Source organism: Saccharothrix sp. ALI-22-I (assembly GCF_001984175.1).
Taxonomy (GTDB): domain Bacteria; phylum Actinomycetota; class Actinomycetes; order Mycobacteriales; family Pseudonocardiaceae; genus Actinosynnema.
Genome location: NZ_MTQP01000066.1, coordinates 743,878 through 801,548 on the forward strand (window position 1 = coordinate 743,878; position 57,671 = coordinate 801,548).

Sequence of the window (57,671 nt, forward strand, 5' to 3'; positions counted from 1 at the left end):
GCGAACAGCGCCAGCCGGACCGCGTTCGGATCGACCTTCTCCGCCCGCAGCTTGGACACGAACACCAGGTTGCCGCGGGACTTGGACATCTTCTCGCCGTCCAGCCCGATCATGCCCGCGTGCACGTAGTGCCGCGCGAACGGGTGCTCGCCGGTCACCGCCTCGGCGTGCGCGGCGGAGAACTCGTGGTGCGGGAAGATCAGGTCCGACCCGCCGCCCTGGACGTCGAACGACGTGCCGAGGCGGTTCAACGCGATCGCGCTGCACTCGATGTGCCAGCCGGGCCGGCCCGCGCCCAGCTCTGAGGGCCACGACGGTTCGCCCGGTCGGGCGGCACGCCACAGCAGGGCGTCCAACGGGTCGCGCTTGCCGGGCCGGTCCGGGTCGCCGCCGCGCTCGGCGAAGAACCGGTTCATCGTCTCCAGGTCGTAGTTCGACTCGTAGCCGAACCGACCCGTCGCCGACCGGTCGAAGTACACGTCCGGGTACTCCGGGTCGTCCACCTTGTACGCGACGCCACCGGTCATGAGCTTCGCGATGGCCTCGACCACCTCGGGGATCGCCTCGACGGCCCCGATGTACTCGCGCGGCGGCAGCACCCGCAGCGCCACCATGTCCTCGCGGAACAGCGCGGTCTCGCGCATGCCCAGCACGACCCAGTCGTCCTGGTCCCGCTCCGCCCGTTCCAGCAGCGGGTCGTCGATGTCGGTGACGTTCTGCACGTAGTGCACGTCGTGGCCGTTGTCCAGCCACACCCGGTGGACCAGGTCGAACGCCAGGTAGGTGGCCGCGTGCCCCAGGTGCGTGGCGTCGTACGGGGTGATGCCGCAGACGTACAGCCTGGCGGTGTCACCGGGGGCGGTCGGGCGCACCTCGCCGGCGGCGGTGTCGAACAGCCGCAGCGGACGCGGCTCTCCCGCTACCCGCGGGACTGGAGTAGATGACCAGGTCTGCATGTGAACGACCCTAACTCGCCCGTGGACCGACGGGAGAACGTCCACCTGCCGGGACGTCGGCGTACCCTCTGACCAGGAGACCTGGGAGATGGTCGCGATGATCCTGGACATCGTCATCGGCGTGCTGAGCGTGCTCGGGCTCGGGCTGGCCAGTAGCGCCCGCGTGGTGAAGCAGTACGAACAGGGTTTGATCTTCCGCTTCGGCAGGGTGCGGCCGGCGCTGCGCGGGCCGGGGTTGACCATGGTGGTGCCGGGCATCGACCGGCTCCGGAAGGTCAACCTGCAGATCGTCACCCAGCCGATCCCGGCGCAGGACGGCATCACCCGCGACAACGTCACCGTGCGCGTGGACGCGGTCGTCTACTTCAAGGTGGTCGACCCGGTGCGGGCCGTGGTCAACGTCGAGGACTACCGGTTCGCCATGCTCCAGGTCGCGCAGACGTCGTTGCGCTCGATCATCGGCAAGAGCGAGTTGGACGATCTGCTGTCCAACCGGGAACGCCTCAACCAGGGCCTGGAGCTGATGATCGACAACCCCGCGGTGGCCTGGGGCATCGAGATCGACCGGGTCGAGATCAAGGACGTGGCGCTGCCGGAGAGCATGAAGCGGTCCATGTCGCGGCAGGCCGAGGCGGAGCGGGAACGGCGGGCGCGGGTCATCACCGCGGACGGCGAGTTGCAGGCGTCGAAGAAGCTGTCCGAGGCCGCCGCGGCGATGGCCGCGACACCTGCCGCGCTGCAACTCCGGCTGCTCCAGACGATCGTGGAGGTGGCGGCGGAGAAGAACTCGACGCTGGTGCTGCCCTTCCCGGTCGAGTTGCTGCGCTTCCTCGAACGGTCGTCCAACGCGATAGAACAGCAGGTCAAGGCAGCCGCGCCGGAACAGGTCACGGCGACCGCGCCGGAGCAGGGCACGGCACCGGAACGGGAGCGGATCACGGCGCCCGAGCGCCGCTGAGCGTTTGCCCCGTGCCCCCGACCGGAGGAGCATGTGGGCTGGCTCACGTCGTTGGGACGAGGGAGGCGGCATGACCGCTCTCAAGCCGGAACCGGTGATCACCCACCCGGGCGCGGCCCGACGACGGCCGAAGGGCGCCGTGCTGCTGGGTCTGTTCCGGACGACGGACCCGAAGCAGATCGGCCTGCTCTACCTGACCACGTCGTTCATGTTCTTCATGGCCGGCGGCGCGATGGCGCTGCTGATCCGCGGCGAGCTGGCCCGGCCGGGCCTGCAGTTCCTGTCGACCGAGCAGTACAACCAGCTGTTCACCATGCACGGCACGATCATGCTGCTGCTGTACGCGACGCCGATCCTGTTCGGTTTCGCCAACTACATCCTGCCGTTGCAGATCGGCGCGCCGGACGTGGCGTTCCCCCGGCTCAACGCGTTCTCGTACTGGCTGTTCCTGTTCGGCGGGCTGACCGTGATGGCCGGGTTCCTCACGCCGGGCGGCGCGGCGGACTTCGGCTGGACCGGCTACACGCCGTTGAGCAGCGCGGTGCACGCGCCGGGCATCGGGCCGGACCTGTGGATCATGGGCCTGGCGGTGTCCGGTCTCGGCACGATCCTGGGCGGCGTCAACATGGTGACCACGGTGTGCTGCCTGCGCGCGCCGGGCATGACGATGTTCCGGATGCCGATCTTCACCTGGAACATCTTCGTCACCAGCATCCTGATCCTGCTGGCGTTCCCGATCCTCACCGCGGCCCTGATGGGACTGGCGGCCGACCGGCACCTGGGCGCGCACGTGTTCGACCCCTCCAACGGCGGGGTGATCCTGTGGCAGCACCTGTTCTGGTTCTTCGGCCACCCCGAGGTCTACATCGTGGCGCTGCCGTTCTTCGGGATCGTCAGCGAGATCTTCCCGGTGTTCAGCCGGAAACCCCTGTTCGGCTACAAGGGACTGGTGTTCGCCACGTTCGCGATCGCCGCGCTGTCGGTGGCGGTGTGGGCGCACCACATGTTCGCCACCGGCGCGGTGCTGCTGCCGTTCTTCTCGCTGATGACGTTCCTGATCGCGGTGCCGACCGGCATCAAGTTCTTCAACTGGATCGGCACCATGTGGAAGGGGCAGATCACCCTGGAGACACCGATGCTGTTCAGCGTCGGGTTCCTCATCACGTTCCTGCTCGGCGGGCTGACCGGCATCATCCTGGCCTCGCCGCCGCTGGACTTCCACGTCACCGACACGTACTTCGTGGTGGCGCACTTCCACTACGTGCTGTTCGGCACGATCGTGTTCGCCACCTACGCGGGGCTGTACTTCTGGTTCCCGAAGATGACCGGGCGGATGCTCAACGAAGCGCTGGGCAAGCTGCACTTCTGGACCACGTTCCTCGGCTTCCACCTGACGTTCCTGATCCAGCACTGGCTGGGCAACATCGGCATGCCGCGCCGGTACGCCGACTACCTGCCCAGCGACGGTTTCACCCTGCTGAACACCATCTCCACCATCGGGGCATTCCTGCTGGGCGCGTCCGTGCTGCCGTTCGTGTGGAACGTGCTGCGCAGCTACCGGTTCGGCGACCCGGCCGAAGGCGACGACCCGTGGGGCTTCGGCAACTCGCTCGAATGGGCGACGACGTGCCCGCCGCCGCGGCACAACTTCACCGAACTGCCCCGCATCCGGTCCGAGCGGCCCGCGTTCGAGCTGCACTACCCGCACATGGTGGAGCGGATGCGCGACGAGTCGCACTTCTCGCTCACCGCCAGGGGAATGCGCCGGGCACACCCGGACGAGACGACCGAGAAGGCCCTCGCCTCGACCGAACGTGAACGCGAGACGAAGGACGAGGTCAAGGACGACCGGCGCGACTGAGCCTGCGTGGTGTAGGGCGTTCGCCGGACAGTCGAGCGGTCGTCGCCTTCCTACTGTGGTGTGGCCTGCCGGGACGAACCGGCTTGCCACGTATCACAGGACCATGGGGAGGACCTCGAATGTCACAGGGGAGAACGGCACGATTCCGAGCCGCCACCAGTGCTTGTCTGATCGCCGCGACCGGACTGGCGTCGGTCGTCTTCGCGTCACCGGCGCACGCGGCGCCGTCGTTCCAGCTGCCGTTCGAGTGCGGGCAGGAGTGGCGGCTGGACACCTGGGCGCACAGCCCCGCGCTGGACATGGTGCGCGAGCCGGACCAGGTCGGCACGCTGGGCGCGGCGCTGCTGGCGCCGGCGGCCGGCACGGTGAACAAGTCCACCTACCACGACAACGCCGGCCACATGATCCAGATCAACCACGGCGGCGGCCACTTCACCACCTACCTGCACCTGGACTCGCGTGCGGTCGGGGTCGGCGCGCGGGTCGCGCAGGGCCAGCTGATCGGACGGGTCGGCAAGAGCGGGCCCACCTCGAACGGCCACCCGCACCTGCACTACGAGCAGGGTTTCGACGCCAACGGCGACGGCAGCGCCACCTGGGGGTACGCCGGCGCGGAACGCGTCGCCGCGGTGTTCGACGGTGTCACCTACACCGGGTCGTCGCGAACCTGGCGCAACGTCACCAGCCGCAACTGCGGCGAAGAGGCCGACCTCGAACGGGTGTCGGACTTCAGCGGTGACGGCCACTCCGACGTGCTCGGCGTCAACGCCGCCGGTGACCTGCTCTACTACCCGAACAACGGCCTGGCCCTCTCAGCGCCCAAGGAGATCGGGCACGGCTGGGCCGCCTTCAAGCACGTCATGGCCGCCGACTTCAGCGGCGACGGGCACGCGGACGTGCTCGGCGTCGACGCCGCGGGTGACCTGCTCTACTACCCGAACAACGGCTTGGCGCTCTCCACGCCCAAGGAGATCGGACATGGCTGGGGCGGGTTCAAGCACGTCATGGCCGCCGACTTCAGCGGCGACGGACACGCCGACGTGCTCGGCGTCGACGCCGCGGGTGACCTCTGGTACTACCCCAACAACGGCCTGGCGCTCTCCACGCCCAAGCAGCTCGGACACGGCTGGGGCGGGTTCAAGCACGTCATGGCCGCCGACTTCAGCGGCGACGGACACGCCGACGTGCTCGGCGTCGACGCCGCGGGTGACCTCTGGTACTACCCCAACAACGGCCTGGCGCTCTCCACGCCCAAGCAGCTCGGACACGGCTGGGGCGCGTTCAGCCAGGTCTTCGCCTCCGACTTCAGCGGCGACGGGCACGCCGACGTCCTCGGCGTCAACGCCGAAGGCGACCTCTCGTACTACCCCAACAACAAACTGGCGCTCTCCACGCCCAAGCAGCTCGGACACGGCTGGGGCGCGTTCCCGCACGTGATGTGAACTCGGGGTGGCGCGGACCCGGCCGGGAACGCGCCACGTCCCCCGTCAACGACGCTTTCGCGACCTCAGGTAGTCGCTGACGACCGCCGCGCCCAGACCGTCCTCCCCCGGCGCGACGACCCGACCACCGGACCGCCGGGCCACCGTGTCCACGAACCTGGTCAGCCTCGGGTCGTCGCCCAGCCGGAACACCGTGATCGACGCGCCCAGCCGGGCCAGCGCGTCCACCTCGACCAGGGTCTTGCCGATGGTCCGCTCCAGCGGCGGGTAGTGGAACTCCGCGTCGCCGGTCGCCTCCAGGTGCGCGGTCGGCTCGCCGTCGGTCACCACCAGCACCACCGGCTGCGCGTCGGGGTGCCGGCGCACGTGCCGACCGGCCAGCAGCAGCGCGTGGTGCAGGTTCGTGCCCTGCTCCCACACCCCTTCCAACGCGGTCAGCCGGCCGATGTCGACGGTCTCGGCGTGCCGGCCGAACGTGATCAGCTCCAGCGCGTCGGTGCGGAACCTGGTGCGCACCAGGTGGTGCAGCGCCAGCGCGGTGCGCTTCATCGGCACCCACCGACCGTCCTGCACCATCGACCAGGACGTGTCCACGCACAACGCGACCGCCGCGCGCGACCGCTGTTCGGTCTCGCTGACCTCGACGTCCACCACGTCCAACTTCACCGGGCGGCCGGCCGACCGCAGCACCGCGTTGGTGACGGTGCGCGGCACGTTCCACGGCTCGGTGTCGCCGAACTGCCACGGCCGCGTGGACCCGATCAGCTCACCGGCGGCGCCGGCCGACGAGTTGTCCCGCTGCCCCTGCTCCCGCGCGCTGTCGATCACGCCGCGCAACGCCGTCTCGCCCAACCGCCGCAACGCCTTCGGCGTCAACCGCAGCGAACCGTCCGGCGCGCGTTCCAGCAGGTTCTGCTGTCGCAGCTCGCGTTCCAGCTCGGCCAACCGCCGCGCGTCCACCCCGGCCTCGTCACCGAGCTGCCGGACCAGCGCCTCCAGGTCGATGTCCTCCAGCCGCGCGCCCGGGTAGGACTGCGCCAACTGCTCGGCCAACGCGTCCAGCTCGGCCAGGTCCGCCATCGCCTGCGCGCCTTCGCCCAACCCCATCGGGTTGTTGCCGCGGAACCGCGCCGACCCGTCCCAGTCCTCCCCCGGCCGCAGCCCCTGCAACAACGAGTCCAATTGGGACAGCTGCGAGCCGACGCCGGTGTTCCCGAATGCCTGCTGCGACAACGCCGACAGCTCCTCGCGCTGCTGGTCGGTCATCGAGTTCATCATCCGCTGGGCGGCGGCGGACCGGGCGGCCAGCGCGTCGATCAGCTCGTCCACCGAGCGCGGGTTCTCCGGGAAGAACTCGCCGTGCTCGCGCATGAACTGCTCGAACCGCTCGGCTGTGTCCTCACCGGCGGCGTGCGCGGCGAGCAGCGCGTTCAGGTCGTTCAGCATCGACTGGATGCGCTGCACGTCCTCGGGCCGGACGTTCTCCATGGCCTGTTTCATGCCCTGGAACCGCTGGTCCATCAGCTCGCGGCCGAGCATGTTCTGGATCTTCTCGTAGGACTCGCGGGCCTGCGGCGACCGCCAGTCGTACTCGCCCAGCTCGCGCACCGCCGCCGCGGTCGACTGCGGCAACGCGTCCAGCTGGGCCTCGCGGAACCGCGCGTCGTCGTCCGGGTCCGGGAACAGCGCCGCCCGTTCGGCCTCCAACGCCTGCTCCAGCAGCCGCTGGATCTCCTGCAGCGTGCCGTCCAGCCGGTTGCGCCTGGTCAGCGCGGCGCGTTTCTGCCACAGCCGCGCGGTCAGGTCGTCCAGACCGCGCGTGCCGGTCACGCCCCGGCGCAGCAGCTCGCGCAGCGCCGAATCGGGTGAGGCGCCCTCCATGACCTCGCGGCCCAGCTCGTCCATGGCCGCCCGCAGGTCCGTCGGCGGGGCCAGCGGGTCCGGCCCGTCTACGTAGCGGCCGTACCGGTAACTGCTCATCCGTACACCGTCCGGTCGTCGTCGCTGTCCTTGGACAGCTGACGGGTGAGGTAGAGCGATTCCAACGCCAGCTCGACGGCCGACGCGATGCGTCCCGCCGGGTCCTTGGGTCCCGCGCCGACCCGCTGCGCCACCTCGTGCAGCACGGGCAGCTCCGGCAGGGCGGCCAGCAGGTCGAGGGCGGGCACGCGTTCACCGGTGGCCACCGGGTGGCCGTCGGACACCAGCTCGGCCAACGGGCGCAGGTTGATCCCCGCGAACGTCGAGCGCGCCGTGTCCGCGATCGCCCGGCGCAGCAGGTGGGTCAGCACCTCCTGCTCGCGGCCCTCCTCACCGGCCTCGAACTCCAGCTTGCCGCGCAGCACCTCGGGCACCGACTCCAGGTCGATCGGGCGGGCGATGGGCGGGTTCTCGCCGATCAGCGCGCTGCGCCGGAGGGCACTCGCGGCCACCGTCTCGGCCGCCGCGACCGCGAACCGGGCCGACACGCCGGAGCGCTGGTCGATCGCGGACGACTCGCGCAGGTGCCGCACGAACCGGGCGATGACCTCCAGCAGGTGGTCGCCCACCTCGGCGACGAGGCCGGCCTCCTGGCGGACCAGGTCGATCTCGGCGCCGATCTCCAGTGGGTAGTGGGTGCGGATCTCGGCGCCGAACCGGTCCTTGAGCGGGGTGATGATCCGGCCGCGGTTGGTGTAGTCCTCGGGGTTGGCGGTGGCGACGAGCAGCACGTCCAGCGGGAGCCGCAGCGTGTAGCCGCGGATCTGGATGTCGCGCTCCTCCATCACGTTCAGCAACGCCACCTGGATGCGTTCGGCCAGGTCGGGGAGCTCGTTGACGGCGATGACGCCGCGGTGCGAGCGCGGCAGCAGGCCGTAGTGGATGGTCTCCGGGTCGCCGAGGCTGCGGCCCTGCGCGACCTTGACCGGGTCGACGTCGCCAACCAGGTCGCCGACGCTGGTGTCCGGCGTGGCCAGCTTCTCGGCGAACCGCTCGTCGCGGTGCTTCCAGGTCACGGGCAGCTCGTCACCCAGCTCCTGGGCCCGGCGTTTGGACTCGGGCGTGATCGGGTCGAGCGGGTGCTCGTTCAACTCGGCGCCCGCGATCACCGGCGTCCACTCGTCCAGCAGCCCGACGAGCGTGCGCAGCAGACGGGTCTTGCCCTGCCCGCGTTCACCGAGGAGCACCACGTCGTGGCCCGCGAGCAACGCGCGCTCCAACTGCGGGAGCACGGTGCGGTCGAAGCCCACGATGCCGGGCCACGGGTCACGGCCCTCACGAAGGGCGGCCAGCAGGTTTTCCCGGATCTCGGCCTTCACCCCGCGCGGCAGGTAGCCTGCCGCCCGGAGCGCGCCTGCGGTGGTGGGGAGCTCAGAGGTCACTCCAACGAAGTTACGCACCGATCGCCCGTCGGTCGATGTGGAGCAGCTCCACCCGGGCGGAACGCAACGGGGGCGTAACGAAACCCCAGGTGAAGACGTTTCGGCTACCGACGCTTGACTTAACGAAGACCTCGCCGCCCGGACGCTCCGCCGCGATCACCTGGAAGTGATGCTCGGGGAAGCGACGCCCTGAAAGCGCTGCCTGGACATGACTCGCCAAAGCGACGGCCCGGAATTGTCGGACCTCGCCGGTGAATCACGAATAGCGATCTCCCTGGCGGGGACTCCTGCGCAGCATTCGCCGGGTTGGCCGTCGCCGAGTGCGCCGGGGCGAGCGTCAGCGGGCCAGGGTGAGTAGTTCGGTCAGCGCGGGTTTGTTGTCCAGGTAGGCGATGGCGTTCATCGGGGCCAGCACCCGGCACCACTCGTGCAGGCGGTCGGGGTCGAGGCCTGCGGCTTTGGCGACGCGTGTGCCGCGTGCCTCCACGCCCTCGCGGCCGGCGGCGTCCAGGACGTAGTCCACTACGTCGAAGCACGGGTCGCCTACGCACGCCCGCGGATCGATCGCCACCAGGCCGCGGGATGGGCCGCCGTCCAGGACGTTGCCCAGGTGCAGGTCGCCGTGCAGCAGCACGCGTGGCTGGGTGTCGAGTAGGGCGCGGCAGCGGGTGAGGGCTCGGTCCCAGGTGGGCTGGGTGATGTGTGCGGCGACGGCGGGGTCGGACAGGCGGCGGCCGATCCGGGTGAAGGCCTCCTCGCAGCGGTCGCGCAGGTCCAGCCGGTCGCCGTCGGGATCGGGCACTGTGTGCAATGCCGCCGCCAGCTCGGCCCACTCCTCCGGTGACGGTGGGGTCGGCAGTTCGTCGGCCATCGTGCCCGGTCGGATCGCCTCCATCAGCAGAACGCCGGGGGCCTCGGCCAGGACGGCGGGTACGCGTCCGGACGGGGCGAACAAGCGCAGCACGGCGGCTTGTTCGGCGAGGAAAGTGACGTCCGGGCTGAGTTTGAGCGCTGCGGGCAGGCCGTCCGACGAGCAGGCCACGACGACCGACGACGCTCCCTGCGGCATCATCCCGCCCAGCGTGAGGCCCCAGCGGTCGGCGACACGGGAGGCCAACGCGGGTGCATCCGCGCACCACTCGGCGACGGACGGGCCGAACCGGAGCGCCAGTCGGGCGGTGATCTCGTCGATGTCCACTCAGGCCACGCTATGACCGGGCACAAGCGAATTAACGCCCGTAGGCGGCGTCCGGAGTGGACGCCGCCTACGGGGAGTGCGGTTGTTCGGTTGTGGTGCCAGTCAGCCGATGGTCACAGCGCCGGGTAGGCGTTGCGCATGAGCTCCTGGAACTGGGCCGAGAACCAGTGGCCCGACAGCGGGGCGTTGGCCAGCGCACCGGAGAGGTTGTTGCCGTTGCGCGGGTTGCCGGTGTACGTCGGGTCGCACATCCGGTCGAAGCCCTTGCCCTCGTCGTTCGGGATCTGGGTGCTCGAACCGTCGGACTCACCCGGCGGCTTGATCCAGACGTAGGCGTCGATGTTCGGGCGCGGCGCCGCCTTCGGGCGCTCGCCGAGACCGGCACCGGACTGGTTGCACCAGTTGCCCTTCTGGATGCGGCGGTCGATGCGCGACTCGTTGACGTAGGTCGTCGGGTCGGTCGAGGTCGACTTGGCCGTCGGCCGGGCGGAACCGCCCCAGCCGTTGCGCGAGGTGTCGATCAGCATGCCGATGTTGGAGTTGAAGCCGTTCTTGATCAACTCGTCGCGGAACGCGGTGGCGAAGCTGAGCTCACCGTTGTGGTCGTTCCAGTCGACCCACTTCGACACTTCCTTGACCGGACGGCCGCCGACGACGTCGTCGACCTTCCAGAACGGCTCCTCCAACACGGAGTAGTTCGCGGTGTTCGTGATGAACCCGTGGACGTCGTCCTTGGTGGCGCCTTCACGACCGATGACCGAAGCCATCATCCTGGCCGAGGCCTGGAAGTTGTCGTACTCCGGAACCGGGTCGCTCCAGCCGATCCAGCCGTGGTGGCCGGAGTCCAGGTAGTTGTAGACGTTCGGGATGTCGCCGAGCTTGGACACCGCGTACGCCACACCGTTCTGGTAGTTCTGGTTCGCCTTCATCGTGTCGCAGTTGGCCGTGGCCGTTGCGCGCGGCGAGACGTTGGTGACGAGGTTCGGCAGCGAGTCGATCTCGATCACCGCGACGATCCGCAGCCGGGCGTAAGCCGGCCGGGCCAGGATGCCCGCGATCTTGTCGATGTACTCGGTGCGGTAGCGGCCGATGTCGTTCGGGCCGAGCTCGCCGTTGGACGCCAGCGCCGCGCAGTCACGACCGGGCAGGTTGTAGATCACAACCTGGAAGACCAGCTGACCGTTGGGGTTCGCGGACAGCTGGGTGACGGCCTCGTCGAGGTGGTTCGCCAGCCCCATGGTGCCGGTGGTCGGCGAGCCGTTGCCGTCGATCGCGCTGATCCGGTCCATCCACACACCCGTGGGCTGGTTCGCGATCCGCGAGCCACCGGACTCCGCACGGGCACGAGCCGCCCACTGCGGGTTGACGTACACGCCCGCACCGACGTACGGGTTGTCCACGCGGGTGCCCGGGTTCGGGTTACCGGTGGTCGTCGTCGTGGTGGACGTGCTGGTCGACGTGGTGGTGCTGGTGGGGACGACGTCCCCCGTGCAGACCGTCCCGTTGAGGCGGAACTGCGCGGGCACCGGGTTGGACCCGGTCCACGAGCCGTTGAAGCCGGGCGTCACCGACGTGCCGGTGCCCAGGTTCGGGCTCCACGAGGGGTTGCGGACCGTCACGCGGCTCCCGGACTGGGAGAACACGCCGTTCCAACCGCTCTGGACCGTCTGGCCGGCGGCGAAGTCCCACTCCAACGTCCAACCGCCGGAGATGGCGTCACCCAGGTTGGTGACCGTGACGCTGGCGCCGAATCCGCCTTGCCACTGATTCGTGATCGAATACGCCACCCGGCAACCGGGAGCAGCATTGGCAGTGGCTCCTGAAGCCACCACCCCGGCAACGGACAGGGCCGCCACCGAGGTAACCGCCAACGCCCCGGTGAGTTTCCGGGAACGTACAAACGTGCGCAGACTCATGCATCGCCTCCTTGCGAGCAACCCGCCATCTGGGAGCGCTCCCAGCACATCCCGCCGAATCGGGATTCGACGCAAGACCGAAACAGCCGCCTGGGAGCGCTCCCAGACGTACGGTAACGCACGACATGTCCTGTTGACGAGGGGTTGACCTGGACATAATCCGCGTCTATACCCGTGCGCGTACCCTGCCCCAGGCCGCTGACCTGCAGGTTTCAGCACTTCGTTTACCGATGGGATTATCGGTTCGAGGTCAGCCGGAATCGATTCGGAGGGCAAACGGCGGCGACTCGGATCACCTGTTCAGCCGATTACGCGCAATGTTCCGGGAGCAGTTCGCCGTCGAATATTCGACACGGCGCCACGCGATCAAAGAACCAGGCAATCAGAAGATCATCGAATGGTTGTCGAACATTCGACGACCAATTCCGCCTAATGGCGGCCGGCCGCCTGATCCGAAAGGACCCGGACGGCTTCGTCCACCGCCGCCAGCCGTGCCCGCCGCACGGCCTCGGACAACGGCCGCAGCGCTTCGTCCCGAGCCCGCGTCGCGGTCGCCGAGACCGCCCCGCCGGGCGCGTCGGAGGCCGCCACGGTGAGGATCGCGGCGACTTCGGAGGCCCGCTGCAGAACGCGCAGCGCCCGCGGCGGCATCCCGGCCGGCCACTCCACCTTCGAGTGCTCCGCGGACAGCCCGGCGATCTCGGCCCGCACGTTGGGCCGGTGCCGCGCCACGTCCAACGTCACCAGCGCGGTGGCGGCCTCGCGCATCGCCGACGCCAAGCCGTGCTCGGCCTCGCCGATGGGCACGTACTCGGCGGTGGGCGCGCCCGGCAGGTCGAACACCGTCCACCGCATCACCCCGTCGGCCACCAGGTTGGGCACCAGGCCCACGCCGACGTCGGGCAGCACGGCGGCCTGGCCCGCGCGCAGCGCACACTTGTTGAGCGGACCGTTCCCGCCCAGCCCGCGCACGTCACCGGGCACGGGGATCACCAACCGGGCGGTGGTGGCCGAGGCGCGGCGCAGCGACGCCAGCAGCAGGGCGGGGCCTACCGGGACCTCGTCGGGGCCGGGCAGGTCGAGCGCGGTCGCGGTGCCGTCGTCATCGGCGACCACTTCGTGCATCTCGGCCCAGAACCCCAAGGCGTCGAGGACGTCGTCGGCCGCGGCCGCACCATGCAGCCAGGCTGACGTCCAGACGACCAGCGTCGCACTCGCACAGGACACGCCTACCGAGGGTACGCGGGCACCCGAACGGGTCAGGCCGCCGGGCCGACGTGTTCGACCAGCAGGGAGCGGAACTCCGCCACCGCGTCGGCGTCGGGGAACGCGCGGTGCGGCACGGCGTACACCGCGGTCGTGCCGGTCCTGAGCACGAAACCGCGCGCCGTCTCCACCCAACCGGGCAGTTCGGCCCAGCTCAGTTCGCTGCGCGCCGCCTCGCCGACGGACATCCGCAGCGAGTGCTCGTCCGCCGTGCCGGTCACGGTCTTGGCCGCCAGCGGGTGGTTGTGGAAGTTCACCGCGGTGCCCACCGGGACGAGTGCGATGATGATCACAGCGAGGACGAGCCCGAACACGCCCGCCAACGTCATGCCCATCACCAGCACGACGACGCCCAGCGCGGCGAGCGCCGCGGCGAACCACGGCGCCCACCGGTACAGCGGCACCGCGATGCGCAGCGCGTCACGCCAGTCCCCCGGTCGGGGCGACCAGCTGAAATCCACGCTCACCGGCGAGCCCCCGGCGTCGGCCGCTTCGCGGGCTCGCAGCACAGCGTGGCGCAGAACGCCCCGTTGGTGGTGCACCCGAGGGCCGGGAAGTCCGACAGCTTGCGCACGGGTGCGTCCGCCAGGTGCTCGGCGACGAGTTCGGCCACGAGTTGGGCGAACCGCGGGTCGTCGTTGGGCGTGGCCGCGCGGGCGAAGCCCATACCCAGCTCCTGGGCACGCTCACGGGCCTCGGTGTCGAGGTCCCACACCACTTCCAGGTGATCGCTGACGAACCCGATCGGGCACACCACCACGTTCCGCACACCCTTGTCGTACAGGGTCTCGATGTGGTCCACGACGTCCGGCTCCAGCCACGGGATCTGCGGCGGCCCGGACCGCGACTGCCACACCACGTCGTAATCGGACAGCCCGACAGCCTCCGCGACCAGCCGGGACGCCTCGGCGACCTGCCGCGAGTAGAGGTGCCCGCCGCCCTCGGGCGGTCCGGCGGCCTTGTCCGCCGACACCGGCACCGAGTGCGCGGTGAACACCAGGCGGTACTCGTCACCCGGCCCGACGGGCAGGCGGGACGCGGCGGCGCGCACGGAGTCCGCGAACGACTCGACGAACAGCGGGTGGTCGAAGAACTGGCGCAGCTTCACCAGCTCGGGGGCGTCCTCGACGGCCGCCCGCGCCCGCAGGATGTCCTCGTCGTACTGCCGGCACGCCGAGTAGCCGCCGTAGGCGCTGGTCGGGAAGACGAGGGCCCGCTTGACACCGGCGGCCTTCATCTCGGCCAGCGTGTCCTCGACCATCGGGTGCCAGTTGCGGTTGCCGAAGTAGATCGGCAGGTCCACCAGACCGCGCACCGCCTCGATCGCGGCGAGGTTGAGCGCGTTGATCGGGGACACGCCGCCGAAGTGCTGGTAGTGCTGCTCCACCTCGTCCAGCCGCTCGGGCGGGACACCCCGGCCGCGGGTCACGTTCTCCAGGAAGGGGCGGACGTCCTCGGGGCCTTCCGGTCCGCCGAAGGACAGCCAGAGCAGCGCGTCGTAACTCACCCGGACATCCTCGCGCCGGCACCCCGGGGCCGCACAACCGGGTCGGCGTGATCGTCCGCACGCCGACCCGGACTCCGTGCGTTACCGGGCTTGGAGAACCGGGCTTCAGAGCCCGAGGAAGTGCACGCCGCCGTCGACGAACACCATCGAACCGGTGGTGGCCGGGAACCAGTCGGACAACATCCCGCACACCGACTGGGCGACCGGCGTCGGGTCGTCCACGTTCCAGCCCAGCGGCGCCTTCTCGGCCCACATGGACTCCAGCTCCGCGAAGCCGGGGATCGACTTGGCGGCCATCGTGCGCACCGGGCCCGCCGAGACGAGGTTCACCCGGATGCCCTGCGGGCCCAGGTCACGGGCCAGGTAGCGGTTGATCGACTCGAACGCCGCCTTGGCCGCGCCCATCCAGTTGTAGGCGGGCCACGCCTGGCGGGCGTCGAAGTCCAGGCCGACCACCGACGCGCCGCGGCCCATCAGCGGCAGCGTGGCCTGCACCAGCGCCTTGTAGGAGTACGCGGAGACGTGCATGGCCGTGGCCACGTCCTCCCACGGCGCGTCCATGAACGGCGCGCCCAGGCACGACGGCGGGGCGTAGCCGATCGCGTGCACGACGCCGTCCAGACCGTCCACGTGCTCGCGCACCCGGTCGGCCAGCGAGTCCAGGTGCTCCTGGTTCTGCACGTCGAGCTCGACCACCGGCGCGACCTGCGGCAGGCGCTTGGCGATGCGCTCCACCAGGCTCATCCGGCCGAAGCCGGTGAGCACGACCTGGGCGCCCTGCTCCTGCGCGACCCTGGCCACGTGGAAGGCGATCGACGCGTCCGTGATCACCCCGGTGATCAGCAGCCGCTTGCCTTCGAGCAGTCCCGTCACTGAAACGTCCTCCGAGAATGTTGTGCTTGGTACTTCGAAGTACTTCGAGCCCGGTGGCTCTCAGTGGCCCATGCCGAGGCCGCCGTCCACCGGCAGCACCGCGCCGGTGATGTAGGCGGCGGCGTCGGAGGCCAGGAACGTGACGGCGGCGGCGATCTCGTCGGTCGTGCCGTACCGGCCCGACGGCACCTGGGCCAGGATCTGCTTCTTGCGGTCCTCGGGCAGCGCGTCGGTCATGTCCGTGGTGATGAACCCGGGCGCGACGACGTTCGCGGTGATGTTGCGGGTGCCCAGCTCGCGGGCGATCGACCGGGCCACGCCCACCAGGCCCGCCTTGCTGGCCGCGTAGTTGACCTGGCCCGCGCCGCCGGTGAGGCCGACCACGGAGGAGATGAACACGATCCGGCCGTAGCGCTTGCGCAGCATGCCCCTGGACGCGCGCTGGGCGACCCGGAACGCGCCGGTCAGGTTGGCGTCGAGGACGCGGGTGAACTGCTCGTCGGTCATCCGCAGCAGCAGGGTGTCGTCGGTGATGCCCGCGTTGGCCACGACCACCTCGACCGGCCCGTGCGCGGCCTCGACCTCGGCGAACGCCGCGTCCACCTCGGCGGAACTGGTCACGTCGCACTTGACGCCGAGCAGCCCCTCGGGCGCGCCGGAGCCGCGGTGCGTCACCGCGACCTTGTCGCCCTGCGCCGCGAACGCCCGCGCGATCGCCAGACCGATGCCCCGGTTGCCGCCGGTGACCAGAACGGACCTCGACACGCTTGCTCCCATCGCTGCTGGTTGATGCGGGTGCGAGGCTATCCCCTACCCCTAAGTACGCCACCATTGGCCGGGGGTGGATCACAATGGTCAGGGTGACCGCTTTCGCCGAACACCTCCGGGCCGCGGTGGACGGCGACGTACTCGCCGATCCCGCCGACCGCGCCCTCTACTCCGTCGACGCCTCCAACTACCGCCACGTGCCCTCGGTCGTGGTCCGGCCCCGGTCGGTGGAAGGGGTGGTGGCGGCGGTCGGTGTGGCGGTCGAGCACAACGTGCCGATCACCAACCGGGGTGCGGGCACCTCGATCGCGGGCAACTCGGCGGGGGCCGGGTTGGTGATCGACTTCTCCCGTTATCTCGATCAGGTGGTCTCGGTGGACCCGGTCGAGCGGATCGCGGTGGTGCAGCCGGGGCTGGTGCTGGACCGGCTGAACGACGCCGTCCGGCCGCACGGGCTGGTGTTCGGGCCGGACCCGTCCACGCACTCGCGCTGCACGCTCGGCGGGATGATCGGCAACGACGCGTGCGGTTCGCACTCCGTCGCCTGGGGCAAGACCAGCGACAACGTGCACGCGTTGGACGTGCTGCTGGCGGACGGCCGGCGGTTCGACACGCGCACTCCCCCGCCGCTGGACCTGCCGGCCGTGGACCCGGCGTGGTTCCCCGCGCTGGACCGGCGGGTGTCCGGGTACCGGCTGGACGCGCTGCCGGACCTGACCAGGGCGTTGGTCGGCTCCGAGGGCACGTGCGTGACCGTGCTCGGCGCGACGGTGAAGCTGGTGGAGGCGCCGCCGCGCCGGGTGCTGGCGGTGCTCGGGTTCGACGGCCCGTACGACGCCGCCGACCTGGCCCCGGCGCTGCGCGACCTGGACGTGCTCACGGTCGAGGGCCTGAACATCGAGCTGGCGCGGGCGGCGGGTGACGGGCTGCGGCTGCTGCCGCGTGGCGACAGCTGGCTGTTCGTGGAGACGACCGAGGACGCGGTCGCGCACCGGGCCGCCGGGCTCGCGCCGCACTCGGTGGTGGTGACCGATCCGGGACGGCAGCGCACGCTGTGGCGGGTGCGGGAGGACGGCGCGGGTCTGGCGACCCGGATGGCGGACGGTGGCGAGGCGTGGGCCGGGTGGGAGGACGCGGCCGTGCCGCCCGAGCGGTTGGGCGCGTACCTGCGGGAGTTCGACGCGTTGTTGGCCGGGCACGGCAGGCGCGGCGTCACGTACGGGCACTACGGCGAGGGCTGCGTCCACGTGCGGATCGACTTCGACTTCGCGCGCGGGCACCGGTCGTTCCTGGAGGACGCGGCGGATCTGGTGGTGGCGCACGGCGGGTCGTTGTCCGGTGAGCACGGCGACGGGCAGGCCCGGTCGGAGCTGCTGCCCCGGATGTACCCGCCGGCCGCGATCACCGCGTTCGGGCGGTTCAAGGCGGCGTTCGACCCGGACAACCGGATGAACCCGGGCCGGATCGTCGCGCCCGCGAAGCTGGACGAGGACCTGCGGGTGCTGGTCGCTCCCCCGGTGATCCCGACCCGGGCCCGGTTGGCGTTGCACGCCGACAGCGGTGATTTCGCGGCGGCGACGCGGCGGTGCGTCGGCGTGGGCAAGTGCCTGAACACGTCCGGTGGGGTGATGTGCCCGAGCTACCGGGCCACGCGGGAGGAGAAGCACTCCACCCGCGGCAGGGCGCGGTTGCTGTTCGAGATGATGGGCGGGCAGGTGGTGCGCGACGGGTGGCGGTCGGAGGAGGTCCGGGACGCGCTGGACCTGTGCCTGGGCTGCAAGGGGTGCAAGCGGGACTGCCCGGTGGACGTGGACATGGCCACGTACAAGGCGGAGTTCCTGCACCACCACTACCGGGGGCGGGTGCGGCCGGCGGCGCACTACTCGATGGGCTGGCTGCCGTTGTGGTTGCGGCTGGGGTTGGTGAACGGGGTGAGTGCCCGGTTCAGCCGGTTCGGCGGTGTGACACCGGAGAGGTCGCTGCCGACGCCGGTGCGGTCGTTCCAGTCGCGGTTCGCCCCTGTCGTCCACGGCGGAACCGTGAATCGGGCAACGGCCGGTGATCGGGTGCTGCTGTTCCCGGACACGTTCACCAACCACTTCGAGCCGGGGATCGGCTTCGACGCGGCGGCGGTGCTCGGGCACGCCGGGCAGGGGGTGGAGGTGCCCAAGTCGGCGGTGTGCTGCGGGTTGACGTGGTTCTCCACCGGGCAGTTGGGCATGGCGCGGCGGGTGATCCGGCGGACTGCCCGGGCGCTGCGGCGGTGGACGGCGGACGGCGTGCCGGTGATCGGGTTGGAGCCGAGTTGCACGGCGTTCCTGCGTTCCGACGCGTTGGAGGTCGCCGGCGACGACCCTGATGTGATGCGGCTGGCGAAGTCGGTGCGGACGTTCGCCGAACACGTGTCGCCGCTGCTGGAGCCGTTGTCGGGCAGCGAGCGGGCGGTGGTGCAGCCGCACTGCCACCAGTACGCCGAGCTGGGGTTGGACGCCGACCGGGAGTTGCTGGCGAAGGCCGGGGTGAGCGCGTCGATGCTGGAGGGGTGCTGCGGTCTGGCGGGCAACTTCGGCTTCGAACGCGGGCATTACGACGTGTCGATGGCGGTGGGCGAGCAGACCCTGTTCCCCGCCGTGCGGGCCGCCGATGCGGACACGGCGATCGTGGCCGACGGCTTCAGCTGCCGCACCCAGGTCCGCCACGGCTCCGACACCGAACCCGTCCACACCGCCACCCTGCTACGGCGCCGACTAGGCATCTGACCCACCCGCGTGTCCAACACTCAGAACGCGCGTGTCCAACGTTCGGAACGGCCGTGTCCTACGTTCAGAACGGGCGAGTTGAACGCTCAGAACACGCGAGCTGGGGGATTTGCGCCGTAACAGCACGCTGGAACCTGAAGGTAGGACACGCGCGTTCTGAACGTTGGACACGCCCGTTCTGAACGTTGGACACGCGGTTAGGTGGGGCGGACGCCGGTTAGGGCGAGGGTTAGTAGGCGGTCGGCTTCGGTGGGGTTGCCTTCGGTGGACAGGGAGATGGCGCTGGTCAGTTTGAGGAGGTCGACTACGGCGACGTCGGGGCGGACGTCGCGTGTGCGTTGGGCTGCCGTGACCAGGTCCTCGGCGGCGGTGGTGATCATCGCGTGGCAGGTGGCGCCCAGGGACGGGTCGGCGCCGCGCATCAGGGACGCGGCCAGGCCTCGGTTGGCGGCCGCGTGCCTGCCTACCGCACGCAGCCAGGCCGCCAGTGCGGGTCCGGGTGGAAGTTCGGCGGCGATGGAACGGGCCTGGTCGCACAGGGCCTCGACGCGGTCGCGGAACACGGCTTCCAGCAGCGCCTGACGGGTCGGGAAGTGCCGGTGCAGGGTCGCCGAGCCGACGCCGGCGCGTCGGGCGATCTCCTCCAGTGACGCGTCCGCGCCGTGCTCGGCGATCGCGTCGCCGGCGACGGCGACGATCCGCTCCTGGTTGCGGCGCGCGTCGGCACGCATCAGGCCTCCGAGAAGAAAGAACTGGACTAAGCGGGGTGGTCCTCCATATCGTACCGGCAAGCAAACGGGGGGCCACCCTGTTTATGGGCGAGGAGAACCGTGGACAAGACGATTGCGGTGGTGGGTGCGACCGGCCTCCAGGGCCGTGCGGTGGTGAAGCGCCTGCTCGCCGACGGTTGGCAGGTGTGTGCGTTGACCCGTGATCCTGGGAGGGCAACGGCACCGGCACCACTCGTGCGGGCCGATATGGAGGACGTGGACTCCCTGGTGGCCGCGATGGACGGCGCGCACGGCGTGTTCAGCGTGCAGCCGACCGTAGGTTCACCCGGCACCGCGCCGGACTTCACCGCCGAGGACGAGGTCCGCTGGGGCGTCAACGTCGCCGAAGCCGCCCACAAGACGGGCGTGGCGCACTTCGTCTTCAGCTCCGTCGCCGGCGCGGGCCGTCACGCCACCGAGGTGCTGCCGGTGAACCTGGTCAGCAAGCACCGGATCGAACAGCACATCGCCACCCTCGGCCTGCCCGCCACAGTCCTGCGTCCGGTGTCGTTCATGGAGAACTTCACCGGTGGCTACGCACTCCACGACGGCGCCGTGTCCACCGGCATGGCCCCGGACGTCCCACAGCAGTTCATCGCGGTAGCCGACGTCGGCGCGTTCGTCGCACTGGCGTTCGCCGACCCGCACACGTGGATCGGCCGCACGGCGGACATCGCGGGCGACGAGCTCACCCCGGTCCAGATCGCCGCAGCCATCTCGGCGGCGATCGGCCACCGGATGCCGTACGCACAAATCCCGATCGACGTGATCAGGCAGCTGAACGAGGACTTCGCGCACGCCAACGAGTGGCTGAACGAGCGCGGCTACCGGGCCGATGTCGCGGCCACCCGCCGGCTGCACCCCGGTCTGCTCGACCTGCGCACGTGGCTGGCCACCACCGGTGCAAAGCAGATCACCGCGTTCCTCAGCGGCGCGTCTCCTCGGTGAGCCACGCCAGGTAGTCCGGGTTGCCGCCGAGCACGGGCAGCGCCAGCACCTCCGGCACGTCGTAGGTGTGCCGGGCCTTGACGAACTCGGTCAGTTCGTCCACCCGGTCGTAGGCGGTCTTGATCCAGAGCTGCCACTCGGGGTCGTCGTGCACCTCGCCGTCCCACCGGTAGACGCTGCGGATCGGGCTGCTGATCTGCACGCACGCGGCCAGGCGGGCCTCCACGATCGCCCGCGCCAGGGTGCCGGCCGCGTCCTCGCTGTCGGTGGTGGTGATGACCACGACGTGGTTGTCGTTCATCCACCGGAGGGTAGCGGCGGCGCCGGTGCCAGGGCCGCGACGCCGAACCGTGCCGGCGTGACGGAGTCGGTGGCGGTGGCGCCGGTCAGCAGGTCGACGTGCACGCCGGCACGTCCAGCCGTGCCTCGGAGGGACCGTGGTTGACCAGGAACAGCACGTCGCCGCGGCGCACCACCTCCACGCCGCGCGGCGGGCTGAGCACCGGTTCGACACCACCTGGTGGCCGTCGCGCCAGTCGAAACCGCCCGTGATCTCGCGAAGCCCGTCCGGTGTCCCTCTTGGTCGAGTCGCACCGTTTCGAAGCGGTGCGCGGTACCCCGCGGAACGGCACGCGGGGTGTCAGCGCGTCGTGCTCGCCCGCTCGGTGAGCCGAGGCGGCAGCAGCGTCAGCGGAGGTGTCGGGGTCCGGTCCAGCTTGGCCATCAGCAGCGCCACCGCGTGGTGGCCCAACTGCTCGGCGGGCACGGCCACCGAGGTCAGCGGCGGCATCAGCCGCTCGGCCTGGTCATCGGGGCATATCGCGATCACCGCCACGTCGTCGGGCACCTTGCGGCCCAGCGACCGCAGCACCTCGACCACGGACGGCAACGCGGCCTCGTTGTGCACCACCAGACCGGTCACCGACGGGTGCCGTTCGAGCAAACCGGTGATGGCCACCCGGACCGACTCGTGGTCGGTATCGGTGGGCAGGGTGGTGGACGAGACACCCCGGCGCATCGCGGCCGCGCTGAACCCGGCCATGGTGCGGTGGGCGAACCCGGTGTCGCGCTGGTAGACCGCGCGGGGCGCGCCGACCAGCGCCACGTAGGTGTGCCCGAGGTCGGCCAGGTGGTCCACGCACCGCGAGCCCGCCTCGGCGAAATCGAGGTCCACGCAGGTCAGGCCGGCCGCGTCGGCGGGGAAGCCGATGAGCACCGACGGCCGGTCCAGGTCCCGCAGCACCGGCACGCGCTCGTCGTGCATCTCCACGTCCATCACCAGCAGGCCGTCGACCTGGGCGCTGCCCGCCACCCGGCGCAGGCCCGCCGCGCCCTGGTCGGCGGTCACCAGCAGCACGTCGTGGTCGTGCCGGCGGGCCGCGTTGGCGACCGCGACGACGAACTGCATCAGCACCGGCATGTGCATGCCCTCGCGCATCGGCAGCACCAGCGCCAGCACGTTGGCGCGGTTGCTGGCCAGCGACCGGGCGCCCGCGTGCGGGTGGTAGCCCAGCGCTCGCACGCTCGCCTCGACCCTGGCCTTGGTGGCCGTGGAGATCGAGCGGCGACCGGTGAGCACGTACGACACGGTGCTGGGCGCGACCCCCGCGTGCCGCGCGACATCGGCGATGGTGACCACGTCAGCCCACCTCCCGCACTCGCACGCCCGCCACGTCCGCGATGAGCACGAGCGATGCGCCGTCGACCGAGATCTTGGTTCCCGGTGGCGCGGACCGGTACTCGGAGGTCACGTCGTGGAAGGCGATCCACGCGCCGGCCCGGGTGAACACGACCTCGTCGTCCACCAGCCGCACGCCGTCGCAGTCGTCGAAGTCCAAGGCGGGCAACACACCCGCGCGCGACCCGATGGTCTCCCCCGGCACGTCCACGACCACCCGCGACCGGATGTCCCGCGATGACGAGCCCGCGCTCAGCTCGTACCGCCCGGCCTCGACCACCCGGCGTCCGGTGGTGACGTCCCAGTGCCACAGCTGCTCCGCGGCCAGTTCGACCACGGCGGTCTCACCGGGCGCGAGGTGCACCCGTTGGAACGACTGGAGCTTGCGCACCGGCTGCCGCACCCGCGAGTCCAACGCCGAGGAGTACAGCTGCACGACCTCCGCGCCCTCGACCGGCCCGGCGTTGGTGACCGACACCCTGGCCACGCCGTCGGACCACTCCAGCTCGGAGTACTCGAACGTGGTGTAGCCCAGCCCGTGGCCGAACGGGAACAGCGGCTCACCGGTGAAGTACAGGTAGGTGCTGCCCGCGCGGATGATGTCGTAGTCGAACACGTCCGGCAGGTCGGCGTCGGAGCGGTACCAGGTCTGGGTCAGCCTGCCCGACGGCGAGAACACCCCGAACAGCGCTTCCGCGACCGCCCGGCCCTGCTCCTGCCCGCCGTGCGCGGTCCACACGATGCCGGGCAGGTGTTCCTCCTCGCCGTCCAATGCGTACGGGTAGCTGCTCACGAGCACCAGCACCGTCTTGGGGTTGGCCTCGCGGACCGCCCGCACCAGGTCCAGCGACGGCAGCCGCAGGGTCGTGCGGTCCTGGGTCTCGCGGCCGTTGATGTGCGGGTCGTTGCCCAGCACCAGCACGACGGCGTCGGCCTGGGCCGCCACCTCGACCGCGGCGGCGATCCCGTCCACCACGCGTTCGATGGCGAAGGCTGTGACATCCAACCGGTTGCCCTGCACTGTTGCCGGATTGTCGGCTCCGCCGACGATGTTGTGCAGCACCACACCTTCGTCGGTCGAGCGCGGCTCGAAGAGTTCGCGCACGTCCCAGCCGCCCGGCATGGCCGCCGTGGCGACGAGCGAGCCGTCCTCGGCCACACCGAGGAAGCGGCGGGACCCGACATCGCGCAACGTCCACACGCCGTCGCCCCAGTCGAAGCGGTCGAACAGCGCCCGCTCCCCCATACCCACGACACCGCCGCGCACCCCGAGGTAACGGCCGTCCGCCGCGCGCAGCGCGATCCGGTCGACCCCCTCGGTGCAGGAGACGGAGGTGAACTCCTCCAGTCCCCTTCGGACGGTCACCTGGTACGGCAGGGTGCCGCTGTACCAGTCCTCGAACAGCGTGTCCGCGTGCGTGCCGATGACGGCGAGCTTCGTGCCCCGCTCGAACGGCAGCACGGAGTCGTTGCGCAGCAGCACGACGGCCCGCCGTGCGGCCTCCAACGCCAGCTCGCCGTGCGTGCCGATCACGTCCGAGGTGATGGACGCGTACGGGTTTGCGTCAGCCGGGTCTTCGGTGGTCGGACTTTCGGCCGGCGGGTCGAACTCGCCGAGCCGGAACCGCAGCGAGAGGACCCGGCCGACGGCCCGGTCCACCACGGACCACTCCAGCAGGCCGTCCTTGATCGCGGTGGTGACGCTCTCGATCATCAGCGTCGGGTCGGCGTCCTGGTCGGTGAAGCTGTCCAGCCCCGCGTTGAGCAGCGCCGCGTGGCCCTCGGCCTGGGTCGGCAGGTACGCCTGCAGACCGGCCACGTTCGACGGCGCGTAGGCGTCGCTGACGACCGCGACGCCGTCCGGCGACCAGGTCTGCAACTCCTGCTCCAGCAACGGGCTCAGGTGCGCGGGACGGCCGTTCACCAGGTTGTACGACGGCATCACGGCCACCGCCGCACCCGTCTCGATAGGACCCCGGAAGCACGGCAGCTCGTACTCGTGCAGCACTCTCGGCCGCAGGTCGGACGACGTGACGCAGCGGTCGTCCTCGTTGTTGTAGCCCAGGAAGTGCTTGAGCGTCGGCGCGGTGCGGAGGTAGCGCGGGTGGTCGCCGCGCAGGCCGGTCGCGTAGGCCGTGCCCATCGCCGCGGTCAGCGTCGGGTCCTCGGAGTAGCCCTCCTCGTTGCGGCCCCAGAGCGGGTGGCGCAGCGGGTTCACCACCGGCGCCCACACGTTCAGCCCGTGCGCGACCGGGTCCCGGTGGTGGAAGCCCCGGGCCTCGGTGCCGACGGCCTCGCCGACCCGCCGCACCAGCCCTGTGTCCCAGGTGGACGCCAGCCCGACGGCCTGCGGGAACACCGTGGCCACACCCGACCAGGCGACGCCGTGCAGCGCCTCCATACCGGTGTGGAACGCCGCCAACCCCAGTCTCGGCACGGCGGGCTGGTGCTGGTGCAGCAGCGCCACCTTCTCCTCGTCGGTCAGCCTGCCGAGCAGGTCGGCAACCCTGGCCTCGACCGGCAGACCCGGATCGCGGAACGGCAGCGGGTCCACGGCGCACCTCTCGCGGTCGTCGAATTGTTCGAATGTGCAGCTCACTGAATCGAATCGTTTCGATCGCTGCGAAAACATCGCCGACCGGAGTCAGCGGGGCGGGGTGCCAGAAATGTGGCACAGCTCTCTCACCCGAGTCAACACCGAAGTTTCAAGGTTGTTTCATTCGCGACGTTGACGTCGAATGCGTTCGACTATCGAGACAATGCCGAACGGCCCGCCGAACACCGGCGAACGCCACGCCGAACACCCCCCTCACCACGTCGTGAGGGGGGTGCCGGCGACCTTCGGTGGCCTACCCGAACAGTTCCACGTGCAGCTGGAACGCCGTGGCGATCTCAGCTTGCGCCCAGAACCGGTGGTAGGTGAAGGTCGGCACTGGGCCGCCGTTCAGGTACGACTGCACCTTCGGCCATTCGGGGTCTTGCTTGAACATCGACCGCATGTCCACGAAGGACACGCCCGGGCGGATCTGGTCACCGTTGGGCATGGTGCCCGACCAGCCCGTCGGGACGTACGGGCCCTCGCGCGTCGACGTGTTGTACGTGTCGTCGAAGCGGTTGTAGTCCGCACGCGTCTCCGGCACCGCGATGCCCTTGCTGTCCTGGTGCGCCAGCAGCGCCGTCAGCAGCCCCTCGCCGACGGTCTTCGCCTGGGCGTTGCCCGACTCGGCCGCGTAGTTGAGGAGCGTCTTGGCGTAGGACGCGGCGATGCCGACGTCCTGGCTGTGGTTGGCCACCGTGACGCGCAGGTTCGCGTTGGCACCGGGGTTGGTGGCGTTCCAGTTGTCCGGAGCGCCGGTCCAGGTCAGGTCGTTCGGGATCTGGAACTGGCCGCCGGTGCCGACGGTGGTGTTCGCGATGGCCCAGGGGACCCACTTGTCGAGGATCTTCTTGGCCGCCGCGTTACCGGTCTTCTCGTACAGCGCCGCGGTGCGCTCCATCTGCCACGCCTGGAAGCCGAACCAGCGGTTCGACGGCGGGTCGCGCCACACCGGGTGGGCGTCGTAGTACATGCCGTAGAAGGTCGGCGTGCCGGCGGGCGGCGCGCTGTAGGAACCCTCCCAGCTGTTCGTGACACCACCGGCGATGGCGCCGTCGGCGGACTGGAGCCACTGGAGCATCTCCAGCTGACGGGTCATCGACGTGGCCCAGTCCTGCTGGCCGGTCGCCGACTTCGGCTTCAGCGCGGGCACGTTCGCCAGCGCGTAGGCCGCCAACGGGTTCTGGTAGCCCTGGTGCGAGGCACCGTCACCGATGCGCCACGCCCAACCGGCGGACGTGTCGGTGGCGCCACCCCACGCGTAGTACCAGGACATCAGGTAGTGCGCGCTGTCCTTGCCGGTGCCGGCCGGGCAGCTGGTGCTGGCGCAGTTGCCGATCTTCTTGAAGTACTTGTCGAACATGGCGTAGCGGAGGTAGTCGCCCATCTTCGCGGCCTTCTCCAGCTCGGGCGCCACCTCGGCGCCCTTGCCCTGCTCGGTCGCCCACTCCTGCGCCAGCATGGCCACCTGCACCGCACGCGCGTCGGCGTCCGGGGCGTTGGTGTACTTCCACTGCTTGGCGTAGCTGGCGTCCTTGGTGAACAGGTCGAGGAAGCCGTTGGGGCCACCGTGCGCGAACGTGTCGCAGGACGGCTGCGGGATGGTCTCCCACACCGACTCCGAGGAACCGCGCTGGTAGGTGTTGATGTACGCGGGCAGGGCGTCGGACTCGTCGCCGCACCGGCCGAAGCCGTAGGTGTTGTCGACGTCGAGCAGCCAGTGCATGCCGTAGATGTCGCTGTTGCCGTACGCCGACCGCAGCTCGGCCGCGATCGGGTCGCGCCCCACCGACACACCGGAGTCCAGCACCGACGGGTACTGGTCCATCCGCGGGTGCTCCGGGGCGTAGGTCGCGGGCTTGGACGCGTCGTACTTGTCGTTGGTCGGCTGGTCCGCCTTGGCCGGGATGATGTACTTCTCCATCGACGCCCAGGCCTTCTTGAACGGCGCCCAGTCACCCACGATCTTGCCGTAGCTGGCTTCCAGCCACAGGTAGTAGCTGAACGCCTCGGACGTGGTCTGGTGACCGTGGTCCGGCGCCTCCACCATCAGCGTCTCGATCGAGTGGTACGGCACCTTCAGCCCGTCGGGGAAGGTCCGGTAGTAGCCGCTCGCCGGGTCGTTGATCTTGGCGTACTGGTCGAGGAAGGCCTGCTCGAAGTCCGACGCGGAGTCGGAGATCTCCTTGACCTCGACCGTGGCCGCCGTGGCGCCGGTGGCGCTCGCGGTGAACGTGGCCGAGGCCAGGTCGCCGCCGTTGGCCGCCGAGGTGACCGTGACGTTCTGCTTGGTCGCCCAGTTGGCCGTGGTGAACGTCAGCGACGCGGGACCGGCCGTCAGGTCGGTGCTGCCGGCCGAACGCGCGACGGCGACCGTCACCGACGAGGTGGGCGCGGTGGCCAGCGAGACGCCGAAGGTGTTGGTGCCACCTTGACGCACGCTCAGCGACGGCGGGCTCACCTGGACCGCCTGGCCCGCGATCACCCGGACGCCGACAGCCGTGGAAGCTCCCACGCCGCCCTTGTCGTCCGTCGCCCGCGCGACGAGGGTGTGCTCACCGGCGGTCGCGCCGGTCCACGAACCGTTGTACGGGGACGAGGTGTCGGTCGCGACGACCACGCCGTCGGCCAGGAAGTCGACCTTGGCGATGGTGCCGTCGGTGTCGGCCGCGGTGGCCGCCATCGGGATGGCCTGGCCGACCTGGAACGCCGTGCCCGAGACCGGCGACGTCAGCGACGCCGTCGGGTCGGCGTTGACGTTCGGCCCGGTGCACCGCGTGCCGTTGAGCGCGAAGTCCGTCGGCGGCCGGTTCTGGCCGGTCCACGAGCCGTTGAAGCCGGGCGTGACGGTCGCGCCGGTGCCGAGGTTCGGCGCCCAACCCGGGGCCGCCACGGTCACACCGGCGCCGCTCTGCGTGAACGTGCCGTTCCAGCCCGACTGCACGCGCTGGCCGTCCGGGAAGGTCCACGTGAGGCGCCAGTTGTTGACCGCGTCACCCTCGTTCCGGATGGAAACGCTGGCGCCGAAGCCACCCTGCCACTGGTTGGTGACCTGGTAGTTGACCGTGCAAGCCACGGCCGCGTTCGCCACCGGCGCGACGAACGGCATAACACCCGCGGCGGTAGCCGCCGCGGCTATCAGCGCGAGTGGTCCGGTGCGCAACCGTCCCGCTCTGGTGCGGTACCTCATGCGTCCTCCTCCTGCACGGATCAGCCATTGACCCGCGAGCTAAAAAGGGCGTGGCGGTCGGTGGGGTCGGCACGGGACGCCTGGGCGCGCAGAACGTCCCGTGCCGAGTCCGGGTGCTAGGGCTCTACGCCCCAGGCGAGGGTGCCGCCGGTGTACGCGGTCACCCGGTCGAAATCGGTCAGCGTCGCGCTGACCCGGTAGCTGTGGTCGTCGGCCTGGTTGAACGTGGACCAGTCGGACTTGGCCACCCGCAACTGGATGTCACCGGTGCCAGCACCCGCGGCGAGCGTGCCCGCGGTGAACGACACCTGGAGGTAGGAGTCCGCGCCGGGGCGCGCGTTGGGCAGTTTCACCACGGTGGCGCGCACGTTGGCGCAGCCGACCACCGCCCAGTCGCAGAACACCTGGTAGTTGGCGTTGGCCGTGTCACCGGTGAACCAGTACCTCGTGGTGATCGTGGACCGGTCCACCGCCGTGGTGCCGCGGTTGACGACGGCGAGCGTCGCGCCGATCTGGTTGGCGCTCGCCGAGCCGTTCCCGCGCTGCTGCACGGCGATCGCGCCTGCCGTGCCTTGCGTGGTGCGGAACGCGACGGCGGTGCTGGGTGCGGAGACGTTGCCGGAGGTGTCCTTGGCGCGGACGGTGAAGGTGTACGCGGTGTCCGGGGTGAGTCCGGTGAGCTGGTAGCTGACCCCGGTGGTGGTGGCCGCGACCGTGCCGTCCGAGCGCAGGATGTCGTAGCCCGCCACGCCTTCGTTGTCCGTGGAGGGCGCCCAGGTCACCGTCGCGCCGGTGGCGGTGATCGCGGAGGCGAACGGTCCACCCGGGACGGTCGGCGGCTGGCTGTCGCCGTTGTCCGTGATGGTGAAGGAGATCGCGGTGCTGGGCGCGGAACGGTTGCCGGCGGCGTCCCTGGCCCGCACCGAGAAACTGTGCGCGCCGGGGGTCAGACCGGTGAGGTGGAACGTCGGGGTGACCGTGGCACCTGCGACCGTGCCATCCGCCCGAAGCACGTCGTAGCCGGTCACCCCGACGTTGTCGGTGGAGGCCACCCAGCCGAGGGTGGCGCTGGTCGCGCCGAGGTTCGAGACGCGCAGTCCCAGCGGGACGGTCGGGGCCTCGCGGTCCTCGACCGCCGGGCCCGGTTCCTTGCCCCACAACACCTGGCCGTCCTGGGCGAGCACCAGGCGGTCGGTGAGCGCCACCGCGTTGCCGGTGCCCAGGCCCGCGTAGGACCAGTCGTTGGTCGGGTCCCAGGTGCCCGCGCTGGTGATGCGGAACTGCACCTCGTGCCGGTGCGCGGACTGGCCTCCGGGGTAGACGCCGGGGCACGGCACCTCGACGTAGTACACCGAGCCGCTGTGCTGCTTGGGGCCGCTGACCGTGCCGCACTGGTTGTAGTTCGTGGCGACGGTGATCTGGTTCGGCGTGGTGGCGCCGTCGAGGGTGAAGTAGTAGCGCAGCGAGCCGTTGAACATCCGGGCGGGCCACGCGGTCTTGTTGAGGATGAACGACTTGATCTCGGTGAAGCCGGGGGCGCTCTGGTTGATCGAGGCCTGCACGGTCAGCTCGGGGCCGTCCGTGGTCTCGGCGACGGGGAAGTTCGTCAGCGGCGTGCCGCCGAACTCCTTGTACAGCCGGGCGAGCGCGCCGGTGAACGCCGCGTTGTAGTCCAGCGCGACCTCGTTGGCGACGAAGTCGGTGCGGTCGTCCTTGTACGCGTCGTTGTTCGTGCCGGGGCCGCCGACGAGCGCGCCGTACAGGATGTGCCTGCTGGTCACCGGTTCCTGCATGGTGTCGGCCCACGCGCCGTGCGCGGTGCGGTGGTGCGGGTTGCGCGGCGGGTTGGCGCCGAAGCCCACGACGTAGCTGGAGCTGCGCGGGTTGTCGCCCAGCGCGTAGTTGATCTGCCGCACGCCGAAGTCGTGGTAGGTGGTCGCCTTGGCGGCGTCGCGTTCGCGCAGCCAGTCGCTGTAGACCAGCGCGACGAACGCGGTGTTGGCCGCGTACCGCAGCGAGCCCCAGGTGTCGAGGTGGGCTTGGCCGCCGGGCGAGTACCGCACCCGGTTGCCGTTGTAGCCGGTGGTCCAGTAGTCCAGCCACCGGTTGGCGTCGTTGACGTATTCGGTCTCACCGGTCAGCTTGGCCAGCAGGACGTACGCGCCGTACGACTTGTCGTCCCAGGCGATGGTCCACTTGTAGGACCGGGTGGTGCTCTGCGGTTCGGTGGACAGCTTCGAGTACTCCGCCTTGGCCTTGGCCAGGTAGCTCGCGTCACCGGTCGCGCGGTACAGCCAGATCGCGCCCCACACGAGCTCGTCCTGGTAGCCGCTGTGGGAGTTGTAGAAGTTGGCCGCGTCGGTGATGCAGGAGCTGTACTTGCCGCGGTAGGTGTCGGCGAAGCTGTAGAGCTGCTTGGCGTGGGTCAGCACGGTCGCCGCGTAGGCGGGGTCGGTCTGCTTGAACACCATCGAGGACGACGCCATCGCGGCGGCGTACTCGCCCGCGAGGTCGGAGCCGGGGCAGGAGGTGTCCACTTTGTACGACGGCCGCGCCATCTGCATGACCTCGGCCGCGCCCCACCACTTGTGGTCGTCGTTGCCCGAGCCGACCTGCCCGTAGACGACGTTGGGCGACGGGTGCGCCTTGATGATCCAGTCCGTGCCCCACTTGAGGTTCGACATCAGGTACCGCAGCTGGCCCGAGCTCTCGTACGCGTCCCGGTTCTCCACCGCGCCCCACGCCAGCATCGAGACCGTGGACGCGAACGGCAGGCCGAACTTCACGTGGTCGCCCGCGTCGTAGAAGCCGCCCGACAGGTCCAGCCCCACGTCGCTGCCGTCGCGCAGCGCCGAGTCCCCGCGCCAGTTCACCCGGTTGTCGGCGGGCAGGTCACCGGACCGCTGGGCGTCGTAGAACCAGATCGACTTCTGCAGGGCCTCGCCGTAGTTGAACGCCGGCGCGGCCGTCGCGGACGGCTGGAACGGTGTCAGCGTCAGGGCGCTGACCAGCACGGCTAACGTGCCGGCCAGCGCTCCGGACATGCGTCGTCGCATGCGGTCCCTCCAAGGGGGGCAGGGCTGGAGGTTCTGGGAGCGCTCCCAGTGCGGGACTGTAACGGCATCGAAACACCGTGAAAAGAGGGTTCGACCACAAAGGCTTGACAAGTTCGACTCAGCGGAGTCCACCTTCTGGGCCGAACGTTGGCCACCACTGGACCGAATGACGCAGCGTAGGACAGCACCCCCGGAACGTGACGCCGGCAGGCTCCCGCCCTCGCCCGCCAGGTCAGGCCCCGAATGGTGACCCGACCGGTCGCGGCGCACCCGAAGGATCCCGAAGCCGCAGATTCGGGGCCGCCCTTCCACTCGTTTCTGATCATTTGGTCGTCCCGCTTGACCCAAGTGACCGCCCGATCATTCAGCGCTGAACTGTTCGGCGTAGCGCGGTTTCTACCCTCCGGCGTAATTCGGCGATTTTTCGACATCAACTTCGATCGGTCGGTGACCTGAATCTCACTCACCCTGTTGGCGCATACGTTTGCGCAAATATCTACACAGCGTCACCGGCTCGGCGCTCGCCAGCCTTCGCACTGTCTCAACCACTGATCATCCGGCCGTTTCTTCACGGAACGTGAGAAACGGCGGGACCTGCCCGTCGGCGAGGCCCTCTTTTCCTCAACGTTTCCCACTGGCTACAGTCCTGCCACCTGGGAGCGCTCCCAGCCCAATTCAGACCCCGTTGCACCGACGCTGCGAGGACCTTCTGATGCGATCACCCCTTCCGGCGCGACCACACAGCGCTCACGACTCCGGCCGTGACCGCCGCCGACCACGCGACAGGGCGAGGTTGGCCGCGGCGAGCGCGCTGTCCAGTGCATTGGTCGCAAGCGCAGTCGCCCTGGTCTTGGGCGGCGGCGCGACCACCGCGCAGGCGGCCGACTCGGCGTTCTACGTCGATCCGAACACCTCGGCGGCGAAGTGGGTGGCGCAGAACCCGAACGACTCGCGGACCGCGGTGATCCGCGACCGGATTGTCAACACGCCGCAGGCGCGCTGGTACACCACGACCAACACGTCCGAGGTCAGGGGCCAGGTCGACGCGTTCGTGGGCGCTGCGGCGGCGGCCGGGAAGATCCCGATCCTGGTCGTCTACAACGTGCCCAACCGCGACTGCGGCGGCGCGAGTGGCGGCGGTGCGCCCTCGCACTCGGCGTACCGGGCGTGGATCGACCAGGTGGCGGCGGGTCTCGCGGGCCGTCCGGCGTCGATCGTGCTGGAGCCGGACGTGCTGCCGATCATGAGCAACTGCCAGAGCCCTGCCCAGCAGAACGAGACCATGGCGTCGATGGCCTACGCGGGCAAGAAGCTCAAGGCCGGTTCGGCGCAGGCGAAGGTGTACTTCGACATCGGCCACTCGGCGTGGCTGACCCCGGCCGAGGCGGTGGAACGACTGCGCGGCGCGGACATCGCCAACAGCGCCGACGGCATCGCCACCAACGTGTCGAACTACCGGTACAGCCGGGACGAGATCGCGTTCGCCAAGGCCGTGCTGAACAACCTGGGCATCTCGCGGCTGAAGGCCGTGATCGACACCAGCCGCAACGGCAACGGGCCGTTGGCCGACCAGTGGTGCGACCCGGTCGGCCGGGCGATCGGCACGCCGAGCACCACCAACACCGGTGACGCGCAGATCGACGCGTTCCTGTGGATCAAGCTCCCCGGTGAGGCCGACGGCTGCATCGCGGGCGCGGGTCAGTTCGTGCCGCAGCGGGCGTACGACATGGCGATCGCGGCGGGCCCGACCAGCACCACCACTTCCACCACCACTTCCACGACCACCAGCTCGACCACGACGACCACCACGCCGTCCCCCGGGAGCGGCTGTCGGGTGACGCATCGCGTGACGAGCCAGTGGTCCGGCGGTTACTCCGGTGAGATCGTCATCGAGAACCGGGGCCCCTCGATCAACGGCTGGACCCTGACGTTCTCCGCACCCGGTGTGACCGTTTCCCAGGGCTGGAACGGGACGTGGACCGACACGGGCGACACCGTCCGCGTGGTCAACGCTTCCTGGAACGGCGCGCTCGCCACCGGTGGTACCGCGACCATCGGCTACAACGCGAGCTACAGCGGCAGCACCCCACCGTTCAGTTCTCCCACTTTGAACGGTGCGGCGTGCGGCTGACGCCGTAGCCGGCCCTCGAAGCGGCTCCCCTCCCCGACTGGCAGTCAACGGGAGGGGAGCCGCTTCCCCTTATATCCTTGTCGTCGTGACCGAACCGATGCCCGTGGCGCAGGGCGTCGCCCTGGCCCGCGACCCGGACGACGCGGTGCGCGAGGCGCTGTCGACCGACCCGACCGCGCCCGCCGAGGCGTTGGCGCTGCTCGCCGACGACCCGCGCCCGGCGATCCGGGCGAACCTGCTGACCCACCCCTCCGTGCCCGCCGACCTGCGCTACCAGGTGCACGCGGTCCTCTCGGCGGAGGCCGCCGCCGGGGACCGTGAGGCGGAGAACGCGCTGGCCTGGGTGCGCTACGACCGTTCCGGCCGCACCGCGTGCGACCGCCCGGAATGACCCGCGCCATGACCACCCGCTGCCCCTGCGGCCAAGGCGACCCGTACGAGACGTGCTGCGCCCCGTTCCACCAGGGCCGCCGCAAAGCCCCCACCGCCGAAGCCCTCATGCGCTCCCGCTACAGCGCCTTCGCCCTGGGCGACGAGGACTACCTCCTGTCCACCTGGCACCCCACCACCCGCCCAGCGTCCCTGGACCTGGACCCGGACCAGCGCTGGACCCACCTGGAAATCCTGTCCCGAACCGACGGCACCCCGTTCCAGACCACCGGCACAGTAGAGTTCCGCGCCCACTACCGCTGGCAAGGCCAACGCGACGTCCTCCACGAGAACAGCCGCTTCATCCGCGAAAACGGCACCTGGCTCTACCTCTCCCCCGCCTGACCCCACACCCCTTTCCGAACGCTCAACACGCCCGTTCCCAACGTTGGACACGCGCGTTCTGAGTGTTGGACACGCGCGCGTGTCCAACGTTTGCGTCGGGCGTGTCCAACGTTCCGGTGCGGTGTGTCCAACGTTGGGAACGCGCGTGTCCAACACTCAGAACGCGTGAGTTGTACGTTCAGGACGCGAGAGTCGAACGCTCGGGTAGGCCGAGTTCGACGTTCGGGTTTAGCGCGGGGCGTTTTGGGAGCCTCGGACGCCGGTGGCCGAGCCTCGGGGGAGGGTGCAGCCGGCGGCGGTGTTGAAGGGGCCGGGTGAGGTGTCGAGGCCGGGTTTGCGGGGTGTGGTCTCGTAGCCGGCGTGGCACGGTGGGGGTTCGAAGAAGGTCAGGGCGAGGCCGAACTGGGCCTGGCCGCTCGCCACCGTCGAGGCGCCCACTGACACGGCGTCCGGCACGGTCACCAAGATCTCCTCCAGCGCGCCCTGCCGGGTGACCAGGACGTCGGCCGTGGTCAGGAGGTTGGCCAGGACGATGCCGAGGTTGGGGCCGGAGTCCCGCAGCAAGGCGCTGACCTCGGACGCCGCGCCGGGCGCCGCCGCGATCAGCCGGCGCAGGTCGCCGTCCGACTCACGCAGCCGCGCAGCCACCAACAGCGCGCTGTCCGCGAACGAGTTGATCGCGGCCGAGTGGTCCATCTGGGTTTGCAGGACCACCAGGGAGTCGTTGAGCAGGCGCGTGGTCTGCGGCAGGTGCGCACCCGCCGTTCCGATGAACTCGGAAGTCGCGTCCAGCAGCACCTGCAGATCCGGCCCGGTCCCCCGCAACGCCTGGTCCAGCTCGTCCACGACGGTCCGCAGCGACTCCACCGGCACCGAGCGCGCCAGTTCGTCCAGGCTGGTCAGCACCTGTTCCACCGGCAACGGCAGCTTGGTCCGCGATCGCGGGATCACCGACCCGTCCTCCAGGTACGGCCCGTCGTTCCCGCGCGGCCGCAGGTCGACGTACTGCTCCCCCACCGCCGACCGGTTCGCGACCACGGCCTCCAGGTCCGTCGGGATTCGCGGTGCGCCCGCCCCGATGCGCAACTCGACCTCGACCTGCCCGTCACCCAACCGGATCGGCCCGACCCGCCCCACCGGCACACCCCGGTACGTCACCTCACCGCCGGTGAACAACCCACCCGTCCGGGCCAACTCCAACCGGACCACGTACCCGTCGTGGACCACCACCAGCCCGACGTACCGGGCGCTCACGTAACTGACGCCGAGCAGCGCGATGACCGCGAACAACGCGATCTGCAACCTGATCCGCCGGGTGATCATCAACGCCCTCCGGGCTTCAGGGTCAGGTACGTGTTGAGGTAGTCGCCCTTCACACCGTCGAGCACCGCGTCGGTGAACGGGAACGTCAGCAGCAGTTCCAGCGACTGCGGCAGGTTCTGCCCGGACTCGGCCAGCCGCCGCAACGTCGGCTCCAACGCCCGCAGGTCGGCCACCAGGTCGTCCCGGCTCCGGTTCACCGTGTCCACCGCGACGTCGGACAGGTCCCGCAACGCGTTCAGCAGCCCGACCAACTGCCCGCGCTGCTCGTTCAGCACCCGCAGTCCCGGCTCCAGCCCGTCCAGCACGTCGCCGATCTCGGCCTTGCGCGATTCCAACGACGACGCGAGCTTGTCCATCCCGTCCAACGCACGCGTGATCTCGCCCTTGTGCGAATCCAGGGCACCCACGAACGAGTCCACAGTGGACAGCAGCGATTTGACCGCCGCCTCGTTACCCGACAACGCCGCGCTCAGCTCCCGCGAGATGTCCTGGATCTGCGCGATCCCACCGCCGTTGAGCAGCATCGACAGCGCGCCGAACACCTCCTCCACCTCGGGGTTGCGGTTGGTCCGCGTCACCGGGATGACCGCACCGTCCACCAGCGGCGACGCCGACCGCTCGTCGGGCGCGGCCAGCTCCACGTACTTCTCCCCCAGCAGGCTCGACTGCCGCAACCACGCGGACGCGTTCGCCGGCAGCAGCACGTCACCCCGCACCACGACCCGCACCAACGCCGTAGAACCGTCCTCGGACAACGCGATGTCCTCGACCTTGCCCACCGGCACGTCGTCCACCTTCACCCCGGCGTGCGGCACGAGGTCGAGCACGTCGTCGAACTCGACGGTCACCCGGTACGGCCGGTCACCCAGGTCCGCACCACCGGGCAGCGGCAGGTCGTACGCGCTAGGAATCGCCGAGCACCCGGTCAGCACCAGCACGAACCCCAACGCCGCCAACCGCCTCACCGCACACCTCCCGGCACTCCTACTTGGCCAGGCACGCTCAGCAGGTCGGTGACGAACTCGTTCAGGTTGGCCCGAGCGTTCAACGTCCCGGTGGCCGGGTCGTAGGCGTTCACCACGTTGTGCAGCGCGACCGGCGCGACCTCCAGCATCTCGGTCAACGACTGCTGTTGCTGCACAAGAGTCCCGGTCAGCACGGCCAGGTCCTCCACACTGGACTTCACCCGGTCCCGGTTGTCGTGCACGAACCCCCGCACCTGCTCCAACGCCGAGGCCAACTCCCCCAACGCGGCGCCGAGGTCGTCCCGTTCGGCGGCGAAGAACCCGGACACGTCGGCCAACTGGTCGGCCAGCCGACCCACCTGCTCGTCGTTCGCGGCCAACATCGACGTGAAGGCCTGGAGGTTGTCCACGGTCCCGAACAGGTCCTCCCGCGACCCGGCCAACGTCTTCGCCGCGTCCGCGAGCTGCCGGATCGACTCGTTCAACGCGCCGCCGGTCCCGTCCAGGTTCGCCGCCCCGGTCTGCAACAGGTCGGACAACGCGCCCTCGCGGTTGGCCCCGTTCGGGCCGAGCGCGGTCAGCAACGTGTCGAGGCTGGAGTACAGCTCGTCCAACTCGACCGTCCCGGCCGTCCGCACGCTCGTGATCACCGCGCCGGACACGATCTTGTCGCCCCCGGTGTACACGGGCGTGAGCTGCACGTACCGGTCGGCCACGATGTTGGGCGACACGACGACGGCACGGACGTCCGCCGGCACGTCCACGTCGTGGTCCAGCTCCAGCTCGACCCGCACCGCGCCACCGTCGGGCAGCACGCCGACCACCTGGCCGACCTTCACCCCCAGCACCCGCACGTCCGACCCCTCGTACACGCCGACCGCCGCGGTGAAGTAGGCCGCGATCCGCGTCGACGATGGCCGCAGGAAGATCCACCACACCACAGCCGTCGCGACGAGCACCAACGCCAACCCCTGCGCCAACGCCACGAACAACCGCCGACGGCCCTTCGTCCGCACGAACATCAGCGGCCTCCCGTCGGGCAGTCACGCCGCGCGCCGGGCTCCACCACGAGCCCGCACACGTAGGTGTCGATCCACTGGCCGTTGCCCAGCGAGTTGTTCAGCAGCCGGTAGTACGGCCCGGCCAACGCCAGGCCCCGGTTCAGCGCGTCCTGGTTGTTCCGCAGCACGTCGGTGACCCGTTCCAGCTGCTCCAACGCGGGCCGCAGCTGCTCGTTGTTGTCCGCGACCAGGCCGGACAGCTGCTTGGACAGCGCCCGCGTCCCGTCGAGGAGCTTGCTGATCGCGTCACGGCGGTGCCCGATCTCCTCCAGCAGCAGGTTGCCGTCGGTGATCAGCGCGGCGAAGTCGTTGTTCCGGTCGGCCAACGCGCGGCTGACCTGGTTCGCGCCCTTGACCAGCGACGCCAGCTGCTCGTCCCGCGAGGAGATGGTCTTGGACAGCGAGGACAGCCCCTCCAACGCCTGCTTCACGTGCTCCGGCGAGTCGCGGAAGGTGTCCGACAGCACCTGGAAGCTCTCCGCCAGCAGCTCGGTGTCGATCTCGCCGAGCGTGGTCGACAGATCGCTGAACGCCTCGATCACGTCGTAGGGCGAAGTGGTCCGCGCCAACGGGATGGTGCCGGTGAGCGGGTCGCGGCCCTCGGAGTCCAGCGCCAGGTACTTCTGCCCGAGCAGGGTCTTGATCCGGATCTCGGCGCGGCTGCGGTCGCCCAGCTCCACGCCGGCCACCCGGAACGTCACCAGCACCTTGCCCTCGTGCAGCTCGACGTCGGTCACGTTGCCCACCTTCAGGCCCGCGACGCGGACCTCGTCGTCCACGCGCAGGCCGGCCGCCTCGGTGAACTCGGCGGAGTGCTTGACGCCGCCGCCGAAGAACGGCAGGTCCTCCAGGAAGAAGGTGAGCGTGGCGATGACCGCGATGACCAGGAGCCCGACGGCTCCCAGCAGCACCGGTCTGCGTGTCATCGGTGACACCTCGATTCGGTGACGGGGATGCCCACCGGTGGTCCGCCGGGCGCGGGCGGGGCGTCCGAGGAGGCCAGGCACAGGTAGAAGTTCAGCCAGGAGCCGTAGGACGCGGTGCGGCCGATGGCCTCGAACTTCACCGGCAGGTTCCGGATGAACGGCTCCAGCTCGGGCGCGTTGCCGAGGTTGCCGGCGAGCAGCCCGAGCGCGGCGATGTCGTCCTTCAACGGCTGCCGGCCCTGTTCCAGCAACGACGCCGTGCTGTCGCTCAACGCCGCCAGGCCGGTGATGGCGTTGCCGATCGGCTGCCGGTCGGCGGCGAACCCGGACACCAGCTGCCGCATCGAGGTGAGCAGCGAGCCGAACCGGTCGTCCCGGGAGTTGACCGTCTCCAGCACCGTGTTCAGGTTGTCCACGACCTTGCCGATCACGTCGTCCTTGGCGGCCAACGTGGAGGTGAGCGAGGCGGTGTGGGCGAGCAGGCTCTCCATCGTGCCGCCCTCGCCTTGCAGGACTTGGACGATCTCGTAGGACAGCTTGTTGACGTCCTCCGGGTTCAGCGCCTGGAACAGCGGCTTGAACCCGTTGAACAGGGTGGTCAGGTCGAGCGCCGGGCTGGTCCGCTCGACCGGGATGAGCCCGCCGTGCGCCAGTTTCGCGCCGATCCGCCCGGCGGGCTGCTCCAGCGCGATGTACCGCTGGCCGACCAGGTTGCGGTACTTGATGGTCGCGGTGACGTCGGCGGACAGGGATCGGCCGTCGGCGACGGAGAACTCCACGTCCACCAGCTCGTCGTCCACCAGTTCCATCGACTCGACCTGGCCGACCTTCACCCCGGACATCCGCACGTCGTCGCCCTCGGCCAACGCCGTGACGTCGGTGAACCGGGCTTTGTAGGTGCCCTCCGCGTCGACCTGGCTGCCCGCGATGGTCGCCGCCAGGAACCCGGTCGCGGCCACCGTGACCACGACGAACACGAGGAACTTGGTCAGCGGCGCGGCGATCCCTCTCATCTGTGCCCTCTCATCTGACCCCCATCAGCAGGCCGGCCCAGTCCGGCACCTGGTCCGGCGTGACGGCGTTGACCGGACCGGCAGGGCAGTGCGGCGTGCCGTCCTGGCGGTTGACCGGGTCGTCCCGGCCGGGCAGGTACGGCTCCCCCGGCGGCACGATGGTGACCTGCGCGTGCACGCCGGGCTGGTCGGTGCCCTTGCCGAGCATCTGGTCCATCCGCGGGCGCAGGGCGTTGACCGCGCTCAGCACGCACGGGAACTCGGGCGAGTAGGTGGCGAACAGTTCCACCGTCGGCCGGGCCCGGTCGGACAGCGCGACCACCGTCTCGCCGTTGTCGCGGAGGAACCCGGTCAGGTCGGCGGACGCGGTGGTGAGGCTGCCGTAGACGGTGTCGAGGTTCGCGCGCTGCTCGGCGATCGTGCGGCTGACCGAGGTCGCGTCCTTCAACGCCCGCACCAGGTCCGGGCCCGCGTCGGCGTACACGCCGGTGACGTCGGCGAACTTGGTGATGTCCTGCGTGAGCACGGGCAGCTGCGGGTTCAGCTCCCGCAGGTACGCGTCGAGTTGCACGATCGTCCGCCCGAGCGTCTCGCCGCGCCCGTCCAACGCCTGCGCCATCGACGTCAGCGCGGAGGCGAGCTTGTCCGGCCGCACCGCCTGGAGGGTCGGCAGCAGGTCGGTGAGCACCCGTTCCAGCTCGATCGCGCCGGACGTGCGGTCCTGCTCGATCACGTCGCCCTGGTCGAGCGTGCCGGTCGGGTCGTCGGGGAGTTCCAGGCTGACGAACCGCTCCCCGAACAGGGTTTTCGGCAGCAGCCGGGCGGAGACGTTGGCCGGGATGCGGCCGACCTGGTCCGGGTGCAGGCCCAGTTCCAGCTCGGCGCCGTCGCCGTACGAGCGGATCGCCCGCACCTCGCCGACCAGCACGCCGAGCAGCTTCACGTCCGACTCGGATTGGAGCTGGTTGCCGACGTGATCGGTGCGCAGCAACACCGTCACCCGAGGGGTGAACACCTTTTGGTACGCGGCGACGGACAAACCGCACAGCGTGACCAGGAGGGCCGCGAACACCAGCCCGAGCAGACGTCGCCGCAATGCCACGGGCATTCTCCGGAACGTGTCGTGAATATGCCAGAATTAACATTACCGACGAGTACGTTACTAACGGACGCCCAACCGCACAAGCAACCGAATGCTCTTGTCAGTCGAGTGACAAAGACCGCGACCGGAACACTCACCCTCGTACGAAAATCGGTCTGGACACCCGTTCGGAGCAACCTGATCACCTGAATGCCCCGGTTGACCGCGTTCATGATCAAAAATACAGTCTTCGGAATCACACCCAACCGTTTGGTGGTGGGCGAACAGCATGAACAGAACCGGAGAACTCCGAGCCTCCGAGTTGACGCTCATCGGGAACGCGGACCTGTGGGAGCAACTGCCCGCCGATCTGGCGCCGAAGTTCCGAGCCAGAGCCGGCGACGTGGCCGTCGACATGGTCCGGGAAATCCAGAACCAGATCGCCGAATACTCGCAGAAGCTGGAAGGGGTATTCGGCCAAGTGGTGGTGGAAGGGGTGGAACAGGCGATCCACCAGTTCATCGACCGAATGGTCGACCCGACCGTCCAGCGCGAGGACCGGGCCAAGCTGTTCCGGCTGCTGGGCAAGCTGGAAGTCAGCGCGGGCCGCAGTCTCGACCTGCTCCAGACCGCCTACCGGATCGGCGCCCGGGTGGCGTGGCGGCGGATCTCCGAATTCGGCCAGAACGAACGCGTGCCGCTGGCCACCATGTGCCTGATCGCCGAGGCGATCTTCGCCTACATCGACGAGCTGTCGCTGCGGTCGATGGAGGGTTACGCCGAGGCTCAGGCGCGGCACGCGGGCGCGTTGCAACGGCGGCGCAAGCGGTTGCTGGAGCTGCTCCTGGGCGAACCGGGCTACCACCCGAACGCGCTGGCCGAACTGGCCGAGGCGGCGCACTGGCCGTTGCCGGAGAAGGTGCTGGTGGTGGCGTTGGAACGGCGCACCGACCAGCACCAGCTGCCGATACCGGCGCTGCACGAGGACATCCTGATGGACCTGGAGGGCAGCGAACCGTGCCTGCTGCTCACCGAGCCGGAACGGCAGCTGGTCGCGTTGGAGCAGAAGCTCGGCGGGTGGCGCGCGGCCGTCGGGCCGATCGTGCCGCTGGGCTCGGCGCGGCAGTCGCTGCGCTGGGCACGCCGCACCATCACGCTGATCCAGTCCGGGGCGATCGCGGACAGACCGATGGTGGACACCACCGAGCACCTGTCGACGTTGCTGCTGCTGGGTGACGAGGAGCTGGTGCACGAGCTGGTGAAGCGGACGCTGGCGCCGCTGGACGGGCTGACGCCCAAACAGCAGCACCGGATGCTGGAAACGATGACCGCGTGGGTGGAGACGCGGGGCAGCGCACCGGAGGTCGCGTCGAGCCTCGCCGTGCACCCCCAGACGGTCCGCTACCGCTTGCGGCAGTTGGAGGAGCTGTTCGGGGAGAAGCTGCACGACCCGGACGCGTTGTTCGACATGGGCATCGCGCTGCGGGCACTGCGGCTGCTCACCGGAGCGACCGGGGCGGCGGGATCGGCAGTTGGATCGGCGGGGTCCGCGGCGGGCGTCACGGGGTCGACGGGAGCGCGGTCAGCGTGATGTCGATCGTGTTGCCGGGCCCGGAGATCAGGCCGGTCATCAGCGCGTCGAGCCGTTCCCGGCCTTGGCAGCCACCGAAGGGCGGGATCGTGTAGGGGGCGCCCTTCATCGGCATCAGGTTCAGGTCGAACTCGCCTTCGAGGTCGATTGACGCCGGCTCGACGGTCTGGCACGTCTGGCCGACGTCGAGCGGCTGCCGGTCGACCGCGACCTCGCTGAGCTTGATGTCGACGTCGACGTGGGCCTTGATCTGACCGTCCTTGATGGTGCCGGTCACCTTGCCGACCGGGGTCAGGTCGGCGCGCGCGGTGTTGGGCACGAAGCCGAACGCGATGAAGTAGCCGTAGGACGGCGGCAGCCACAGGTCGCCGGTAATGGTGCCGTTGATGGGGTCGATCTCGGCGTCGAGCGTGCCGGGACCGAGCACGAGCTCCGACTGGAGCTTGAAGATCCGCGTCACCCCGTCGACCCGGTACTTGACCTTGATGCCGGCGACCGGCTGCGGCGCGCGCACTTCCGGGTAACGCACGACCAAGGTCGGGGTCAGCACCGCGCCCAGCAGCGCGGCGATCGCCGCGACCGCGGCGACGACCACCGCGACCCTCACCGGCCGGCTCCACTCATTCTGCAAAACTACTTTCGCGAACCTCCTCCCCACAAGCGCCGACCGACGATTTGTCATGCGCGTGATAAACCTCCGAGCGGGTTTTGTCGCCTGCCTTACATGACGCCGAAGAATGTGAAAAGAATGCTTGCCGCAGCCGTTCGGCATAGCTACTTTACTCACCAGTAGCTCTTGCGAAACATCGCAAACCCTGGTTTCGCACTGCTCTCGACGAGGAGACGCACATGCTGAAACGAACTGGTCGGGCGGCCGTCGGCGGGCTCGCTGTCGCCGCCGCGGTCGTGGGCTCGGTCGCGTTCGCCGGAGCGGGCACCGGCACGGCCGCCACCGCGAGTCTGACCCTGGTCTACAGCTGCCCGTTCCCGCTGATCGGCACGCAGGACATGAGCGTCAAGATCGATGTGGCGAACCTGCCCGACTCCGCGGTGGTCGGCGAGCCGATCCCGGAGTCCCAGGTCACCGCTACCGCGACCGTGCCGCCGACCGCCACCCAGGGCCTGTCGCTGGTCGGCGCGACGACCGTGGAGGGCTCCGCCAAGGCGCAGACGCGGATCGACAACGCGGGTGCGGTGGTGGACCTCGCGCCGGACCTGGTGGTGGCCAAGACGAACGTGCCCACCTCCGGTTCGTTCGACACCGTCGCCACCGGCACCACGCCCGCGGTCACCCTGACCAACGAGGGCCTCACCACCATGACGGTCGGCAACTTCAGCACCACGTTGACCCCGCGCAAGGCCGACGGCACCGAGACCGGCCTGGGCACGTTCACCTCGGACTGCACGCTGAAGCCGGACCAGAACACCCTGCTCTACCAGTTCACCGTGTCACCGGCGACCACCCCCACCAGCACGACCACAACCACGACCACCACAACCACTGATCCGACGACCACCACTACCACCACCACGACCACTACCGACCCGACCACCACTACGACGACGACCACCCAGCCGAACGACCCGCTGCGGATCAACTTCGGCGTCAACGGTTCGTCGACCATCAAGAAGCTGAACTCCGGCCTGCCGCTCGGACCGGGCACGCTGAACACCGAAGTGGACCTGCTCGGCGGGAAGTTCGCGGGCGACCTGGCCCTGCCCGACGCGTCCGGCAACTTCAAGCTGTTCGGGTTCGTGCCCACCACGGCGACCGTGCGGCTGATCCCGCAGGGCCGGACGACGGGCACCATCGCCGCGGGCGCGGTCACCGCGCAGACCACCGCGTCGATCAAGCTGACCGACGTGCGGGTGCTGGGCATCCAGGTCGTGAAGCCGACCGACCGGTGCACGACCGTGACGCCGAGCGCCATCGCCCTGACCTCGACGGCGGGCTTCGACCCGCTCAACGGCGGCGGTCTCGTCGGCACGTACGACATCGCGCGATTCGCCGGCTGCGGTCTGGTGACACCCGTGGTCAACGGCACCATCCCCGGTCCGGGCAACACGCTCGACCTCACGATCGCCAGGCAGTGATCCCACCAGCCCATTCCAGCGGGTCGGCGATAGCGCCGGCCCGCTCGGGCGTTGTGCGCAGAAGAGAGAACCTGACATGAGATTGCGACACCGGGTGGCCGCGCTGGGTATCAGCGCGGTGGTGGTCGGCGCTTCGGCCCTGTGGGGCACGGGCGTCGGCAGTGCCGCGACGGCGACGCTCACCCTCGTCTACAACTGCCCGTTCCCGCTGATCGGCGCGCAGGACATGAGCGTCAAGATCGTGGTGGAGAACCTGCCCGACTCCGCGGAGGTGGGCGTCCCGATCCCGGAGGCCCGGGTGACGGCCACGGCGACGGTGCCGGAGTTGGCGACGCAGGGCCTGGCGCTCGTCGGCGCGGCGTCCGTGGAGGGCACCGCGAAGGCTCAGACACGGGTGGACAACGCGGGTTTCGTGCTGGACATCGTGCCGAACCTGACCGTGGCGAAGACCCCGGTGCCGTCGTCGGGCACGTTCGACACCATCGCCTCCGGTACCACGCCGCCGGTGAGCTTCCCCAACGCGGGCCTGACCACCATGACGGTCGGCAACTTCGAGACCACGCTGACGCCGCGCAAGGCCGACGGCACCGAGACCGGCCTGGGCACGTTCACCTCGCCGTGCACGCTCAAGCCCGGCCAGGCGACGCAGTTGCACCAGTTCACCGTGGAGCCGGAAACCACCACAACGACTACTACTACGACAACGACCACCACCACGACCGACCCCACCACCACGACGACCGATACGACCACCACCACCGATCCCACGACCACGACAACGGATCCGACCACCACGACCACGGACCCGACGACCACCACGACCGACCCCACCACCACAACCACTGACCCGACCACGACCACCACCGAGCCGACGACCACCACGACTACAAGTCCCACCACCACAACGACGACAACAACAACAACGACTCAGCCGACCACCACAACGACAACCCCGACGACGACCTCCACCACCACGACAACCACGACTCCGACTTCCACCAGCACGAGCGCCCCGACCAGCAGCACCACCGGTTCCAGCACCACGACGTCGCCCACCGGCACCACGACCACCACGACGACGACGCAGAGCCCGGTCCCCGTCGCCGTGACGTACCCGGACAACGGCAAGCTGGCCAACACCGGCTCCTCGATCCAGGGTCCGCTGGTCCTGGGCGGCGCCCTGCTGGCCATCGGCGCCGGTGTGCTCCTCTACCTGCGCCACACCCGCCGCCGCGCCTGAGCCTCTCCCGCGGCACCAAAGGCATCGGCCCCCTCCGGTGAGGAACCCGGAGGGGGCCGATCCACGTGACGCGACCGTCAGCCCGGCAACGTCGGCAACTCGCTGATCTGCTCCGGCGTGGGCGGGGTGATCTCGACCGGCGTGCCCCAGTCCCGGTAGTTCGCGACCACCCGCACCGAGTCGCCGCCCTCGACCGGCGTGCTCACCTCGGTCTTCACCGGCAGGTCCTGGTCGTCCACCCACAGCTTCAGCACCGACGCCTGCCCGGCCACCTTCACGTGCGCGGTGTACCGGACGGTCTGCTTGCCGGACACCGACTCCTCGGCCTTCTCCACGATCTCCGCGCCCTCGGGCAGCGCCTTGCGGATGTCGGCGGTGTCGCGGATGTGCACGGCGACGTCCGCCATGGCCCGGCCGAGAGCGTTGTCGGGGTCGTCGGGGACGAGCTTGAGCCACGGCTTGTCCGGCTGCGGCGCCTGGCCCTGCGGTATCCGCACGAAAATACCGTCCGGCACCATCACGTACGCGACCTCGTCGGCGTCGGCGGTGGAGATCCGGCACGACGCCGCGAAGTCGTCGGTGCGCAGCGCACAACTGCCCTTGCCGTTGGTCGCGAGGTCCAGGTCGACGGTGACCGACCGCCTGGCCTCGGCCGCCACCCGGTTCGCCTCGGCCAGCGCCTGCGGCGTGTCGAACGTCCTCATCGTCGACGACGGGGCACCGGTGCACGCGGAAAGCGCAGCGGAAACCACGACGGCGAAACCCGCCGCGGCGACACGGTTGTGGCGCATGCTCCTCCTCGGACCAGAATGGGGAAATCGACTTTCCCGAACACTCTAACCGCACCGAGAAGCACTCGGGCCGACCAATTCACGGCTGTTGCGAAAGCCAAAAACCGAATACCGCTTTTGTCAATCCGGTGACAATCACCGCCGGGGGGCGGTCAGGGTCTGCGCACGGACGCGAGCAGGTTGCGGGCCACGTCACGCAGCTTGGTGTTGCGCTGCTGCGACTCGGTCACCAGCCGGGAGAACGCATCCTCGGCGTCCACCCCGTGCGCGGCCATCAGCACGCCCTTGGCCTGGTCGATCTCGGCACGCGACTCCAGCGCGCGCTGCAGGTGCTCGACCAGCCGGCGGGACCGCTCGTACCGGCGGAACCCGGTGATCGAGGTGGACGCGGCGGTGACGAACAGCCGCAGCAACGCCTCGTCGAACGGGTCGAACGCCCGTTCGTCGGAGCTGTAGAGGTTCAACGCGCCGATGACCTCGTCCTCGATCACGATCGGCGCGGACAGGTACGCCTGCACGCCGGCGGCCTCGGCCGCCCGGGCGAACTCGGGCCACTTCACCCGGCCGCCCTCCAGCGTGACCCGCACCGGCCGCTGGATGCGTGCCGCCTCCAGGCACGGCCCCTGGCCCGCCTTGTACTGGTCGATGTCGATGTCGACGACCTTCTCGTCGGTCATGGCGGCCGTGTGCGGGCCCTGCGGGCCGACGAGGGTGACGCTGACGTTCTCGGCGTCCGGGATGACCCGCGACGCCGATTCGACCAACTGCTGGAGCGCGTCGTTCAGCGTCTGGCCGTCGGCCAGCACACCGGCCAGTTCCTCCAGCGCCTCGCTGGCCTCGTCCAACAGCGACGCCGGAACGTGCTCCTCGATGCTCACGCCCAATTTCTACACCTTGGAGGCCATAATCGCCGCAACACAAGGGGGTGGTGGGGTGCGCGTGCTGCTCGTCGAGGACGACGACGGAGTCGCAGACGCCCTGGTCGAGGCGCTGGAGTCGAACGACCACCGGCCGAGCCGGGTGGCCCGCGGCGCGGATGCGCTCCTCGTCCACCGCGATTACGACCTGCTGCTGCTCGACCTGGGTCTGCCCGACACCGACGGGTTGGAGGTGCTGCGCAAGATCCGCAAGGTGTCGCCGGTGCCGGTGCTGGTGCTCACCGCGCGGGGCGACGAGCGGTCGATCGTGCGCGGTCTGCGCCTCGGTGCGGACGACTACCTTGTGAAACCGGTCCGGCTCGGTGAGTTGCTGGCTCGGATGGACGCGGTGGCGCGGCGCAGCGCGGCGCTCACCGGCCCGAAGGACCGCACGGTGCGGGTCGGTGACGTGGAGATCGACCTGGAGGGCAGGCGGGTGGTGGTCGGCGACGCGGAGATCTCGTTGACCACCAAGGAGTTCGACGTGCTCGCCGCACTGGCCAGCCGCGCGGGCACGGCGGTGAGCCGTCAGCAGCTCATGGACGAGGTTTGGGGCGACGCGTACCTGGCCGTGTCGCGGTCGTTGGACGTGCACCTGGCGGGGCTGCGGGCGAAACTGCACCGGCCGGGCCTGCTGACCACGATCCGCGGCTTCGGCTACCGGTTGGGTGGCTGAATGCGCCGCCGCCTGCTGCTCGTGCTGCTGCTGTTCTCCGCCGCCGCGGTGGCGGGGTTCGCCGTGCCGCTGCTGTCGACGTCGGCCGCCGAACGCACGCAGCGGTTCGTGCTGACCCGCACCGGCGATCTGGACCGGTTCGCCGCGCTCGCGCAGCAGGCCGAGACCACGGGCGACAACGCGGCTCTGGAGGACGAGGTCCGCGCATACGTCGAGCTGTACGGCGAGCCGGTCGTGGTGGTGAACGCGCGCCGGCAGCCGGTGGCCCAGGCCGGTCTGACCGCGGATGACCCCGCGTTGGCGCACGTGTTGGACGCCGCGCTGCGCAACCAGCCCGCGCCGTCGGTGGCGACGGTGAAGCCGTGGTCGTCCGGTCACGTGGTGTTCGCCCGCCCGGTCGGCACGGGGACCCGGGTGGCCGGGGCGGTGGTGCTCAGGGCGTCGGTGGACCGGGCGGCGGCGGACGTGACGACGCAGTGGCTGTTGGTCCTCGGTGGTGCGCTGGCGGCGGCCGTGATCTCGATCCTGCTGGTGCTGGCCGTCACCAGGTGGCTGCTGAAACCGTTGGCGGAGTTGGCGATCGGTGTCCGCGCGGTCGCTGCCGGTGAACGGCGGGCGCACGTGGCAGGCAGCAGCGGACCGCCGGAGGTGCGGGAGCTGTCGGAGTCGTTCAACCGGATGTCGGACGCCGTGACGGAGGCCGCCGACCAGCAGCGGCGGCTGATCGCGGACGCCTCGCACCAGCTGCGCAACCCGATGGCGGCGTTGCGGCTGCGCATGGACACGTTGAGCGGTCAGGTGAAACCCGATGGTGTGCGGGCGTACACGGCGGGCGTGGCCGAGATCGAACGGCTGGAATCGCTGTTGGACGGTCTGTTGGCGTTGGCGGCGGCGGAGAGCGTGGCGACCGAGGTCGCGGCGGGTGGGCGTGAGCCGGAGTTGACCGACGTGGGTGCGGTGGCGGTGGACCGGGCCGGGTTCTGGCAGGTGCCGCTGCCGGTGACGTCGGGGTTGGCGGTGCTGGTGCGGTGCCCGGAGTCGGATCTGGCGCAGGTGCTGGACGTGCTGCTGGACAACGCGGTCAAGTACGGCGGGGCGGTGCGGGTGTCGCTCGGCGCGGACCGGGCGGCGGGTGTGGGGTGGGTCGAGGTGCACGACGACGGGCCGGGGCTGAAGTCGGAGGAGCTGGCGTTGGCCACGTCGAGGTTCTGGCGGGGCCGGTCCGGGAAGCCCGGCACCGGTCTGGGCCTGGCGATCGCGGACCAGTTGGTCAAGGCGCGGCAGGGCGTGCTGAGCCTGTCGTCGGTGGACGGGTTCACCGCCCGCGTCACCCTGCCGCTGGAGCCGGCGCTGTGAACCGGCGGACGTTCCTCCTCGGACTGGCCGGTCTTTCGGCTGGCTGCACGCCCGGCACGCCGTCGGGTGAGCTGGCCATCGCCGCCGGTGAGCGCGGCGGCATGTACTTCGACTTCGCCACCCTGCTCGCCGAGCAGCTGACCGACGTGCGCGGCCGGGTGCTGGAGACGGAGGGCAGTCTGGCGAACCTGGACCTGCTCGCCGACGGTCAGGCCCAGGTCGCGCTCACCCTCGCCGACTCGGCCCGCGTCGCCGACCCCGGTCTGGAGCTGCGCGCCCTCGGTCGGGTCTACGAGAACTACCTCCAGCTCGTGGTGCGCGAGGACGACCCGGCGCAGGCGCCCGCCGACCTGGCCGGGCGGATCGTGTCGCTGGGCGCGGAGGGTTCGGGCGCGTCGCTGTCCGGTGAACGGATGCTCGCCGCACTGGACCTGGGCGACTCCGTGCGGGTGGAGCACTTCCGGATCGGCGAGGCCGCGCAAGCGTTGGCGGACCGGCGGATCGACGCCCTGCTGTGGTCCGGCGGTGTGCCGACGCCGATGCTGGACCGCCTGTCCGGCATCCGCCTGCTGCCGTTGGCCGAACTGGTCCCCGTACTCCGTGCGGCGCACGGTTCGGTGTACGAACAGGTACCCGTACCGGCAGGCGTCTACGGCGCGACCCGCGAGGTGCCCACCATCGGCGTCGCCAACCTGCTGGTCTGCCGTGCCTCAATGCCGGACGCGGTAGCCGCCGCGATCACCCGCACCCTGGTGTCGCGCGCCGCCGCCCTGGTACCGCGCCAAACCCTCGGCACCCAGTTCCTCGACGTCCGCAGCCTCATCGGCACCGCCGACCTCCCACTGCACCCCGGCGCCGCCGCCACCTACCGCGACCTCCACGGCTGATTCACCCGAAACGCGCGTGTCCAACCTCCAGAACACGCGTGTCCAACGTCCAGAACCCCCGAGTTGAACACTCAGAACAGCCCGACGCCGGTCCGGGGAATCCTGAGCGTTGAATTCGGGGGTCCTGAACGTTGGACACGCACGTTCCCAACGTTGGACACGCGCGTTCTGAACGTTGGACACGCGGGGGTGGAGGTTCGACTCGCGCGGGTTGGGTGGGGGGCGGGCGCTTAGGGGAGGCGTTGGCCGAAGAGCAGGGCGCCGGCTATGGCGATCAAGCCCAGGACGGTGCCTACCGCGACCCACGGGCGGGAAGCGTCGGACTGCTTCTTCTCGTAGCCGATCTGCTCACCCAGCGTGTCGTACACCCGGCGCAGTTCCTCGGCGCTCGCGGCCTTGAAGAACTCGCCGCCGGACAGCTTGGCGATCTCCCTCATGGAGTCGTCGTCCACCGGCACGTCCTGCGACCGCCCCTCGATCTCGACCACACCGTCCTCGGTGCCGAACGAGATCGTGGAGATCGGGATACCGGCCTTCTTGGCGTCCTCGGCCGCGTCGAACGCCTTGCGGGTGCCGACGGTCTCCTTGCCGTCGGTCATCAGCACGACGCGCGCGGGCGGCGGCCCGTCCGCACCGCCGACGACCTTGCCGAACGAGTCGATCGCCGCCAGAGCGGCCACGATCGCGTCACCGGTCGCGGTCGACTGGGCCAGCTTGAGCCCGTCGATGCTCTGCGTGACCGCACCCCGGTCGGTGGTCGGCGCGACCATCACGGTGGCCGAACCGGCGAACGAGATCAGCCCCAGGTTGATCCCCGGCGTGAGCCCGTCCGCGAACGACTTGGCGGCCACCTGCGCGGCCTCCAGCCGGGACGGCTTGACGTCCGTGGCCTTCATCGACAGCGACGTGTCGATCACCAGCATCACGGTGGCGCGGTTGCGCGGCACCTTCTGCTCGGCGGTCGGCCCGGCCAGCGCCACGGTCAGCAGGACGAACGCCACCAGCAGGAACGCCGCCGGCACGTGCTTGTACCAGCCCTGCCGCTTGGGCGCGACCTTCTCCAGCATCGGCAGGTTGGCGAACCGCAGCGTCCGCTTGCGCAGCACGCGTTGCAGCACCACGTAGAACGCGGCCAGCGCCGCCACCGCGACCAGCAGCAGGAACCACCACGGCGCGGTGAACCCCGTCAGGCTCATCAGGCCACCCCTCCCGACCAGCGACGCTTGCGGGCGACCACGAAGCGCACGGTGTCCGCGATCCAGTCCGAGTCGGTGCGCAGCACCAGGTGGCCCGCACCGGCCCGGCGCAGACCGGCGGCCACCTCGGCACGGTGCTCGGCCGCCGCAGCGGCGAACTCCCGGCGCAGCAGCGGTGAGGCGACCACCTCGCGCTGCCGGCCCGACTCCGGGTCGGCCAGCACGACCGTGCCCACCTCGGGCAGGTCGATGTCACGCGGGTCGACGACCTCGATGGCCACCAGGTCGTGCCGGGCGGACAGCGCGCGCAGCGGGCGCTGCCACTCCGTGCCGCCGAGGAAGTCCGAGATCACCACGACCAGGCCGCGGCGACGTGGCGGGCGGCGCAGCTGCTCGACCACGTCGGCCAGCGAACCGCGGGTGCCCTCGGGAGCGCGCGGCGTCTCGGCGACCTTGCGGATGAGACCGCGCGAGTGCGCCAGACCGCCGCGCGCGGGCACCCGGACGAGCTCGGCGCCGGTGGACACCAGGGCGCCGATCCGGTTGCCGCCACCGCGCGTCAGGTGCGCCACCGCGGCCGTCGCGGCGACCACCAGGTCGCGCTTCTCGCACACCGCCGTGCCGAAGTCGAGGCTCGGCGACAGGTCGATCGCCAGCCACGTCTCCAGCTCGCGGTCGGCGACGGTCTCCCGGATGTGCGGCACGGTGGTGCGGGCGGTGACCGCCCAGTCCATCCGCCGCACGTCGTCACCGGGCTGGTAGGGCCGCGCCTCGCCGGGCTCGGAGCCCGGTCCGGGGACCAGGCCCAGGTGGTTGCCCTGGAGCAGGCCGTCGAGCCGGCGGCGGACCTCCAGTTCGAGCGTGCGCAGCGCCGCTTCGATCCGGCTGCCGGCCAGGATCGGCGGCGCCCAGCTCGGGCGTTCCGAGGTCGCTTCGGCTGGCTCGGTCACGGCCTGCCCGCGGGCTGCGGGGTCTGCGGACGGGCCGAGACCTGCGGCAACGGCACGGTCTGGAGCACGCGCGTGATGATGTGGTCCAGCGGGACGCCGTCGGCCAGCGCGTCGTAGGACAGCACCAGGCGGTGGCGCAGCACGTCCGGCACCACGTCCACGATGTCCTGCGGCAGCACGTAGTCGCGCCCGCGCACCAGCGCCAGGGCGCGGCCGGCGGCGATGATGCCGAGGCTGGCACGCGGCGAGGCGCCGTAGGCGACCCACCCGGCGACGTCGGTGAGCTGGTGCTCCTTGGGCGCGCGGGTCGCGATGACCAGCCGCACCACGTAGTCGACCAGCGCGTGGTGCACGAACACCCGGGAGGCCACGCCCTGGAGGCGGACCAGCTCGTCCGGGCCGAGCACCTGGGCGGGCACCGGCGGCTCCACGCCCATCCGGTAGACGATCTCCCGCTCCTCCTCGGCCGTCGGGTACTCGACCTGGATCTTGAACAGGAACCGGTCGCGCTGGGCCTCGGGCAGCGGGTAGACGCCCTCGTTCTCGATCGGGTTCTGGGTGGCCAGCACCAGGAACGGGTTGGGCATCGGGAACGTCTTGCCGCCGATGGACACGTGCCGCTCGGCCATCACTTCGAGCATCGCCGACTGCACCTTGGCGGGCGCGCGGTTGATCTCGTCGGCGAGGACGAAGTTCGCCACCACGGGGCCTAGCTCGACGTCGAACGTCTCGCTGCCCTGGCGGTAGATGCGGGTGCCGAGGATGTCGGCGGGCACCAGGTCGGGGGTGAACTGGACGCGGGAGAACGAGCCGCCGACGACGTTCGCGAACGTCTCCACGGCCAGCGTCTTGGCCACGCCGGGCACGCCCTCCAGCAACAGGTGGCCCTTGGCGAGCAGGCCGACGAGCATCCGCTCGACCAGCCGGTCCTGACCGACGATCACCCGCTTGACCTCGAACACCGTGCGTTCGAGCAACTGGGCGTCACGAGCCGGCGTGTTGGGCGCCTCGGCGGCGGGCTCGGACAAAGGTCCTCCTCGAACAGGGTTGTGCGGCTGTGGTCCAGTCTCCCCTGCCGGCGGTATGGCTCTTGTGAAGGGGTCGGCACCCGAATCGGGCAGCGACGCAGCTCACGCCGTTCTCACACGATCTTGGGGCCCGCTGCCGGCGGTCGTCGGCGGGCGAGGTCCTGCGGGGTGTCCACGTCCCCGGCCTCCCCCGGTCGGGCGGTGACGGCCACCGGGTCCAGCGGGCCGAGGACCGACCGCATGGAGGCGTTGCGAGGGTCGGCGGGCAGGGCTCGGCGCAGCTTTGCCGTGCGCCACGCGCCGGTGAGCCACTGCGACCGGCCGTCGTCGTCCACGAGCACCGCGCCCGCGTCGCCGACAGCCGCCAGCAGCCGGTCCACTGTGGACCGGGTGATGCCCGGCTGGTCCACCGCGAGGACCACCACCAGGCCGGTGTGGACGTGCGCGAGACCTGCGGCCAGACCTGCCACCGGTCCCCCGCCTGGCGGGTCCTCGCGGGCCCACGTCACGGCGGGGACGTCGGCCTTCCGCGGTCCGACGACGACGGTCTGCCGCGCCTGCGCGACCGCGTCGAGCACGTGGTCGAGGAGCGTGCGGCCGTCCACCACGACGGACGCCTTGTCCACCCCGCCCAGCCTGCTGCCACGACCACCGGCGAGGACCACCGCCGCCCAGGACTCCGGTTCGGACACGGCCCCCACGGTAGCCCTAGGCGGCTTCGCCCAGCGCGTCGTCGTTGTCCGAGGTGAGGAGCATCAGCGAGCCGATGACGGAGACGACGAAGGCGAATACGAAGGTGGGCCAGCCGGCGGAGAAGTGCTGCATCCAATCGTGGTTCACAAGGGCACCGATCCCTGGTTTCAGGCAGGAGCGCTGAAGTGCGCCCCGCGCTTGCCCGAAAGCCCAACGGCGCCCTTTCTTCCTAACCCCGCGTGCCTACCTTCACCACATTGGCCCAGCCGTATTGACCGATTCGCAATCCGGCGTCCCGTTATCTCTACTGCCGGTAGTTTCCTACTGCGCTGAATGGACCATTACAGCGCTGTGCGGGTGAGCCAGTGATCCAGCAGGCCCCTGTCGCCGCCGACGACGACCTCGGGATCGTCGGCCGGCAGCCGCCGGGTGAAGACCAACAGCAGGTCACGGGCCGTCGCGGTGACCGTGACGGCCACGTCGTCCGCGTCGTCCGCGTCGTCCGCGTCGTCCGCACCGCGTCGCCAGGTCGGACCGGCGGGCCCGCGGGTGATCAGCCACGGGGTCGTGTCGTGCGGGCGCAGCAGGAGGGTCTGGCCGTCGCCGCGCAGTTCGCCCAGCGCCGGCTTCACGACGGCAGTGCCCGGCGCGGTCAGCAGGTCCAGGACCTCGTCGAGGGCGCCGGCCGCGAGGTCGGTCGGGATCGCGGGCGCCCGGCCGGCGAGGTCGGCGTGGTGCACGGTGGTGTCGTGCAGCATCCGGCTCAGCCAGAACCGGGCGGGCCGGTCGCCGAGGTAGGTCCACACCGGTGTCGAGCTGCGGTTCACCGCGTCGATCAGCTCACGCGCGCCGTCGTGCAGCCAGTCGGCCCAGTTCTCCGGAACGTGTTGGGCACGGGGATCGGGCACCTCGACCGGCCGGCCCGTGCGCACGATCTCCGCGGCCCAACGGTGTTCCTGACCGATGTGCGCGACCAGGTCCCGCACCGTCCACTCCGGACAGGTCGGCACCGGTTCGGCGAAATCACGCACGTGTGCGGTAAAAGCGGCGGTCTGCTCGCGCAGCCATTCGGCGAGCCGGTCGGAGTTCTGCATGGCCGTACCGTAGGAACGGCACCGGGGTGGAGGTTCAACAGATGGTGACGGGGGACACACTGCTTGGCATCGGCGACCTCGCGCGGCTGACCGGGGTGCCGGTGCGCACGATCCGGTTCTACTGCGACGAAGGCATCCTGGAGTCCCGGCGCAGTGCCGGCGGGCACCGCAGGTTCGACCGGGCGGCGGTCGAGCGGTTGGAGACGGTCCGGCGGTTGCGCGGGCTGGGGCTGGGGTTGCCCGCGATCGCGGACGTGCTCGCCGGGCGGCGGTCGCTGGACGATGTGGTGGCGGCGGAACGGGCCGCGCTGGACGTGTCGTTGGCCGGGTTGGCGTGGCGCAGGGCCTCCCTCCGTGCGGTGGAGCACGCGGCCTCACCCGCCGTACGGGACGCGCGGCTGGCCCTGTTGGCCGGCGCGCAGGACGGTCGGGCCGTGCGCGAGTCGCTGACGTCGTTCTGGACCCGGTGCTACCTCGGGCCCGCGCCACCGGAGACGGTGGAGATGTTCTTGCACGTGAGCGCGCCACCGCCGCCCGCCGACCCGACGCCCGCGCAGGTTCTCGCCTATGCCGAGATGGCCGTGCTGACAGCGGACCGGTCGCTGCGCCACCGGTTGTCGACGCGTGAACGTGTGCCGGACCAACGGGCCCTGCACGACGGCGTGGGCCGGGCGTGCGAACTGGCTCGTCCACTGGTGTCGGCGGGCCGCGCGCCGGAGCCGGGGCCCGCGCTGGACCTCTTCGTGGCGTCGTACGCGGCGGTGTGGGGTACGCGGGACACGCCCGCGTACCGCAGGGTTCTGCGTGGGCAGACGGAAGTCGACCGCGACCCCCGGCTGCGCCGGTACTGGCAGTTGGTCGCAACGGTGACCGGCGAGGCCGTCACGGTGGGGGTTGCGCACTCGTGGCTGCTCGACGCCCTGACGTCCTGACCAGCTCGACCTCGTTCGCCGCCGCACCGACCACTGTGCGCACCTCGACGCTTCGCAGGGGTCCCCGGCAAGGGGACCCCTGCTTTGATCTTGCCGGCCGGGACCGACAATTTCGGTCGGCCGAGGGCAGCCTGTGGATAGGCGGATCGCCTGTGGACAACTGTCGGACGCGGACCGCTGTGGACGACTGTCGGACGCCGGCCGGCCGCGGTGCGTGCACGGCGCGTCAAGCGCCCACCCGCCGTCCGATCACCCGGTTGCGGCCGGCGTCCTTGGCTTCCAGGACGGCCACGCTGGCCTCCTCCACCGCGTCGGTGACCGAGGCGCCGGGCAGGACCTCCACCGCGCCGATCGACACCGTCACCACCCCGCCGGCGTTGCCCCGGTGTTCGACGCCGAGCCGTTCCACCGCCTGCCGGATCCGCTCCGCCAACGCCAGCGCGCCGTCCAGCCGCGTGCCGGGCAGCAGCACGGTGAACTCCTCGCCCCCGTACCGGTACGCCCGGTCGGCGGAGCGGGCGGTGCGGCTGATGGCCTGGCCGACCCGGCGCAGCGTCTCGTGCCCGGCCAGGTAGCGGTACAGCGTGTTGTAGTTGTGGAAGCGGTCGATGTCGATCAGCAGCAGGCTGTACGGCTCGCCGGCGCCGTTGTGGCGGGCGTGGTCGGCGTCGAAGGTGGCCGGGTTCGGCAGGCCGGTCCGCTGGTCGATGGTCGCGGCCTCGGCCAACGCCCGGTTCTCCGCGTGCAGCTCCTCCAGCCGTTCGGCGAGCCGGTCCACCTGGTGCTTGCGGGCCAGCGCCCAGTCCTCCAGGTCCTCGTCGTAGACGGCCACGCCGACCGGGCCGATCGTCTTCGCCCGGTACATCGCGAGATCCGCCTGGTGCAGCAGGTCTTCGGCACCGTGACCGGGCCGGACGAACGTGATGCCCGCCGACACCGACACCCGGATCACGCCCTCGTCCAACGTCACCGGCGTGGCGATGACGGCCAGGATCTCGCGCGCGGCGGCGATGGCCTGCTGTTCGTCCAGTTCGTCGAGCAGCACGGCGAACTCGTCGCCGCCCAACCGCGCCGCCGTGCCCCGGCCGTCGACAACGGCGGCCAGGCGGGACGCGACCAGGCGCAGCACGTGGTCACCGGCGGCGTGGCCGTGGCGGTCGTTGACGTCCTTGAACTGGTCCAGGTCGAGGAACACCAGCACCGGCCCCGGCGCGCCGCGCACCGCCTGCTCCAGCCGGGGCAGGAACCCGGTGCGGTTCGCCAGGCCGGTCAACGCGTCGGTGTTGAGCCGGCCGCCGAGCTCGTCCGCCGTCTCCGCCCACCCGGTGACGTCGAGCGCCACCACCACCAGACCGCGCACCTCCGGGTCCGTGCTCAGGTCGCGGGCGACCAGGTCGACCCTCCGGTACGCGGAACCCTCCACAGGCACGGCACACGTGCAGCGTGACGCCCCCGTGTGGCCCGCCGCCTGGAGGAACGTGCCGACCGCCGCCGCGTCACCCGTCGCCACCAGATCGGGCAGCAGACCGGACGCGCCGCCGAACAACCGCCGGGCCGCCGGGGACGCCCACCGCACGCCCAGGTCGTTCGGGTCGACCACCAGCACGGCGGCGTCGGCCCGTTCGAGCACCGCCTGGTGGAAAGCGCCGTTCATCGCGCCGCTCTGAGGAACCGCAGCAGGGCCCGGTCGAACTCGGCCGGCCGGTCGAGGTCCACCAGGTGACCGGCGCCTTCGATGCCGAGCTGTCCGTCCCACGTGACGCCGCTCAGCCCACCGCCGTGCGGCGGCACGACCGGTGGCCCGTCACCACGTCGCTCACAGCCCGATTCGCCGTCGTCGAGCATCAA

49 protein-coding genes (2 of these 49 only partly in view) are annotated in these 57,671 nt (G+C 70.3%); 15 read left to right on the top strand and 34 right to left on the bottom strand.

Going from position 1 to position 57,671, the window contains the following annotated elements:
- Window positions 1–956, bottom strand: partial view of a cysteine--1-D-myo-inosityl 2-amino-2-deoxy-alpha-D-glucopyranoside ligase gene (mshC, locus tag ALI22I_RS31715; protein WP_077009172.1) — the 5' portion only. 283 nt of this gene lie to the left of the window's left edge; the window shows 956 of its 1,239 coding nt (coding positions 1–956); it begins with the start codon at window positions 954–956; the stop codon falls past the left edge of the window.
- 97 nt (window positions 957–1,053) lie between these two features.
- Here mshC and ALI22I_RS31720 point away from each other — a divergent pair, with 97 nt between their 5' ends.
- From ALI22I_RS31720 to ALI22I_RS31730, 3 genes are all read left to right on the top strand, one after another.
- On the top strand, window positions 1,054–1,914 hold the full coding sequence (locus tag ALI22I_RS31720; RefSeq protein ID WP_077009357.1) for an SPFH domain-containing protein: 861 nt from the start codon (window positions 1,054–1,056) through the stop codon (window positions 1,912–1,914).
- A gap of 70 nt (window positions 1,915–1,984) precedes the next feature.
- On the top strand, window positions 1,985–3,775 hold the full coding sequence (ctaD, locus tag ALI22I_RS31725) for an aa3-type cytochrome oxidase subunit I (RefSeq protein ID WP_077009173.1): 1,791 nt from the start codon (window positions 1,985–1,987) through the stop codon (window positions 3,773–3,775).
- A 119-nt stretch (window positions 3,776–3,894) separates the two neighbouring features.
- Window positions 3,895–5,217: an FG-GAP-like repeat-containing protein gene (locus ALI22I_RS31730; RefSeq protein ID WP_083752162.1), complete on the top strand. Its 1,323-nt coding sequence runs from the start codon at window positions 3,895–3,897 to the stop codon at window positions 5,215–5,217.
- 45 nt (window positions 5,218–5,262) lie between these two features.
- Here ALI22I_RS31730 and ALI22I_RS31735 read toward each other — a convergent pair whose 3' ends face one another.
- The 9 genes from ALI22I_RS31735 to fabG all read right to left on the bottom strand — a co-directional run bounded on the left by ALI22I_RS31735 (window position 5,263) and on the right by fabG (window position 16,104).
- Complete coding sequence (locus tag ALI22I_RS31735; RefSeq protein WP_077009174.1) at window positions 5,263–7,197, bottom strand: vWA domain-containing protein; 1,935 nt, start codon at window positions 7,195–7,197, stop codon at window positions 5,263–5,265.
- Window positions 7,194–8,579: a sigma 54-interacting transcriptional regulator gene (locus ALI22I_RS31740; RefSeq protein WP_077009175.1), complete on the bottom strand. Its 1,386-nt coding sequence runs from the start codon at window positions 8,577–8,579 to the stop codon at window positions 7,194–7,196. The genes ALI22I_RS31735 and ALI22I_RS31740 overlap by 4 nt, the downstream gene beginning before the upstream one ends.
- A 337-nt stretch (window positions 8,580–8,916) precedes the next feature.
- Window positions 8,917–9,777: an aminoglycoside phosphotransferase family protein gene (locus ALI22I_RS31745; RefSeq protein WP_238598678.1), complete on the bottom strand. Its 861-nt coding sequence runs from the start codon at window positions 9,775–9,777 to the stop codon at window positions 8,917–8,919.
- 113 nt (window positions 9,778–9,890) lie between these two features.
- Complete coding sequence (locus ALI22I_RS31750; RefSeq protein WP_338013520.1) at window positions 9,891–11,564, bottom strand: glycoside hydrolase family 6 protein; 1,674 nt, start codon at window positions 11,562–11,564, stop codon at window positions 9,891–9,893.
- Between the two features lie 558 nt (window positions 11,565–12,122).
- Window positions 12,123–12,920, bottom strand: coding sequence for a hypothetical protein (locus ALI22I_RS31755; protein ID WP_077009177.1), 798 nt, complete (start codon window positions 12,918–12,920; stop codon window positions 12,123–12,125).
- Between the two features lie 32 nt (window positions 12,921–12,952).
- A complete protein-coding gene (locus tag ALI22I_RS31760) occupies window positions 12,953–13,426 on the bottom strand; it encodes a YcxB family protein (RefSeq protein ID WP_143532528.1) in 474 nt (157 codons plus the stop codon).
- Window positions 13,423–14,466, bottom strand: coding sequence for a ferrochelatase (locus ALI22I_RS31765; protein ID WP_077009179.1), 1,044 nt, complete (start codon window positions 14,464–14,466; stop codon window positions 13,423–13,425). The genes ALI22I_RS31760 and ALI22I_RS31765 overlap by 4 nt, the downstream gene beginning before the upstream one ends.
- 105 nt (window positions 14,467–14,571) lie before the next feature.
- On the bottom strand, window positions 14,572–15,339 hold the full coding sequence (gene fabI / locus ALI22I_RS31770; protein ID WP_077009180.1) for an enoyl-ACP reductase FabI: 768 nt from the start codon (window positions 15,337–15,339) through the stop codon (window positions 14,572–14,574).
- 60 nt (window positions 15,340–15,399) lie between these two features.
- Window positions 15,400–16,104: a beta-ketoacyl-ACP reductase gene (fabG, locus tag ALI22I_RS31775; RefSeq protein ID WP_077009181.1), complete on the bottom strand. Its 705-nt coding sequence runs from the start codon at window positions 16,102–16,104 to the stop codon at window positions 15,400–15,402.
- Between the two features lie 86 nt (window positions 16,105–16,190).
- Here fabG and ALI22I_RS31780 point away from each other — a divergent pair, with 86 nt between their 5' ends.
- Window positions 16,191–18,866 (top strand): FAD-binding and (Fe-S)-binding domain-containing protein, encoded by a 2,676-nt coding sequence (locus ALI22I_RS31780; RefSeq protein WP_077009182.1) that lies wholly within the window; start codon window positions 16,191–16,193, stop codon window positions 18,864–18,866.
- A 197-nt stretch (window positions 18,867–19,063) separates the two neighbouring features.
- Here the strand turns inward: ALI22I_RS31780 and ALI22I_RS31785 are convergent, their stop codons facing one another.
- Complete coding sequence (locus ALI22I_RS31785) at window positions 19,064–19,597, bottom strand: TetR/AcrR family transcriptional regulator (RefSeq protein WP_077009183.1); 534 nt, start codon at window positions 19,595–19,597, stop codon at window positions 19,064–19,066.
- Between the two features lie 99 nt (window positions 19,598–19,696).
- On the opposite strand from ALI22I_RS31785, the gene ALI22I_RS31790 reads away from it, so the two are divergent.
- On the top strand, window positions 19,697–20,584 hold the full coding sequence (locus ALI22I_RS31790; protein ID WP_077009184.1) for an NmrA/HSCARG family protein: 888 nt from the start codon (window positions 19,697–19,699) through the stop codon (window positions 20,582–20,584).
- Here ALI22I_RS31790 and cutA read toward each other — a convergent pair.
- The 6 genes from cutA to ALI22I_RS31815 all read right to left on the bottom strand — a co-directional run bounded on the left by cutA (window position 20,562) and on the right by ALI22I_RS31815 (window position 31,104).
- Window positions 20,562–20,885: a divalent-cation tolerance protein CutA gene (gene cutA / locus ALI22I_RS31795; RefSeq protein WP_077009185.1), complete on the bottom strand. Its 324-nt coding sequence runs from the start codon at window positions 20,883–20,885 to the stop codon at window positions 20,562–20,564. The two genes, ALI22I_RS31790 and cutA, sit on opposite strands and share 23 nt — an antisense overlap.
- A gap of 85 nt (window positions 20,886–20,970) precedes the next feature.
- Window positions 20,971–21,087, bottom strand: a complete 117-nt coding sequence (locus tag ALI22I_RS51380) for a Beta-galactosidase C-terminal domain (protein ID WP_179118433.1) — start codon at window positions 21,085–21,087, stop codon at window positions 20,971–20,973.
- A gap of 137 nt (window positions 21,088–21,224) precedes the next feature.
- Window positions 21,225–22,223, bottom strand: coding sequence for a LacI family DNA-binding transcriptional regulator (locus tag ALI22I_RS31800; RefSeq protein WP_077009186.1), 999 nt, complete (start codon window positions 22,221–22,223; stop codon window positions 21,225–21,227).
- Window position 22,224: 1 nt separating this feature from the next.
- Window positions 22,225–24,816: a beta-glucosidase family protein gene (locus ALI22I_RS31805; RefSeq protein WP_202971109.1), complete on the bottom strand. Its 2,592-nt coding sequence runs from the start codon at window positions 24,814–24,816 to the stop codon at window positions 22,225–22,227.
- A 295-nt stretch (window positions 24,817–25,111) separates the two neighbouring features.
- On the bottom strand, window positions 25,112–28,048 hold the full coding sequence (locus ALI22I_RS31810; RefSeq protein ID WP_077009187.1) for a glycoside hydrolase family 48 protein: 2,937 nt from the start codon (window positions 28,046–28,048) through the stop codon (window positions 25,112–25,114).
- Between the two features lie 116 nt (window positions 28,049–28,164).
- Window positions 28,165–31,104, bottom strand: a complete 2,940-nt coding sequence (locus ALI22I_RS31815; protein ID WP_083752164.1) for a glycoside hydrolase family 9 protein — start codon at window positions 31,102–31,104, stop codon at window positions 28,165–28,167.
- Between the two features lie 823 nt (window positions 31,105–31,927).
- Here ALI22I_RS31815 and ALI22I_RS31820 point away from each other — a divergent pair.
- The 3 genes from ALI22I_RS31820 (at window position 31,928) to ALI22I_RS31830 (ending at window position 34,009) form a co-directional block, all read left to right on the top strand.
- Window positions 31,928–33,235 carry a glycoside hydrolase family 6 protein gene (locus ALI22I_RS31820; RefSeq protein ID WP_238598680.1) on the top strand — a complete coding sequence of 436 codons (1,308 nt, stop codon included), beginning with the start codon at window positions 31,928–31,930 and terminating at the stop codon, window positions 33,233–33,235.
- Window positions 33,236–33,320: 85 nt separating this feature from the next.
- A complete protein-coding gene (locus tag ALI22I_RS31825) occupies window positions 33,321–33,626 on the top strand; it encodes a hypothetical protein (protein WP_077009190.1) in 306 nt (101 codons plus the stop codon).
- 8 nt (window positions 33,627–33,634) lie between these two features.
- Window positions 33,635–34,009 carry a YchJ family protein gene (locus ALI22I_RS31830; protein ID WP_143532529.1) on the top strand — a complete coding sequence of 125 codons (375 nt, stop codon included), beginning with the start codon at window positions 33,635–33,637 and terminating at the stop codon, window positions 34,007–34,009.
- 228 nt (window positions 34,010–34,237) lie between these two features.
- Here the strand turns inward: ALI22I_RS31830 and ALI22I_RS31835 are convergent, their stop codons facing one another.
- From ALI22I_RS31835 to ALI22I_RS31860, 6 genes are read right to left on the bottom strand one after another with little or no spacing between them, the layout of a single operon-like run.
- On the bottom strand, window positions 34,238–35,332 hold the full coding sequence (locus ALI22I_RS31835) for an MCE family protein (protein WP_077009192.1): 1,095 nt from the start codon (window positions 35,330–35,332) through the stop codon (window positions 34,238–34,240).
- On the bottom strand, window positions 35,332–36,297 hold the full coding sequence (locus tag ALI22I_RS31840; protein ID WP_077009193.1) for an MCE family protein: 966 nt from the start codon (window positions 36,295–36,297) through the stop codon (window positions 35,332–35,334). Before ALI22I_RS31840 ends, ALI22I_RS31835 begins: the two co-directional genes overlap by 1 nt.
- Complete coding sequence (locus ALI22I_RS31845) at window positions 36,294–37,319, bottom strand: MCE family protein (RefSeq protein ID WP_077009194.1); 1,026 nt, start codon at window positions 37,317–37,319, stop codon at window positions 36,294–36,296. The genes ALI22I_RS31840 and ALI22I_RS31845 overlap by 4 nt, the downstream gene beginning before the upstream one ends.
- The gene (locus ALI22I_RS31850; protein WP_077009195.1) at window positions 37,319–38,284 is read right to left on the bottom strand and encodes an MCE family protein; all 966 of its coding nucleotides are present in this window, start codon (window positions 38,282–38,284) and stop codon (window positions 37,319–37,321) included. The genes ALI22I_RS31845 and ALI22I_RS31850 overlap by 1 nt, the downstream gene beginning before the upstream one ends.
- A complete protein-coding gene (locus ALI22I_RS31855) occupies window positions 38,281–39,297 on the bottom strand; it encodes an MCE family protein (protein ID WP_077009196.1) in 1,017 nt (338 codons plus the stop codon). Before ALI22I_RS31855 ends, ALI22I_RS31850 begins: the two co-directional genes overlap by 4 nt.
- Before the next feature lie 10 nt (window positions 39,298–39,307).
- Window positions 39,308–40,405, bottom strand: coding sequence for an MCE family protein (locus ALI22I_RS31860; protein ID WP_077009197.1), 1,098 nt, complete (start codon window positions 40,403–40,405; stop codon window positions 39,308–39,310).
- Between the two features lie 262 nt (window positions 40,406–40,667).
- Between ALI22I_RS31860 and ALI22I_RS31865 the strand changes: the two genes are divergently transcribed.
- Window positions 40,668–41,969 carry a helix-turn-helix domain-containing protein gene (locus tag ALI22I_RS31865; protein WP_083752166.1) on the top strand — a complete coding sequence of 434 codons (1,302 nt, stop codon included), beginning with the start codon at window positions 40,668–40,670 and terminating at the stop codon, window positions 41,967–41,969.
- Here the strand turns inward: ALI22I_RS31865 and ALI22I_RS31870 are convergent.
- On the bottom strand, window positions 41,938–42,651 hold the full coding sequence (locus tag ALI22I_RS31870) for a hypothetical protein (protein ID WP_143532530.1): 714 nt from the start codon (window positions 42,649–42,651) through the stop codon (window positions 41,938–41,940). The genes ALI22I_RS31865 and ALI22I_RS31870 overlap by 32 nt on opposite strands.
- 167 nt (window positions 42,652–42,818) lie before the next feature.
- On the opposite strand from ALI22I_RS31870, the gene ALI22I_RS51385 reads away from it, so the two are divergent.
- Window positions 42,819–44,063 (top strand): DUF6801 domain-containing protein, encoded by a 1,245-nt coding sequence (locus ALI22I_RS51385; RefSeq protein ID WP_179118434.1) that lies wholly within the window; start codon window positions 42,819–42,821, stop codon window positions 44,061–44,063.
- A gap of 76 nt (window positions 44,064–44,139) precedes the next feature.
- Window positions 44,140–45,303, top strand: a complete 1,164-nt coding sequence (locus ALI22I_RS49800) for a DUF6801 domain-containing protein (protein ID WP_143532533.1) — start codon at window positions 44,140–44,142, stop codon at window positions 45,301–45,303.
- Window positions 45,304–45,380: 77 nt separating this feature from the next.
- Here the strand turns inward: ALI22I_RS49800 and ALI22I_RS31895 are convergent, their stop codons facing one another.
- Entirely contained in the window at window positions 45,381–46,094 is a 714-nt protein-coding gene (locus ALI22I_RS31895) for a hypothetical protein (RefSeq protein WP_077009202.1), read from the bottom strand.
- A 152-nt stretch (window positions 46,095–46,246) separates the two neighbouring features.
- Window positions 46,247–46,972, bottom strand: a complete 726-nt coding sequence (locus ALI22I_RS31900; RefSeq protein ID WP_238598681.1) for an ANTAR domain-containing protein — start codon at window positions 46,970–46,972, stop codon at window positions 46,247–46,249.
- Between the two features lie 55 nt (window positions 46,973–47,027).
- On the opposite strand from ALI22I_RS31900, the gene ALI22I_RS31905 reads away from it, so the two are divergent.
- Genes ALI22I_RS31905 through ALI22I_RS31915 form a run of 3 tightly spaced genes read left to right on the top strand, consistent with a single transcriptional unit; the run spans window position 47,028 to window position 49,930 of the window.
- The gene (locus tag ALI22I_RS31905; protein WP_077009204.1) at window positions 47,028–47,687 is read left to right on the top strand and encodes a response regulator transcription factor; all 660 of its coding nucleotides are present in this window, start codon (window positions 47,028–47,030) and stop codon (window positions 47,685–47,687) included.
- Window positions 47,688–49,043 (top strand): sensor histidine kinase, encoded by a 1,356-nt coding sequence (locus tag ALI22I_RS31910; protein WP_077009205.1) that lies wholly within the window; start codon window positions 47,688–47,690, stop codon window positions 49,041–49,043. It begins immediately after the preceding gene.
- Window positions 49,040–49,930 carry a TAXI family TRAP transporter solute-binding subunit gene (locus ALI22I_RS31915; RefSeq protein ID WP_077009206.1) on the top strand — a complete coding sequence of 297 codons (891 nt, stop codon included), beginning with the start codon at window positions 49,040–49,042 and terminating at the stop codon, window positions 49,928–49,930. Before ALI22I_RS31910 ends, ALI22I_RS31915 begins: the two co-directional genes overlap by 4 nt.
- 230 nt (window positions 49,931–50,160) lie before the next feature.
- Here the strand turns inward: ALI22I_RS31915 and ALI22I_RS31920 are convergent, their stop codons facing one another.
- The 6 genes from ALI22I_RS31920 to ALI22I_RS31940 form a co-directional block, all read right to left on the bottom strand.
- Window positions 50,161–51,126, bottom strand: coding sequence for a VWA domain-containing protein (locus tag ALI22I_RS31920; RefSeq protein WP_077009207.1), 966 nt, complete (start codon window positions 51,124–51,126; stop codon window positions 50,161–50,163).
- Window positions 51,126–52,076 carry a DUF58 domain-containing protein gene (locus ALI22I_RS31925; protein ID WP_077009208.1) on the bottom strand — a complete coding sequence of 317 codons (951 nt, stop codon included), beginning with the start codon at window positions 52,074–52,076 and terminating at the stop codon, window positions 51,126–51,128. The genes ALI22I_RS31920 and ALI22I_RS31925 overlap by 1 nt, the downstream gene beginning before the upstream one ends.
- Window positions 52,073–53,104 (bottom strand): AAA family ATPase, encoded by a 1,032-nt coding sequence (locus ALI22I_RS31930; RefSeq protein ID WP_077009209.1) that lies wholly within the window; start codon window positions 53,102–53,104, stop codon window positions 52,073–52,075. Before ALI22I_RS31930 ends, ALI22I_RS31925 begins: the two co-directional genes overlap by 4 nt.
- A gap of 113 nt (window positions 53,105–53,217) precedes the next feature.
- Complete coding sequence (gene mobA / locus ALI22I_RS31935) at window positions 53,218–53,796, bottom strand: molybdenum cofactor guanylyltransferase (RefSeq protein ID WP_077009363.1); 579 nt, start codon at window positions 53,794–53,796, stop codon at window positions 53,218–53,220.
- 16 nt (window positions 53,797–53,812) lie between these two features.
- Complete coding sequence (locus ALI22I_RS54850; protein WP_274523007.1) at window positions 53,813–53,944, bottom strand: hypothetical protein; 132 nt, start codon at window positions 53,942–53,944, stop codon at window positions 53,813–53,815.
- A gap of 194 nt (window positions 53,945–54,138) precedes the next feature.
- A complete protein-coding gene (locus ALI22I_RS31940) occupies window positions 54,139–54,891 on the bottom strand; it encodes a maleylpyruvate isomerase family mycothiol-dependent enzyme (RefSeq protein WP_077009210.1) in 753 nt (250 codons plus the stop codon).
- A 41-nt stretch (window positions 54,892–54,932) separates the two neighbouring features.
- Between ALI22I_RS31940 and ALI22I_RS31945 the strand changes: the two genes are divergently transcribed.
- On the top strand, window positions 54,933–55,823 hold the full coding sequence (locus tag ALI22I_RS31945; RefSeq protein ID WP_077009211.1) for a MerR family transcriptional regulator: 891 nt from the start codon (window positions 54,933–54,935) through the stop codon (window positions 55,821–55,823).
- A gap of 226 nt (window positions 55,824–56,049) precedes the next feature.
- Here the strand turns inward: ALI22I_RS31945 and ALI22I_RS31950 are convergent, their stop codons facing one another.
- Together ALI22I_RS31950 and ALI22I_RS31955 are read right to left on the bottom strand one after the other, a co-directional pair.
- On the bottom strand, window positions 56,050–57,477 hold the full coding sequence (locus tag ALI22I_RS31950) for a sensor domain-containing diguanylate cyclase (RefSeq protein ID WP_077009212.1): 1,428 nt from the start codon (window positions 57,475–57,477) through the stop codon (window positions 56,050–56,052).
- Window positions 57,474–57,671, bottom strand: partial view of a hypothetical protein gene (locus ALI22I_RS31955; RefSeq protein ID WP_077009213.1) — the 3' portion only. 15 nt of this gene lie beyond the right edge of the window; the window shows 198 of its 213 coding nt (coding positions 16–213); its start codon lies beyond the right edge, outside the window; the stop codon is at window positions 57,474–57,476. Before ALI22I_RS31955 ends, ALI22I_RS31950 begins: the two co-directional genes overlap by 4 nt.

Excerpts from the sequence above, each read along its gene's own strand:
- ALI22I_RS31785 (WP_077009183.1), bottom strand. The coding sequence starts at position 19,597 with ATGCGTGCCGACGCGCGCCGCAACCAGGAGCGGATCGTCGCCGTCGCC.
- ALI22I_RS31950 (WP_077009212.1), bottom strand. The coding sequence starts at position 57,477 with ATGAACGGCGCTTTCCACCAGGCGGTGCTCGAACGGGCCGACGCCGCC.
- ALI22I_RS31895 (WP_077009202.1), bottom strand. The coding sequence starts at position 46,094 with ATGCGCCACAACCGTGTCGCCGCGGCGGGTTTCGCCGTCGTGGTTTCC.
- ALI22I_RS49800 (WP_143532533.1), top strand. The coding sequence starts at position 44,140 with ATGAGATTGCGACACCGGGTGGCCGCGCTGGGTATCAGCGCGGTGGTG.
- ALI22I_RS31865 (WP_083752166.1), top strand. The coding sequence starts at position 40,668 with ATGAACAGAACCGGAGAACTCCGAGCCTCCGAGTTGACGCTCATCGGG.
- ctaD (WP_077009173.1), top strand. The coding sequence starts at position 1,985 with ATGACCGCTCTCAAGCCGGAACCGGTGATCACCCACCCGGGCGCGGCC.
- ALI22I_RS31855 (WP_077009196.1), bottom strand. The coding sequence starts at position 39,297 with ATGAGAGGGATCGCCGCGCCGCTGACCAAGTTCCTCGTGTTCGTCGTG.
- ALI22I_RS31780 (WP_077009182.1), top strand. The coding sequence starts at position 16,191 with ATGGTCAGGGTGACCGCTTTCGCCGAACACCTCCGGGCCGCGGTGGAC.
- ALI22I_RS31810 (WP_077009187.1), bottom strand. The coding sequence starts at position 28,048 with ATGAGGTACCGCACCAGAGCGGGACGGTTGCGCACCGGACCACTCGCG.
- ALI22I_RS31945 (WP_077009211.1), top strand. The coding sequence starts at position 54,933 with ATGGTGACGGGGGACACACTGCTTGGCATCGGCGACCTCGCGCGGCTG.
- ALI22I_RS31850 (WP_077009195.1), bottom strand. The coding sequence starts at position 38,284 with ATGACACGCAGACCGGTGCTGCTGGGAGCCGTCGGGCTCCTGGTCATC.
- ALI22I_RS31845 (WP_077009194.1), bottom strand. The coding sequence starts at position 37,319 with ATGTTCGTGCGGACGAAGGGCCGTCGGCGGTTGTTCGTGGCGTTGGCG.
- ALI22I_RS31920 (WP_077009207.1), bottom strand. The coding sequence starts at position 51,126 with ATGAGCCTGACGGGGTTCACCGCGCCGTGGTGGTTCCTGCTGCTGGTC.
- ALI22I_RS31910 (WP_077009205.1), top strand. The coding sequence starts at position 47,688 with ATGCGCCGCCGCCTGCTGCTCGTGCTGCTGCTGTTCTCCGCCGCCGCG.
- ALI22I_RS31815 (WP_083752164.1), bottom strand. The coding sequence starts at position 31,104 with ATGCGACGACGCATGTCCGGAGCGCTGGCCGGCACGTTAGCCGTGCTG.
- ALI22I_RS31870 (WP_143532530.1), bottom strand. The coding sequence starts at position 42,651 with ATGACAAATCGTCGGTCGGCGCTTGTGGGGAGGAGGTTCGCGAAAGTA.
- ALI22I_RS31830 (WP_143532529.1), top strand. The coding sequence starts at position 33,635 with ATGACCACCCGCTGCCCCTGCGGCCAAGGCGACCCGTACGAGACGTGC.
- ALI22I_RS31735 (WP_077009174.1), bottom strand. The coding sequence starts at position 7,197 with ATGAGCAGTTACCGGTACGGCCGCTACGTAGACGGGCCGGACCCGCTG.
- ALI22I_RS31730 (WP_083752162.1), top strand. The coding sequence starts at position 3,895 with ATGTCACAGGGGAGAACGGCACGATTCCGAGCCGCCACCAGTGCTTGT.
- cutA (WP_077009185.1), bottom strand. The coding sequence starts at position 20,885 with ATGAACGACAACCACGTCGTGGTCATCACCACCACCGACAGCGAGGAC.
- ALI22I_RS51385 (WP_179118434.1), top strand. The coding sequence starts at position 42,819 with ATGCTGAAACGAACTGGTCGGGCGGCCGTCGGCGGGCTCGCTGTCGCC.
- ALI22I_RS31860 (WP_077009197.1), bottom strand. The coding sequence starts at position 40,405 with ATGCCCGTGGCATTGCGGCGACGTCTGCTCGGGCTGGTGTTCGCGGCC.
- ALI22I_RS31720 (WP_077009357.1), top strand. The coding sequence starts at position 1,054 with ATGATCCTGGACATCGTCATCGGCGTGCTGAGCGTGCTCGGGCTCGGG.
- ALI22I_RS31835 (WP_077009192.1), bottom strand. The coding sequence starts at position 35,332 with ATGATCACCCGGCGGATCAGGTTGCAGATCGCGTTGTTCGCGGTCATC.
- ALI22I_RS31940 (WP_077009210.1), bottom strand. The coding sequence starts at position 54,891 with ATGCAGAACTCCGACCGGCTCGCCGAATGGCTGCGCGAGCAGACCGCC.